This window comes from Halomonas sp. MCCC 1A13316, assembly GCF_014931605.1.
Lineage (GTDB): Bacteria > Pseudomonadota > Gammaproteobacteria > Pseudomonadales > Halomonadaceae > Halomonas.
In genome coordinates this window covers 737,775-793,025 of sequence record NZ_CP053382.1, presented here as the reverse complement: position 1 = coordinate 793,025, position 55,251 = coordinate 737,775, and the positions used below count along the sequence as shown (strand labels likewise).

At 64.1% G+C, this 55,251-nt stretch carries 54 protein-coding genes and 1 pseudogene (2 of these 55 running past the window's edge); 23 read left to right on the top strand and 32 right to left on the bottom strand.

Annotated features, from left to right (window positions below; genetic code table 11):
- On the bottom strand, nt 1–163 hold the start of the coding sequence (gene paaG / locus HNO52_RS03705; RefSeq protein WP_197567856.1) for a 2-(1,2-epoxy-1,2-dihydrophenyl)acetyl-CoA isomerase PaaG. Its footprint begins 626 nt before the window's first position; only the first 163 of its 789 coding nucleotides appear in the window; the start codon lies at nt 161–163; its stop codon lies beyond the left edge, outside the window.
- Between the two features lie 183 nt (nt 164–346).
- On the opposite strand from paaG, the gene HNO52_RS03700 reads away from it, so the two are divergent.
- Nucleotides 347–580: a Clp protease/crotonase-like domain-containing protein gene (locus tag HNO52_RS03700; protein ID WP_197567855.1), complete on the top strand. Its 234-nt coding sequence runs from the start codon at nt 347–349 to the stop codon at nt 578–580.
- On the opposite strand, the gene tnpC is transcribed toward HNO52_RS03700, so the two are convergent.
- The 3 genes from tnpC to tnpA all read right to left on the bottom strand — a co-directional run bounded on the left by tnpC (nt 581) and on the right by tnpA (nt 2,915).
- Nucleotides 581–2,131, bottom strand: a complete 1,551-nt coding sequence (gene tnpC / locus HNO52_RS03695; RefSeq protein WP_197565429.1) for an IS66 family transposase — start codon at nt 2,129–2,131, stop codon at nt 581–583. It lies immediately after the preceding gene.
- 83 nt (nt 2,132–2,214) lie between these two features.
- Entirely contained in the window at nt 2,215–2,550 is a 336-nt protein-coding gene (gene tnpB, locus HNO52_RS03690; protein ID WP_197565428.1) for an IS66 family insertion sequence element accessory protein TnpB, read from the bottom strand.
- On the bottom strand, nt 2,547–2,915 hold the full coding sequence (gene tnpA / locus HNO52_RS03685; protein ID WP_197565427.1) for an IS66-like element accessory protein TnpA: 369 nt from the start codon (nt 2,913–2,915) through the stop codon (nt 2,547–2,549). The genes tnpB and tnpA overlap by 4 nt, the downstream gene beginning before the upstream one ends.
- Before the next feature lie 19 nt (nt 2,916–2,934).
- Here tnpA and HNO52_RS03680 point away from each other — a divergent pair, with 19 nt between their 5' ends.
- Nucleotides 2,935–3,501 carry an enoyl-CoA hydratase/isomerase family protein gene (locus tag HNO52_RS03680; RefSeq protein WP_269476085.1) on the top strand — a complete coding sequence of 189 codons (567 nt, stop codon included), beginning with the start codon at nt 2,935–2,937 and terminating at the stop codon, nt 3,499–3,501.
- Between the two features lie 90 nt (nt 3,502–3,591).
- On the opposite strand, the gene HNO52_RS03675 is transcribed toward HNO52_RS03680, so the two are convergent.
- The 3 genes from HNO52_RS03675 to HNO52_RS03665 form a co-directional block, all read right to left on the bottom strand.
- Nucleotides 3,592–4,896, bottom strand: a complete 1,305-nt coding sequence (locus tag HNO52_RS03675; RefSeq protein ID WP_232090520.1) for a diguanylate cyclase — start codon at nt 4,894–4,896, stop codon at nt 3,592–3,594.
- A gap of 40 nt (nt 4,897–4,936) precedes the next feature.
- Nucleotides 4,937–5,956 carry an IS30 family transposase gene (locus HNO52_RS03670; protein ID WP_197565507.1) on the bottom strand — a complete coding sequence of 340 codons (1,020 nt, stop codon included), beginning with the start codon at nt 5,954–5,956 and terminating at the stop codon, nt 4,937–4,939.
- 442 nt (nt 5,957–6,398) lie between these two features.
- Complete coding sequence (locus tag HNO52_RS03665) at nt 6,399–7,139, bottom strand: dienelactone hydrolase family protein (protein WP_197567852.1); 741 nt, start codon at nt 7,137–7,139, stop codon at nt 6,399–6,401.
- A gap of 184 nt (nt 7,140–7,323) precedes the next feature.
- Here HNO52_RS03665 and HNO52_RS03660 point away from each other — a divergent pair, with 184 nt between their 5' ends.
- The 7 genes from HNO52_RS03660 (at nt 7,324) to HNO52_RS03630 (ending at nt 12,816) form a co-directional block, all read left to right on the top strand.
- Nucleotides 7,324–7,836: an OsmC family protein gene (locus tag HNO52_RS03660; protein ID WP_197567851.1), complete on the top strand. Its 513-nt coding sequence runs from the start codon at nt 7,324–7,326 to the stop codon at nt 7,834–7,836.
- A 108-nt stretch (nt 7,837–7,944) separates the two neighbouring features.
- On the top strand, nt 7,945–8,613 hold the full coding sequence (locus tag HNO52_RS03655) for a dihydrofolate reductase family protein (RefSeq protein ID WP_197567850.1): 669 nt from the start codon (nt 7,945–7,947) through the stop codon (nt 8,611–8,613).
- Between the two features lie 75 nt (nt 8,614–8,688).
- On the top strand, nt 8,689–9,432 hold the full coding sequence (locus tag HNO52_RS03650) for a carbon-nitrogen hydrolase family protein (protein ID WP_197567849.1): 744 nt from the start codon (nt 8,689–8,691) through the stop codon (nt 9,430–9,432).
- Between the two features lie 74 nt (nt 9,433–9,506).
- Nucleotides 9,507–10,568 (top strand): calcium/sodium antiporter, encoded by a 1,062-nt coding sequence (locus HNO52_RS03645; protein WP_197567848.1) that lies wholly within the window; start codon nt 9,507–9,509, stop codon nt 10,566–10,568.
- Nucleotides 10,569–10,754: 186 nt separating this feature from the next.
- Nucleotides 10,755–11,717, top strand: coding sequence for an arsenic resistance protein (locus tag HNO52_RS03640; RefSeq protein ID WP_197567845.1), 963 nt, complete (start codon nt 10,755–10,757; stop codon nt 11,715–11,717).
- A 125-nt stretch (nt 11,718–11,842) separates the two neighbouring features.
- Complete coding sequence (locus HNO52_RS03635) at nt 11,843–12,457, top strand: cell wall hydrolase (protein WP_197567844.1); 615 nt, start codon at nt 11,843–11,845, stop codon at nt 12,455–12,457.
- A 161-nt stretch (nt 12,458–12,618) separates the two neighbouring features.
- A complete protein-coding gene (locus HNO52_RS03630) occupies nt 12,619–12,816 on the top strand; it encodes a hypothetical protein (RefSeq protein ID WP_197567843.1) in 198 nt (65 codons plus the stop codon).
- A gap of 55 nt (nt 12,817–12,871) precedes the next feature.
- Here HNO52_RS03630 and HNO52_RS03625 read toward each other — a convergent pair whose 3' ends face one another.
- Nucleotides 12,872–13,771: a LysR family transcriptional regulator gene (locus tag HNO52_RS03625; protein ID WP_197567841.1), complete on the bottom strand. Its 900-nt coding sequence runs from the start codon at nt 13,769–13,771 to the stop codon at nt 12,872–12,874.
- Nucleotides 13,772–13,933: 162 nt separating this feature from the next.
- Between HNO52_RS03625 and HNO52_RS03620 the strand changes: the two genes are divergently transcribed.
- Nucleotides 13,934–14,266, top strand: coding sequence for a hypothetical protein (locus tag HNO52_RS03620; RefSeq protein ID WP_197567840.1), 333 nt, complete (start codon nt 13,934–13,936; stop codon nt 14,264–14,266).
- A 7-nt stretch (nt 14,267–14,273) separates the two neighbouring features.
- On the opposite strand, the gene HNO52_RS21520 is transcribed toward HNO52_RS03620, so the two are convergent.
- Entirely contained in the window at nt 14,274–14,504 is a 231-nt protein-coding gene (locus tag HNO52_RS21520; RefSeq protein ID WP_503488705.1) for a hypothetical protein, read from the bottom strand.
- Between the two features lie 377 nt (nt 14,505–14,881).
- On the opposite strand from HNO52_RS21520, the gene HNO52_RS03610 reads away from it, so the two are divergent.
- The 4 genes from HNO52_RS03610 to HNO52_RS03595 are packed head-to-tail and all read left to right on the top strand — an operon-like array spanning nt 14,882 to nt 17,280.
- Nucleotides 14,882–15,433 carry an SRPBCC family protein gene (locus tag HNO52_RS03610; protein ID WP_197567838.1) on the top strand — a complete coding sequence of 184 codons (552 nt, stop codon included), beginning with the start codon at nt 14,882–14,884 and terminating at the stop codon, nt 15,431–15,433.
- Nucleotides 15,406–15,834 carry a VOC family protein gene (locus HNO52_RS03605; RefSeq protein ID WP_197567836.1) on the top strand — a complete coding sequence of 143 codons (429 nt, stop codon included), beginning with the start codon at nt 15,406–15,408 and terminating at the stop codon, nt 15,832–15,834. The genes HNO52_RS03610 and HNO52_RS03605 overlap by 28 nt, the downstream gene beginning before the upstream one ends.
- A complete protein-coding gene (locus HNO52_RS03600; RefSeq protein ID WP_232090516.1) occupies nt 15,831–16,559 on the top strand; it encodes a DUF899 domain-containing protein in 729 nt (242 codons plus the stop codon). The genes HNO52_RS03605 and HNO52_RS03600 overlap by 4 nt, the downstream gene beginning before the upstream one ends.
- A 25-nt stretch (nt 16,560–16,584) precedes the next feature.
- Complete coding sequence (locus tag HNO52_RS03595; RefSeq protein WP_197569078.1) at nt 16,585–17,280, top strand: aspartate/glutamate racemase family protein; 696 nt, start codon at nt 16,585–16,587, stop codon at nt 17,278–17,280.
- A gap of 27 nt (nt 17,281–17,307) precedes the next feature.
- Here the strand turns inward: HNO52_RS03595 and HNO52_RS03590 are convergent, their stop codons facing one another.
- Together HNO52_RS03590 and HNO52_RS03585 are read right to left on the bottom strand one after the other, a co-directional pair.
- Complete coding sequence (locus HNO52_RS03590) at nt 17,308–17,511, bottom strand: putative motility protein (RefSeq protein WP_197567835.1); 204 nt, start codon at nt 17,509–17,511, stop codon at nt 17,308–17,310.
- Between the two features lie 39 nt (nt 17,512–17,550).
- The gene (locus tag HNO52_RS03585; RefSeq protein ID WP_232090514.1) at nt 17,551–18,054 is read right to left on the bottom strand and encodes an MFS transporter; all 504 of its coding nucleotides are present in this window, start codon (nt 18,052–18,054) and stop codon (nt 17,551–17,553) included.
- 137 nt (nt 18,055–18,191) lie between these two features.
- Here HNO52_RS03585 and HNO52_RS20970 point away from each other — a divergent pair, with 137 nt between their 5' ends.
- The 3 genes and pseudogenes from HNO52_RS20970 (at nt 18,192) to HNO52_RS03575 (ending at nt 19,232) form a co-directional block, all read left to right on the top strand.
- Complete coding sequence (locus HNO52_RS20970) at nt 18,192–18,338, top strand: cupin domain-containing protein (RefSeq protein ID WP_232090512.1); 147 nt, start codon at nt 18,192–18,194, stop codon at nt 18,336–18,338.
- A gap of 30 nt (nt 18,339–18,368) precedes the next feature.
- The gene (locus tag HNO52_RS20965; protein WP_232090743.1) at nt 18,369–18,680 is read left to right on the top strand and encodes a helix-turn-helix transcriptional regulator; all 312 of its coding nucleotides are present in this window, start codon (nt 18,369–18,371) and stop codon (nt 18,678–18,680) included.
- Nucleotides 18,681–18,804: 124 nt separating this feature from the next.
- A pseudogene (locus HNO52_RS03575) lies at nt 18,805–19,232 on the top strand (GrpB family protein).
- Nucleotides 19,233–19,248: 16 nt separating this feature from the next.
- Here HNO52_RS03575 and HNO52_RS03570 read toward each other — a convergent pair.
- Nucleotides 19,249–19,569, bottom strand: a complete 321-nt coding sequence (locus HNO52_RS03570) for a DUF1330 domain-containing protein (protein ID WP_197567833.1) — start codon at nt 19,567–19,569, stop codon at nt 19,249–19,251.
- Nucleotides 19,570–19,679: 110 nt separating this feature from the next.
- Between HNO52_RS03570 and HNO52_RS03565 the strand changes: the two genes are divergently transcribed.
- Nucleotides 19,680–20,495: a helix-turn-helix domain-containing protein gene (locus HNO52_RS03565; protein ID WP_232090511.1), complete on the top strand. Its 816-nt coding sequence runs from the start codon at nt 19,680–19,682 to the stop codon at nt 20,493–20,495.
- Here the strand turns inward: HNO52_RS03565 and HNO52_RS03560 are convergent.
- The gene (locus HNO52_RS03560) at nt 20,492–21,499 is read right to left on the bottom strand and encodes a zinc-dependent alcohol dehydrogenase family protein (protein WP_197567831.1); all 1,008 of its coding nucleotides are present in this window, start codon (nt 21,497–21,499) and stop codon (nt 20,492–20,494) included. The genes HNO52_RS03565 and HNO52_RS03560 overlap by 4 nt on opposite strands.
- 319 nt (nt 21,500–21,818) lie before the next feature.
- Between HNO52_RS03560 and HNO52_RS03555 the strand changes: the two genes are divergently transcribed.
- Nucleotides 21,819–22,970 (top strand): alanine racemase, encoded by a 1,152-nt coding sequence (locus HNO52_RS03555; RefSeq protein ID WP_197567829.1) that lies wholly within the window; start codon nt 21,819–21,821, stop codon nt 22,968–22,970.
- Nucleotides 22,971–23,037: 67 nt separating this feature from the next.
- Here the strand turns inward: HNO52_RS03555 and HNO52_RS03550 are convergent, their stop codons facing one another.
- The 6 genes from HNO52_RS03550 to HNO52_RS03525 form a co-directional block, all read right to left on the bottom strand.
- Nucleotides 23,038–24,009, bottom strand: coding sequence for an ornithine cyclodeaminase family protein (locus tag HNO52_RS03550; RefSeq protein ID WP_197567827.1), 972 nt, complete (start codon nt 24,007–24,009; stop codon nt 23,038–23,040).
- 23 nt (nt 24,010–24,032) lie between these two features.
- On the bottom strand, nt 24,033–25,304 hold the full coding sequence (locus HNO52_RS03545) for a TRAP transporter large permease (protein WP_197567825.1): 1,272 nt from the start codon (nt 25,302–25,304) through the stop codon (nt 24,033–24,035).
- The gene (locus tag HNO52_RS03540; RefSeq protein WP_197567824.1) at nt 25,301–25,807 is read right to left on the bottom strand and encodes a TRAP transporter small permease; all 507 of its coding nucleotides are present in this window, start codon (nt 25,805–25,807) and stop codon (nt 25,301–25,303) included. The genes HNO52_RS03545 and HNO52_RS03540 overlap by 4 nt, the downstream gene beginning before the upstream one ends.
- A 163-nt stretch (nt 25,808–25,970) precedes the next feature.
- The gene (locus HNO52_RS03535; RefSeq protein ID WP_197567822.1) at nt 25,971–26,924 is read right to left on the bottom strand and encodes a DctP family TRAP transporter solute-binding subunit; all 954 of its coding nucleotides are present in this window, start codon (nt 26,922–26,924) and stop codon (nt 25,971–25,973) included.
- Between the two features lie 266 nt (nt 26,925–27,190).
- On the bottom strand, nt 27,191–28,717 hold the full coding sequence (locus HNO52_RS03530; RefSeq protein ID WP_197567820.1) for a M81 family metallopeptidase: 1,527 nt from the start codon (nt 28,715–28,717) through the stop codon (nt 27,191–27,193).
- A gap of 71 nt (nt 28,718–28,788) precedes the next feature.
- Nucleotides 28,789–29,703 (bottom strand): LysR substrate-binding domain-containing protein, encoded by a 915-nt coding sequence (locus tag HNO52_RS03525; protein WP_197567819.1) that lies wholly within the window; start codon nt 29,701–29,703, stop codon nt 28,789–28,791.
- Nucleotides 29,704–29,847: 144 nt separating this feature from the next.
- Between HNO52_RS03525 and HNO52_RS03520 the strand changes: the two genes are divergently transcribed.
- Entirely contained in the window at nt 29,848–31,341 is a 1,494-nt protein-coding gene (locus HNO52_RS03520; protein WP_232090508.1) for an aldehyde dehydrogenase family protein, read from the top strand.
- Nucleotides 31,342–31,343: 2 nt separating this feature from the next.
- Nucleotides 31,344–32,978, top strand: coding sequence for a GMC family oxidoreductase (locus HNO52_RS03515; protein ID WP_197567818.1), 1,635 nt, complete (start codon nt 31,344–31,346; stop codon nt 32,976–32,978).
- Between the two features lie 324 nt (nt 32,979–33,302).
- On the opposite strand, the gene putA is transcribed toward HNO52_RS03515, so the two are convergent.
- The 4 genes from putA to HNO52_RS03495 all read right to left on the bottom strand — a co-directional run bounded on the left by putA (nt 33,303) and on the right by HNO52_RS03495 (nt 40,190).
- Nucleotides 33,303–36,968 carry a bifunctional proline dehydrogenase/L-glutamate gamma-semialdehyde dehydrogenase PutA gene (gene putA / locus HNO52_RS03510; protein WP_197567817.1) on the bottom strand — a complete coding sequence of 1,222 codons (3,666 nt, stop codon included), beginning with the start codon at nt 36,966–36,968 and terminating at the stop codon, nt 33,303–33,305.
- Between the two features lie 139 nt (nt 36,969–37,107).
- A complete protein-coding gene (locus HNO52_RS03505) occupies nt 37,108–38,400 on the bottom strand; it encodes an NAD(P)/FAD-dependent oxidoreductase (protein ID WP_197567816.1) in 1,293 nt (430 codons plus the stop codon).
- On the bottom strand, nt 38,397–39,875 hold the full coding sequence (gene nhaC, locus HNO52_RS03500) for a Na+/H+ antiporter NhaC (protein ID WP_197567815.1): 1,479 nt from the start codon (nt 39,873–39,875) through the stop codon (nt 38,397–38,399). Before nhaC ends, HNO52_RS03505 begins: the two co-directional genes overlap by 4 nt.
- A 78-nt stretch (nt 39,876–39,953) precedes the next feature.
- On the bottom strand, nt 39,954–40,190 hold the full coding sequence (locus tag HNO52_RS03495; RefSeq protein ID WP_197567814.1) for a hypothetical protein: 237 nt from the start codon (nt 40,188–40,190) through the stop codon (nt 39,954–39,956).
- 122 nt (nt 40,191–40,312) lie between these two features.
- On the opposite strand from HNO52_RS03495, the gene HNO52_RS03490 reads away from it, so the two are divergent.
- Nucleotides 40,313–41,107 (top strand): helix-turn-helix transcriptional regulator, encoded by a 795-nt coding sequence (locus tag HNO52_RS03490; protein WP_197567813.1) that lies wholly within the window; start codon nt 40,313–40,315, stop codon nt 41,105–41,107.
- Between the two features lie 51 nt (nt 41,108–41,158).
- On the opposite strand, the gene aroQ is transcribed toward HNO52_RS03490, so the two are convergent.
- The 7 genes from aroQ to HNO52_RS03455 form a co-directional block, all read right to left on the bottom strand.
- A complete protein-coding gene (aroQ, locus tag HNO52_RS03485) occupies nt 41,159–41,767 on the bottom strand; it encodes a gamma subclass chorismate mutase AroQ (protein WP_197567812.1) in 609 nt (202 codons plus the stop codon).
- Nucleotides 41,768–41,847: 80 nt separating this feature from the next.
- Nucleotides 41,848–43,650, bottom strand: a complete 1,803-nt coding sequence (locus tag HNO52_RS03480) for a sensor domain-containing phosphodiesterase (RefSeq protein WP_197567809.1) — start codon at nt 43,648–43,650, stop codon at nt 41,848–41,850.
- Nucleotides 43,651–43,782: 132 nt separating this feature from the next.
- A complete protein-coding gene (locus HNO52_RS03475; protein ID WP_197567808.1) occupies nt 43,783–44,685 on the bottom strand; it encodes a PA4780 family RIO1-like protein kinase in 903 nt (300 codons plus the stop codon).
- Between the two features lie 27 nt (nt 44,686–44,712).
- Nucleotides 44,713–46,113, bottom strand: a complete 1,401-nt coding sequence (gene dbpA / locus HNO52_RS03470; RefSeq protein ID WP_197567806.1) for an ATP-dependent RNA helicase DbpA — start codon at nt 46,111–46,113, stop codon at nt 44,713–44,715.
- A gap of 248 nt (nt 46,114–46,361) precedes the next feature.
- Complete coding sequence (locus HNO52_RS03465; RefSeq protein WP_232090506.1) at nt 46,362–47,825, bottom strand: efflux transporter outer membrane subunit; 1,464 nt, start codon at nt 47,823–47,825, stop codon at nt 46,362–46,364.
- Nucleotides 47,818–50,994 (bottom strand): efflux RND transporter permease subunit, encoded by a 3,177-nt coding sequence (locus HNO52_RS03460; protein ID WP_197567805.1) that lies wholly within the window; start codon nt 50,992–50,994, stop codon nt 47,818–47,820. The genes HNO52_RS03465 and HNO52_RS03460 overlap by 8 nt, the downstream gene beginning before the upstream one ends.
- Nucleotides 50,995–51,096: 102 nt before the next feature.
- Nucleotides 51,097–52,314, bottom strand: a complete 1,218-nt coding sequence (locus tag HNO52_RS03455; protein WP_197567804.1) for an efflux RND transporter periplasmic adaptor subunit — start codon at nt 52,312–52,314, stop codon at nt 51,097–51,099.
- Nucleotides 52,315–52,639: 325 nt separating this feature from the next.
- Here HNO52_RS03455 and HNO52_RS03450 point away from each other — a divergent pair, with 325 nt between their 5' ends.
- Nucleotides 52,640–53,617 (top strand): LysR family transcriptional regulator, encoded by a 978-nt coding sequence (locus HNO52_RS03450; protein ID WP_197567803.1) that lies wholly within the window; start codon nt 52,640–52,642, stop codon nt 53,615–53,617.
- A gap of 27 nt (nt 53,618–53,644) precedes the next feature.
- Here HNO52_RS03450 and HNO52_RS03445 read toward each other — a convergent pair whose 3' ends face one another.
- Nucleotides 53,645–55,123: a sensor histidine kinase gene (locus tag HNO52_RS03445; RefSeq protein WP_197567802.1), complete on the bottom strand. Its 1,479-nt coding sequence runs from the start codon at nt 55,121–55,123 to the stop codon at nt 53,645–53,647.
- Nucleotides 55,120–55,251: the end of a response regulator transcription factor gene (locus HNO52_RS03440; protein WP_197567800.1), read on the bottom strand. It continues 633 nt past the right edge of the window; the window shows 132 of its 765 coding nt (coding positions 634–765); the start codon falls outside the window, past its right edge; it ends in the stop codon at nt 55,120–55,122. The genes HNO52_RS03445 and HNO52_RS03440 overlap by 4 nt, the downstream gene beginning before the upstream one ends.

Below are 55,251 nucleotides of genomic sequence, written 5' to 3'. Positions count from 1 at the left end.
CGGTAATCAGGAGGCAACGCACCTCATCCATCTTCAACCTATCCAAGGCTTCCCACACCTCCTCATGCATCATCACGTTGAAGCTGTTGAGCTTCTCTGGGCGATTTAGGGTAAGAGTGGCAACGCCACAATCTATCGAAAATTCAATGCACTGGTAGCTCATGGCAAGCACTTTCCTATATCTTTTTTGGCTAAAACTGTGGATCGTAAAGAGTAGGGGGTCGCATTGACCAAGCGCAACACTTGCAAATCAGGTACCGTGCTGCTACGCCCCATGGCTGCTACCATGGTTTTTCAGGACTAGCCTCATGGCTTCCTGCGTTGCTTTATTGGTGAGGAAAGAAGCATGAATGGCATAACGGAAATACGGGTGGGGCATGGAGCAGATAATGTTCTTGACTCTGAAGGTATTGCAGAACTGCTGGCTGAGGTCGAAGCTGCCATAGCCCGAGGAAAGCCAATACTGTTCAAAGGTGCTGCCGAGGGGCGGTTTTTTTGTTCAGGTTTCGATCTTGCTGCGTTGGCCTTGCTCCCAGAGAAGGAACTCCGTAAGCGCCCGGCCATCACCCTTTGCGAGTGATCAGTCGACCGGTTTCCAGTGCTGAGGTAGGAGTTCGTGGATCTGGCTGGCCTTCTGCGTCGGCAGCCGAGCCAGCACGTCTTTCAGGTAGGCATGCGGTTCATGACCGTTCAGCTTGGCAGACTGGATCAGGCTCATAATGTTGGCGGCGCGCTGGCCGCTGCGCAGTGAGCCGGCAAATAGCCAGTTGCTACGCCCGAGTGCCCAGGGGCGAATTAGGTTCTCGACTCGGTTGTTGTCGATCGGCAACCCGCCGTCGTCCAGGTAGCGTGTCAGCGCCGCCCAGCGTTTCAGGCTGTAGTCCAACGCTTTCGCCGTTGCTGAGCCGTTGGGTACCTTCTCGCGGTGAGCCAGCATCCATCGGTGCAGCGTGTCAGCGATAGGCCTCGCTCGGGTGTCACGTAGCTGTTGGCGTTCTTCCGCGCTCAGCGGCTGAGCCTCACGCTCTATCTGGTAGAGCTGGCCGATCAGCTCAATGGCCTGCTCGGCAATCTGGCTCTTGCCGGCCACGTGCAGGTCGACGAACTTGCGCCGGGCGTGGGCCATGCAGCCGATCTCAGTCACGCCGTTGGTAAAGCTCTGCTTGTAACCGCCGTAATCGTCGCAGACTAGCTTGCCCTTCCACTCGCCGAGGAAGTCCCGGGCATGTTGGCCGCTGCGGCCGGGCGCGAAGTCGTAGATTACCGCCTTCAATCCGGCGTAGGGCGTGGTGGCATAGGCCCAGAGGTAGGCCCTGTGCGTCTTTTTCTTGCCCGGAGCCAGCATCGGCACCGGCGTTTCATCGGCATGCAGTATCGGTTCGGTGAGCAGGGTTTCGCGCAGGGCATCGATCAGCGGCTGCAGTCGCACGCCACAGATGCCGATCCATTCCGCCAGGGTGGAGCGTGGGATCTCCACCCCAGCGCGGGCAAAGATCTGTGACTGGCGGTAGAGCGGCTGATGGTCGGCATACTTGGCGATCATCACCTGGGCCAGCAACCCCGAGGTGGGGAGGCCCTTGTCGATCACGTGGGCCGGCATCGGTGCCTGGGTCAGCGTTTCGCACGCGTCGCAGACCCACTTGCCGCGGATATGCCGCTCGACGGTAAACACGCCTGGCGTGTAGTCGAGCTTCTCGCTGATCTCCTCGCCAATGCGCCGCCGCTGGCAGCCGCACGTGCAGTGCTCGCTGTCGGGCTCGTGTCGGATCTCGACACGCGGCAGGTCATCGGGCACGGGCTGGCGTTTGGGCTTTTGCTTGGTGGCGGGCACCGTCGCCGGGGTAGCGAGTTCTTCCAACTCGGCCTCGATGGCAGCAATGTCGGCATCCACCACCTCGTCCAGCAGGCTGATCTGCAAGACGTTGAGCTGTTCGCTGCGCTTGCCGAAAGCGTGGCGCTTGAGCAGCGCCAGTTCATAGGTCAGCTTCTGGTTGACCTGCTCGGTGTGGCGTAGCGTTTCTTGGCTCTGTGCCAGCGCCCGATCCTTTTCCTCGACCTGCGCCATCAGCGTTGCCGCCAGGTGGCGGAGCTGATCGGGAGAGAGTTGAGACAGGTCGGGCGGCATGTTCATCCGGCGATTATGCCAGTCCGCCGGCGGCAAGGGGATGCGCGGATCATCGAATGGCCAGGGTTCGCCTTATGTGCCGACGAGGCTTACAGCACCGAAATGGCCCCCGCCGGGCCGATGCGCTGCCAGGGCAGGCCCTGGACCAGTGCCGTCACTTGCTCCGGCGACAGTTCCACCCGGTCGCCGTGCCAGTTGCCGGCCCAATGGAACTTGCCTTGATTGAGCCGGCGCGCACAGAGCCAGACCCCCAGGCCATCGTGGATCAGCACTTTCATGCGGTTGCCGCGCCGGTTGGCGAACAGATAGGCGCAGTGCGGCCGGGCGGTACCGAATACCTTGACCACCCGAGCCAGGGCGGTATCGGGACCGGCGCGCATGTCCAACGGCTCGGTGGCCAACCAGATCTCGTCGATACGGATCACGACAGCAGATCCCGAAGCAGCGCCCGACAGCTCTGCGCATCGGACACCGGCCATTCGATGGTCACCGTGCCTTTGGGGCTCGGCAGTGAAAGGCGAATACGCTCGGTTTCCCGATGCTGGCCCGCCGCGGGTGTGGCGGTGCTTGCCATCGGCACTGGAACAAACGCCGGAGTATCACTTACCGGCGCCGACCGCCGAGCCTCACGGATCCACTTATGGACCAGATTGGCGTTCAGGGCATGCTCCAACGCGATGCCGGCCACTGAGGCACCGGGTTGTTGGCACGCTTCGACGATCATGGCCTTGAACTCGGCTGTAAAGCGGCGGCGCTTTCGAGGCGCCTCCCATACGCTTAACTCACTCATGGTAGGTGTCCACTAAGCAATAGATGGACACCTACCGTCATCGAAGTCGGGGCTCAGCGAAAGGTGTGTTCACCGGCCGGATACGGAACTCCGACAGGCTTTCGCCGATTTTCTCCATCTGGGACGAGTAGTGTTCACAGCTCCTGTACCGGTTGCAGTGTTGGCGAAGGGGCATGCCGTCGGAGTTGGTGCAACGCTAGTACTTGCGGCTGACCAAGCGATTATTGCGGCACGGGCAAAACTTCGTTTTCCAGAGACGATGCTCGGTATAGGACTATTCGCGGACATGGCAGCGATGATAGGCCACCGTGCAACAGGTCGACTGGCAGAACGGATGTTGATGCGGGCCGAGCCATTAACCGGTACGCAGGCGGTCAATTGTGGGCTGGCCGACAGTCTAGCCGAAGATGCTCCCGACGATGCCGAAGAACTCATTGCCAAGCTTGCCCCCGGCCCTTCGAGGTTGGCCTGGGCACAAGCAAAGGGGCTCTGCCGAGCGAATGTGTTGCGTGTACCGATTGAGGATCAACTCGATTCTTTCCTTCGGCATTGGGAGATCGCTCTCGCAGCGGAGGACATTTTTTGATACAAACTTACAGTTCTATGTGTCGAGTGAAACAGGTTAGCAAAAGTAATTATGGCTGGAGCTATGCGGTGTACCTAGATTTCTACCCGCTCATCCCTCTTCCGCCCCCTCACGATTCATCACTACCCGGTTCCTGCCGTCGCGCTTTCCTACGTATAGTGAATGATCCGCTCGCGTGATCAAGGAATCAAGGTCAGCGTCTTCAGTGCTCGCTAAAGCGATACCGATGGTGACGCTTAGGCGCATCTCGCTCATTTCTTCCTTTAATGGAAGCTCGGCGACTTTCTTCTTCAAGCGCTCCGCCACGGTCTGAGCGTTGTCGGGGCCGGTGTCCGGCAGGGCCACGATGAATTCTTCACCTCCGAAACGCCCTATCACATCCGTAGGGCGTAGAGTCTGCGCACAAGCTTCCGCGATCTTGGTCAGCACCCAATCCCCGTGCGTATGGCCCCAAGTGTCGTTAATCTTCTTGAAGTGATCGACGTCAATCATGAAAAGGCTGAACGGTTTCTTTTCCAAACGCGAACGCTGCAGCAAGGCCTTGGCCCGCTTCATGAAATGGCTTCGACTATCCAATCCCGTCAGCTCATCCCGCTCGGCGACCATGCGCAACTGAGCTTCCAGATCTTTTCGAAGCGCTATTTCCTTGAGCAGATGGCGATTTTGATTACGTTCCTTTTGCAGCAAACCAAATTGCTTGCGCTGAAGGTTTTCCAAACGCAGCAGGGCACAAAATCCCACGATATTGGTCATAACCAACAACAGCGCCAAGCGAAGCGTTACCACTGGCGAAAGATCCGCAAACAGCACTGCAGCGGCCAGAAAACCAACACTCAGATAGAGGCTTGCAAACGTTACCACCGTCAGCAGATTAGGAATCAGGAGAAAGAAGGCCATGGTGGCTACCACCACCGCGGTTATCTGCGTGGTGAGGCTCTCGGGGCGCAAGGGAACGATCAAAATGATTCCCGTTGCAAGTATCCATAGCGGTAAAGCGTGCAACCATTTTTTACTGAAATAGTTCCCATAGCGCCCGATAATTAACGCCAAGAGGAAGCAGAGACTCACCACCACGATGCGCATGGTGACAAGCAAGTAATATTCTTTGGTCAAACCAAGAAGATGGTAGTCCGTAATGGCAAACATACCAAAGATCAAGGCCACCAGGATCAGCGAAAGACGCGATTCGAACCGCACTCTCGCCTTCATAGACCTGCGAAACATCGACTCCATGCGATGCTCACAAAATTGCCCCGTCAACCAATGCACGGCATATTTCGTATTTAGCGATGACAAAGCCCCATGCTCCCTGTGGTAAACGTCGTTGTATTTGTAGTTCTGGTCAGCGAAGTTCCGGGAAAGCTGCCGGCTGAGCAAGAAAGACAAGATGGTCATGACCATAGATACTGGGCGGTCTCAAGTTCCAAGCGCAACACTATTGAAGGGTGCCCGGTCCAGCGACCGATTTCTTGAGCACCTCGGAATAGACTTCCAGAGGCGTTCGCCAGTCCAATGTCTTGCGCGGTCGTGTGTTCAAGGAATCCGCAATGGCATCGAGCTCTTCCTGGCTATAGACCGACAGGTCCGTGCCCTTCGGCAGGTACTGCCGCAACAAACCGTTGGTATTTTCGTTAGAGCCTCGTTGCCACGGGCTATGGGGATCGGCGAAATAGATGGCCGTCCCGGTCCGTTGTGTGATCTCGGCATGCTGCATCATCTCCCTGCCCTGGTCGTAGGTCATGGAGAGCCGCAAGGCGCGTGGGACCTCGTTCAGCTTGTCGCTGAACCCGATGGCAGCGGCGGTGGCCGTCGTGCCGTCCAGTTTGGCCAGTATCACCAGGCGCGTGGTGCGCTCCACCAGCGTGCCGACAGCGGATCGGTTGTTGGCTCCCATGATCAGGTCACCTTCCCAGTGGCCGGGCATCAGGCGGTCTTCGATCTCGGGCGGCCGCATATGAATGCTAACCAGGTCCGGGATCTGGCCACGCCGGTCTTTACCCCGGCTGCGCGGCCGACGCTTGCCGTTGCCCTGCCGCAAGCAGGCGATGAGCTCTTTCTTGAGAGAGCCTCGGGGCATCACATAGAGCGCGTTGTAGATGGTCTCGTGGGAGACCTGGCGGCGATTATCATCAGGAAACATGAGTGACAGTGTGCTGGCGATCTGCTGCGGTGACCAGTACTGGCGCAGCAGATAGGCGACTAAATCGAATAGCTCGCTGCCGGGATGCAGCTTTGGTTGCTGACGTGGCCGGTGACGCGCCAACCGAGCTCTATAGCCTGCCAGGCTGGCATCGTAGCCTCTGCTGGCATCGACCGTATGGCGAGCAAGCTCCCGTGACACGGTACTTGGCGCGCGCCCCAAGTGAGCGGCGATGGCCCGGATCGAGTGGGTGGTTCGCATCATCATGATGGCGGCTCGGTCTTCAGCAGTGAGGTGGCGATAGCAATGAGGCATGGCAACACGATACCTGATGGGTCAGGTGTTGCACTTCGTCATTGAGACCGCCCTGTTCCATCTTTAATTCCCTGTAGGCTCCACTGCGGCTCTGCTGACCCTGAACAGGCTTGTCCTAAGAAAAATTATCGGCATCTTGCCTCAAACCTTTAGCAGAAGCGACCGTCGTGCAACCATGAGAAGCATGCGCGATGCCCTGGCATGCTACGCTTCCAGCGTGCTCGCGACAGCAGGAGGAGACGATGGCCTTCCACAACCCGGACCCTAGAATGCGGGCAATTGAGCAGCGCAATGCCCGAGTGAAGGCCGATCTGTTTGCCAGGCTATTGGGTGGTGCGTGGCGTAGACTTCGCCAGGGTGCCCGGAGACTTTCGAAGAGGCGATAATGCTGCGACCCCACTCACAGGGGGCCGCAGAACAACGAGCAAAAGACGCACTTTCGCTACAACGTCTCTTCCAGAAGCATGGCCAGCCGCTTGTGATGCAGGGCATCGGCAGCCTCATCGTAGGAAGGGGCGTCCTTGGCCGTGAAGCCGTGGGCGGCCCTTTTGTAGAGCTCGGTGGTGAAGTGCACGCCGGCCTTGGCCAACGCCTCGTCCATACGTGCGATCTGCTCGGGGGGTAGTAGCTCGTCCTTGTCGGCGTGACCGAAATAGACGCGCGCATCGATGGTACCAACCACATTCACAGTACTGTTCGGGTCGTTGGCTTCCGCCAGCCGGGCCGAGTGGAAACCCGCCGCGGCGGCAACGCGACCGGGGTGTTCGGCTGCCATGCGCAGCGCGAAGGCACTGGTCATGCAATAGCCAACCACGCCCAACTTGCCGTCGGCGAATTCGGCCTCGTTCTCAATACACTCCAACAGCGCGGCGAAATCGCGGGATTGTGCCTCGGGCGTTAGGTGGCTGGCATACTCAACTAGCGTCGTTCGCACGTCCGGGTCGCGGAAGGACTTGCCCTCCGGCACGATGGTGCCGCTCGCATCGCGGTAGTAAACGTTGGGCATCAACACGGCATAGCCGTTTTCCGCGATCCGCTGGGCCTTCTCATGGTAGCAGGGGCGCACACCACCGATATCGGTGAACAGCACCACGGCCGGCAGCGGGCCTTCGGCGTTTTCGGGCATGAAGACATGAGCGTCGATGGTGCCGTCGGCAGCGGGGATATCGATAGCACGAGACATGAGCGGGCTCCGGTTTGCCGATGCGTTTTGTGGTCGGGGATGAATGTAGCAAAGATCCTGGCTTGAGAACTTTTCGCCTATCCTCATGACATGCTCGAGCCAGCTTACGACCTGCAGCGGCCGTGCCGCCAAAGGCACGTGCTGGGCCAAGACCATTATCCATGGCAATCATGAGGAGAGCGTCATGAAGGCTGAAGAGTTGAGGTCCGCCCAGGCACCACTGAAAGAGCGTTATCGCGAGGCACCTGATGACGCGCTGATCACACTGCGCGCGCAAGGACGTCTCGGTGAAGGTGTCAGTTGCAGGATCGAGACGGGCAAAGCGATGGTTGAGGCCGGGCTGCATCCCGCCACCGGCGGAGGCGGTCAGAGCGCGTGCTCGGGCGACATGTTGCTCGAAGCCTTGGTGGCCTGTGCCGGGGTGACGCTGAAAGCCGTGGCCACCTCTCTCGGCATTGAGTTGCGAGATGCCTCGCTGCAGGCGGAAGGCGATCTCGATTTCCGCGGGACTCTTGGCGTGTCGAAGGAAGTCCCCGTCGGCTTCCAGAATATACGGCTGCAATTCACCCTCGACACCGATGCCTCGGAAGAGCAGCTCGATACTCTCTTGCGCCTGACGGAGCGGTACTGCGTTGTTTACCAAACGCTGGTCCACCCGCCTGAGCTGACGGTTGCACGCAAATCCGTAACGGGCTGAGCTCTAAATCACTTGCTCTACATCACCCCCACTGAACTCACCAACCTGTCGATTCCGCAATGTCTCGTTCGATGACTGGATAGAAAAACAAACCCGGAGGATGAGTTCATGCGGAAAGTGATCGTTGGCGCGATGGTGTCACTGGACGGTGTCATGCAGGCACCCGGCGGACCGCAGGAAGACCCGACCGGCGGCTTCAGCTATGGCGGCTGGGTCGCGCCGCTGGTAGACGAGGTGTTCGGGGAGGAGATCGACAAGCTGTTCGGTCAGCCGTTCGACCTGCTGCTTGGCCGCAAGACGTATGAGATCTTCGCCGCGCACTGGCCCTATGCCGAGGATGGGCCGGACGACTCAATCGCCAAGACCTTCAATTCGATCAACAAGTACGTGGCGACCCGCAAGGGCTTGGAGCTGACCTGGGAGGGCTCAGTGGCCCTGCGCGATGCGGCCGCCGATGTCGCCAGGCTGAAGCAGGAGGACGGCCCGGCACTGGTTACCCAAGGCAGCACCGAGCTGGTCCACTCGCTGCTTGCGAACGACCTCGTCGACGAGATCAACCTGTTCATCTGCCCCGTCGTGCTGGGGAAAGGCAAGAAGCTGTTCGACGCTGGCGCAAGCCCAGCCGCATTCGAACTCACGGCCAGTCGCGCGTCGCCCAACGGCATCGTGATCGCGAAGTATGTACACGACGGCCCGGTGAAGACCGGCGACTTCGCCATGGACCCTCCCACTGCGGTGGAAGTGGCAAGGCGCGAGAAGATGCAGCGGGAGGGTTAGGTTAGAGCTTCCATCGTCCTCCCAACGGCAGAATGCATTACGCTTACCCGAGGGCCAGCGAGAGGGAGCGAGCCGATGAAGCTGTGTGCCGTGCAGTACGCCCCGCTGACGGGCGATGTCGAGGGCAACGTGGAACGCCATGTCGAGCTCGTCGAGCTGGCGGCGTCGCATGACGCCGAGCTGATCTTCTTCCCCGAGCTCTCGCTCACCGGCTACGAGCCGACGCTGGCCCAAGGCCTGGCCACTCACGAGGAGGATCCGCGGCTGGACGTGTTCCAGCGCCTGAGCGATGCCCACCGCATCGTAATCGGCGTCGGGATGCCGCTGGTCACCTCGCGAAAACCGCAGATCGGCATGGTGGTGTTCCAGCCTCACACGGGGCGCCACGCCTATGCCAAGCAGCGGCTCCACGACGATGAACTGCCTTACTTCTCTCCCGGTGAGCGGCCGATGCTCATCGAAACCCGTGAGCATCGCCTGGCATTGGCGATCTGCTATGAGTCGCTGCAACCCGACCATGTCGCCACCGCAGCGAGCCTCGGCGCGGACGTCTACCTGTGCAGCGTGGCCAAGCACGCTCCGGGTATGGACGAGGCCTATGCCTACTACACCACCTTCGCCCGCGAGCACGCCATGACGATCCTGATGGCCAACTGCGTGGGTCCCTGCGACGGCGCTGCCGGCGGAGGCCGCTCTGCGGCCTGGAACGATCGCGGCAGGTACGTTGCCGCACTCGACGGCTTGCAGGAAGCGATGCTCATGCTCGACACTGCCACGTTGAGCACGCAAGTGCTGGTCCCGGCTTCGCCTGCGGCATAGTGGGGCTCAACCAGCCCGCGGCCGGCCCGTCTGAATGAAACTCCCCTCCTCCAAGTAAACGGAACAACCTTTATATGCTGACGCTACTGCTGCTGTTGGTCGGTCTCGCGCTCTTGATCGTCGGCGCGGAGGGCCTCGTTCGGGGCGCGTCGCGCCTGGCTGCGCAGGTGGGCATCTCACCGTTGATCATCGGGCTTACTGTAGTGGCCTTCGGTACCAGCGCCCCGGAACTCGTCGTCAGTATCAAAGCCTCCCTCGACGGCCAGGCGGGTATTGCCATCGGCAACGTGGTGGGCAGTAACATCTTCAATGTGCTGTTCATTCTGGGCATCTCGGCGCTGATCGTGCCACTCGCGGTCGCCCAGCAGCTGATCCGCCTGGATATCCCGCTGATGATCGGCATCTCGCTGCTCGTGCTGCTATTGGCGCTAGATGGCGTTATCGGCCGCTTCGACGGCGGTCTGCTGTTCCTGGGACTGATCGCCTACACCGGGTTCCTGCTGTGGCAGGGTCGGCGGCAGTCTGCACCCGACGAGCCGGAGCCCAGCGAGGTGAAAAGCCCCCATTGGGGGCGGGACGTGCTGTTCGTCGCGGGCGGGCTCGCCATGCTGGTGGCCGGCTCGCGCTTGTTCGTCGACGCGGCGGTGGTGCTGGCCACTTGGCTCGGCGTCAGCGATCAAGTGATCGGCCTGACCGTGGTCGCTGCCGGTACGTCGCTGCCTGAGGTCGTCACTTCGATCGTCGCGGCGATGCGCGGGCAGCGCGACATCGCCGTGGGCAACGTGGTCGGCAGCAACGTGTTCAATTTGCTCGGCGTCCTCGGCCTGGCCAGTCTGATCGCCCCAGCCGGCATTGCCGTGACCGATGCCATGCTCAGTCTCGATCTGCCGGTGATGCTGGCCGTCGCCGTTGCCTGCCTGCCGATCTGCTTTACCGCCAGCGTCATCAATCGCTGGGAGGGGGCCGTGCTGATGGGCTACTACGTGGCCTATAGCGCCTACCTGATCCTGGCTGCCACTCATCACGATGCCCTGGCCGGGTTCAGTGCGCTGATGCTCTATTTCGTGCTGCCGATCACCGCCCTCACCCTCGCCGTGCTGGTCGTCCCCGAGCTGCGCCGCAGCGCAAGAGGGTAACGCGTGCATCACCAGCTCATAGGGCTCGCCGACCTCCTCCAGCATCCACAGGGGCCTAAACGAGCGGGCACTGACGCAGTGATGCAAGGTGCTCATGGCAGGTTCCTTCGGTAGCTTGGCGAGGGATTGCTTTACAGGTTTCTGGCGGCTGCGCGATGCCAGGCCGCCCTCTTCTCGGAGGTTACTTTGGTACGCCAGGCGCTCGAGAAATATCAGGTGTTGGTCTATCTGGCAGCCATCGCCATGGGCCTGGCCGTGGGCACGGCCCTGCCGGTGCGGGTCGGCATTCTGGAAGCGCTGCTGTGGCCACTGTTGGGCGCGCTGCTTTATGTCACCTTCACTCAGGTACCGCTGACACAGCTGCGGAGTGCATGGCGCGCTACGCGGTTCATGATGGCGGCGGTGATGGGAAACTTCCTGCTGCTACCATTGATCGCCTGGGGGCTGGCGAGCCTGTTCGCCGCCGAGCCGGCGGTTCGCCTGGGCCTGCTGCTGGTACTGCTGGTGCCGTGCACGGACTGGTTCATTACCTTTTCCCACCTGGGCGGCGGCAAGGCGCAATATGCCATTGCCTTCTCGCCGATCAGCCTGTTGCTCCAACTCGCGCTACTGCCCTTCTACCTGTGGTTGTTCCTCGATCAGAGCCTGCTGCTCGCCGTGGTACAGCGCGAGCTGCTGATGGCCTTTGCGGGGCTGATTCTGCTGCCTTTGCTGCTGGCTTACGTCACGCAGCAGTGGGCACAGCGCAGCCGCCCTCGCGAACGGCATATCGAGCGGCTGGGCTGGCTGCCGGTGCCGCTGTTGGCCCTGGTAATCTTCTGCATCGCCGTCACACAGGTCGGTGTCGTTAGCGGTTCGCTGCCCGTGCTTGGTGGCCTGTTGCTGGCCTTCATCTGCTTCATCATCGCTGCAGCACTGCTGGCTCGCTTGCTGGCCCGTGTGTTCGAACTTCCTACTACCCAGGGACGTGTGCTGACGTTCAGTCTGGCCACGCGTAACTCCTTCGTCGTGCTGCCTCTGGGGCTTTCTCTTCCCGCTTCCTACGAGCTGGCGGTGGTCGCCATCGTATTCCAGTCGCTGGTCGAGCTCATCGGCATGGCTTTTTTCCTGTGGTGGGTACCGCAGCGCCTCTTTCCCGCCGACTCCTGACTCATCACCAGGGCGCAATGCGTTGGCAATGCGCGCAGGTATCGGTGGACGGCTATACTCGTTACGTTACGTACCGCTTTGATACGCAAAAGAACCCGACCATAACGTCAAAAAAAGGTTTTCGCATGCCCTCTTCCCGGCTTATCGGCTGGTTCCTCCTTGCCCTGCCCGTGGCGGCGCTCGCAGTCGTCAATCCCTCACCACAAGCGGATGAAGCCGAGCGCAAGGCCGAGGTGCTGGAGCAGGTGGTGGCTCCCGATGTCGAGGTCACCGAGCCCGTGGAGCCACTCAGCAAGCAGGAAACGCAGGTCGTCGACCCGGAGGGCAGCGACCCGCTGGAAGAGCCCATCACCTGCCTGGCGCGCTCCATTTATTGGGAGGCGAAGGGTACCCCGGGTCTCGACATGGAATCGGTAGCCAACGTGGTGATGAACCGCCTGGCCAGCGAGGAGTTTCCCAACACCGTGTGCGAAGTGGTGAAGCAAGGCTCCGAACAAAGCCCCTGTCAGTTCTCGTGGTGGTGCGACGGCCGGCCCGACGAGGTGGTGGAAGACGACGCCTACGAAGTGGCCAAGGAGGTAGCACGCCAGGCTCTCAACCAGGAACTGCCTGACCACACCGACGGGGCCCTCTATTTCCACGACCGCACCGTTCACCCTCCATGGGCGAACGAATTCCTGCTGACCACAGAAACAGAAGCCTTTTTATTCTACCGCCCCGAACATACCAACACAGAGTGACTAACTTCATACCAATGTGAGCGGCGCACGGCTCAAGGTCGGATTCGGTTTGACGCGGCGTACCGCAAGGAACCACCATGAAGTTACAACAATAAAGAAGTCGCCGTGACAACTATAAGAACGTGCCCGTCAGGGCCCGTGCGAATTGGAGGTACGCGCCCATGTTCGTCTCACTGATCCCCAGCAACTCCGCCGTTGCCGACACCCAACATGAAACGGATATCGAGGCCTTGCTCGACGGCTTGATGAGCGATGAAGGCTTGAGCCGGAATGAGCGGGATGAACTGCTCGACCTGCTGATACTGGAGCGAGCCGAAATCAAGCGACAGATCAACCGTATCCGTGCCGAGCGCGCTTGATCGAGCCGATGAGCGGGGCGGCCTGAGCCTGTCGGCGCCTTGATCCGCCACTTGCTCAGTAGCTACGAAAAGCCGCCATCACATGCCCGACCAGCGTCTCGCAGGCCTCGCCGACGTCGTGCCGCTTGACCAGTGTCAGTTGATACTCGCCCAGAGGCGGCAACAGGTCGGGGTCGATGCGCCGCAGGGGTGGGCGTATCAGACTTTGCGGGAACGGTGATACCGCCAGGTCGGCGATCATGGCGGCCTCCTGTCCGGCACAATGTTCGCAGGTATAGGCGATGCGAAAGCTCAGGCCGGCCCGATTCAGCGCTTCCAGCGCCATGCCCCGCCAGGCACACCCGTGATGCGCCAAGGCGACCGGTAGCGGCGAGCGCTGGGCGGCCACACCACCTTCCCGACCCGCCCACACCAGCGGCTCGCTGTGCACGATCTCGCCGCGCGCCTCCTGGCCGGGATTGCCGGCCGTGACCAGCACCAGATCGAGATCGCCGGCATCCAGCCGCGCAAGCATCTCTCGGCTACTGCCCACCACCACATCGACCTGCACCGCCGGATGCGAGCGTGCGAACTGCGCCAGTACGCCCGGCAGGATACGCGTGCCCACATCGTCGGTGGTACCGAAGCCCAGCCGCCCCGCCACCGAGGGCGTCAGGAACCGAGTCACCGCCTCCTGGTTGAGCTTGAGCAAGCGCCGCCCATAGCCGAGCAGCACCTCACCTTCAGGGGTCAGCCGCACCTGGCGAGCCTCGCGCACGAACAGTGCCTGGCCGAGCGTTTCCTCCAGACGCTTGATCTGCATGCTGAGCGCGGAGGGCGTACGGAACACCTGGCGCGCAGCCCGGGTAAAGCTGCCGCACTCGGCAATGGCGACGAAGGTACGCAGCACGTCGGTATCGAGCAGTGGCGTGCTGGCCTGGGAGAGAGCAGCTTGGGAGAGCGTCGCTTCAGTCATCGAGACTACCTTTCAATTTTCCTTAAAAGACAATGTAGCCCTTTTCGCTGGATTGATCCATCAGGCCAAGCCAAGCTCTCCCTCAAGAGGTCGCGACCCTCCTTCACGCAGACAGTAATGAACGGCAACCGCCTTCTGGCGGATGCTGCCAGGAGGTGCGACATGAGCCAGTACGAACCGCTACGTCAGCCACGCACGGACGCCGCCAAGCGCCCCGCCCAACCGCCCCGGCCGGACTTCTTCATGCCGGCCATGCCCCCGCTGGGGCTGATCCATGCACTCGAAACCAAATGGTGGGAGTATCGTCGCCGGCAGCAATTTCGCCAGCGCTTCCTGCATCTGCTGGCCTACGACGACCCTATGCTCGAAGACATGGGTCACTGCCGTGATGACATTCTGTGGGCCTCGCGCCTGCCGCTGAAGGAAGACGCGGAACAGGCGCTGGAGCAGCGTCGGGCGGCACACAAGGCGGCGCGGCAGAAGCGCCGCCGCTAGCCCCCGCTCAGGTTTCAAGCTGCTCACTTTCGGATGAAGCCTCAACGAGAGTCTCGGCTCGCCGGAGCAGTAGGCTCTCCTTCTCCGGGGTCAGTTCCAGCCCGAACCGCTCTTGCAGTACACCCGGCAGCTCACCGGCGGCGATCCGCAGCAGCTCCGGCTCACTACCCGGCCGGAAGACCTTCAACTCCAGATCGGTAAGCGCAAGGCGTACCTCTTCACCATTGCGCTGAGCCACGATTCGCCGTATGCAGGGAGACGCTGGATGAGGGGATACGAGATAATTGTACTCACCGAAGTCGGCGCGGTGGGCGTAACGGGCCCTCGATAGTCGATGCGAGCCAGATCGAGATCCAGCGTCGGCGTCTCCCACCGAGCCGATTCATGAAGGGGTTGAGTCATCGTTTCAGCCTGCATGACGTTCTCCTTCCTCTCAGGGGGCAATCGTTAAGCGCAGGCTAATACCTCAATCTAACTTCAGGTAAAGAGAACGTATTTCTATCGGCCCGATAGGGCTGAGCTTCTACGAAGGCTTCTGGAGCCAGCGCCTGAATGCGCTGGAAGCGGCGCTGAAGGCAGAACCCGGTGACAAGCCCCCCGAGGAGGGAAAAGACGATGGACGACGCTGATTACGGCCAGTCGATCTCCGAGGACAGCATCCGCTTCGAGCGCCTGCTGCCGGGGCCCATCGAGCGGGTCTGGGCCTTCCTGACCGAATCCGACAAACGTGGCCTGTGGCTCGCCCCCGGCACCATGGACACCCGCCAAGGCGCCTCTTTCACCCTGCACTTTCACAACATCGAGCTGACACCTGACAGGACGCCACCCAGCGAGCGGTTTCGTCGCTACGACAGCAGCTTCACGACGCATCATCAGGTGTTGCGCTACGAGCCGCCCCATTTGCTCGCCTGGACTTGGGGCGGTGGCCACGAAGCCCCGTCGGAGGTCACCTTCGAACTCAGCGAGGCCGGCGATCAGGTACGCCTGGTCGTGACGCACCGCCGCCTCGCCGATGACGACACACGCGTCACCGTGGCCAGCGGGTGGCATACCCATCTCACCATTTTCGTGGACGTGCTGCAGGGCCACCGCCCCGCCCCCTTCTGGCCCACGTTCGAATATCTGGAGGCGAAGTATCGATGCCGCATCACATCACCCCGCAACTGATGTTCGAAGGCAACGCCGAGCAGGCCATGCGCTTCTATGTCTCGCTGTTCGACGATTCGGACATCGTACGGCTCGAGCGTTACGGCCCCGAGGAGCCGGGCCGGGAAGGCAGCATCAAGCAGGCCGAATTCACCCTGGCCGGCCGACGCTACACCTGTATCGACAGCCATATAAAACACGCCTTCACCTTTACGCCCTCGATCTCGCTGTTCGTCGATTGCAAGTGCCGCAAGGAGTTCGAACGCCTGCTCGAGGCGCTGTCGGCACAGGGTGAGACGCTGATGCCACCGGGCGACTACGGTTTCAGCCAACGCTTCACCTGGCTCAACGACCGCTTCGGCGTCTCCTGGCAACTCAATCTGGAAGCAGCTCAACCAGATTTGGAAGGAGAGGCACGATGACAACCTCACCTCTGCCCCCTATTGTTTCCGAAGATGAGTGGCACGCTGACCTCGCAACGCAGATCGACCGCGAGAAGGCCCACACGCGGGAACGCGACAGGCTCAGCGCCGCCCGCCGCCGCCTGCCGATGGTCGAAGTGAGGGCCGACTACGCCTTCGACGGGCCTCGGGGAAAGGCCACCCTGCTCGAGCTGTTCGAGGAACGCCGGCAGTTGATCGTTTACCACTTCATGTTCGGCCCCGACTGGGAGGCCGGCTGCGATGGCTGCTCCTGGGTGGTGGACGCCATGACCCACCCCGCCCACCTGCACGCCCGGGACACCACCCTGGTGCTGGTATCCCGGGCACCGCGGGAGAAGCTGCTACGCTATCAGGCACGCATGGGCTGGCAACACCCGACGTGGTACTCCTCACTCGGCAGCGATTTCAACCAGGATATGGGCGTGACGACCTGTTGCGACGCCCCTGATGCGGACCGCGGCGAGCGCCACGGTATCAGCGTCTTCCTGCGCGACGGCGAAAGGGTCTTTCGCACCTACTTCAGCGGCAAGCGCGGCGTGGAATACCTCGGCAGCCTGTGGAGCTACCTGGACCTGACGCCCTACGGTCGCCAGGAAAGCTGGGAATACTCACCGTCGGGGCTGGCCGCAATCACCGCCCTATACATGGAACCGCCGCCACGACGAGTACGAAACATAGCGGCGCGGCAAGCGACACTGACATAACGACAACCAGAGGGAACGCATGACCATGAAGACCATCGGCCTGCTTGGCGGCATGAGCTGGGAATCCACCGTCAGCTACTACCGGGCGCTCAACGAAGGGGTGAAGGCTGCCCTGGGCGGACTGCACTCGGCCAAGCTGTGTCTGTACAGCGTCGACTTCGCCGAGATCGAGCGGCTACAGCATGCCGGCGACTGGGACGCCACCGCCGAGATCCTGTGCCGGGCCGCCCGCAGCGTGGAAACCGGAGGTGCGGATTTCCTGCTGATCGGCACCAACACCATGCACAAGGTCGCACCGCAGGTGGCAGCAGCGGTCTCGATCCCGCTGCTGCACATCGCCGACGCCACGGCACAGCGGCTGGCCGATGACGGCATCCGCCGCGTCGGCCTGCTCGGCACCCGCTTCACCATGGAGCAGGATTTCTACAAGGGGCGTATTACGGAAGGCTTCGGCATCGAAGTGCTGGTACCCGACGAGGCTCAGCATGACCTCGTGCACGAGGTGATTTACCACGAGCTGTGCCTGGGCGAAGTAAAGGAGACGTCGCGCCAGCGCTACTTGGAGATCATCGAGTCGCTACGCGATAGAGGCGCCGAAGCTGTTATTCTCGGCTGTACCGAAATCGCCCTGCTGGTGCAGCAGAGCCATACCGCAGTGCCGCTCTACGACACCACGGCCATTCACGCCGAAGAGGCAATCAAGTTGGCGCTTGGGAAATAAGCCTGAACTGAAAAGCCGCGGCGAAGCTCAAGCGTAGGTATTGATGTGTGTACCCACCATCCCCTCGTTGGCCAGCTGCGGTGCCACCGAAGCCGAAGACATCAGGGCGGCGACCTGGTCCTTCTGCATGTCGAGGGCTTCCTTGTAGACCTCCAATTGCGCCTGCTGTGCGGCCTGGGCCTGCTGCATGATCATCGATTGGCCTACGATGGCGTTGACGGCTGAATCCATGTCCGTTTCTCCTATTCTTGGTTCTTCTGTGCTTCCAAGCTAACAGCGAACGAGAGCAATGGCAAAAAGCACAGCCCGCCGAAGCGAGTTGCGTTCGACCATCCAACCGCCCAGATAGTTACCCAGGAAATTGGCCACGCCGAAGCCCAGCAGGATGGTGGCCACACCGTTCACACCGACACCGGTTACGGTTTCGAGGAACGGCCGTATGAAGGTGAAGAAGGCGAAGTGCCCGGTGAAGACCAGGGCCGCGGCCAGCATGCCCAGGCCGACTCGCGGCCGCATCAGCACGTCGAACAGGGTACGCAAGCGGGTCAGGCCGGTCGGCGCCATGCGCGGCAGGGTCATGAACTGCACCGCCAGTGCCAGCACACCCAGCAGAGCGGCCATACGGAACACGTCGCGCCAGCCGAGCAGGTCGCCGAAGTAGCTGCCCAGCGGCGCGGCGGCAATGGTCGCCGCGGAAACGCCGCTGAACATGATCGACAGCCCCCGCGGCACCAGGTCCTCGGGCACCAGGCGCATCATGGTCGCGATCGACATGGTCCAGAACCCGCCCCGACCAGCCGGCCCAGGACATCACCGACTTCGAGAGCGCCACGCTGTGCGAGGCGGTCAGCGCGATCCGCGCCTGTCCGCAGAACTGTACCCTCGAGGGTGCCCAGACTTTCAGCGGCTGCATGGAATTCGACCTGGGCAGCATGCACGCCTTGGTCTCGCTGATGCCCGAGGTGATGTATGTCGGCACCCTGCAGGAGCGCCAGCCCGAGATCCTGCCCATGCTCGAGGCCATGGAGCGTGAGGCGAGCAGTGAACGGGCGGGGTAGGCCGCCATCCTGGCACGGCTCGCCGACGTGATGGCCGCCTTCATCGTGCGCGGCTGGGTTGAGTGCGGCTGCGGCGATGCCACCGGCTGGATCGAGGCGCTGCGTGACCCGCGCCTGGGGCGCGTCATCGCCGCCCCGCACCGTGAGCCGGGGCGCAACTGGACGGTGGCGGAGCTCGCCGCCGAGATGGGCAGCTCGCGCTCGGTATTCGCCGAACGCTTCCTGGCGGTAACGGGCATGACGCCGCACCGCTACGTAACCGAGCTGCGCATGCGCCTGGCAGCCCAGTGGATCGGCCGTGAACGGCAGCCGATCGAAACCGTGGCCTACCGCCTGGGCTAAGGCAGCGCGGCCGCCTTCAGTCGCGCTTTCAAGCGCATCCACGGCTACCCGCCCGGGGCCCTGCGCCAGCAGCACGAGCCCGATACGGCTAGCGTCGCGCATACTACCACTACAGGAAGTACCCATGAACGAAGCCCAGTCGCTGCAGCGGGCCATTGATGAACCGGTACAGTTGGTGGATTACGACCCCGCCTGGCCGGCACGCTTCGACACCGAGCGCACTCATCTGCTCGAGCGCTTCCCGGTCGAGCTGCTCGACGTAAGGCATATCGGCAGCACCGCCATACCCGGCATGCCGGCCAAACCCATCATCGACGTCATGGCCGGCGTCGCTTCCATGGCCGGCGCACCCACCACCTGCACGTGGTGGTCCACGATGGCGAGCTGTGGCGCCAGCGGCTCGCCTTTCGCGATGCCCTGCGCCGCGACGCGCTGCTGGCCGAACGCTACGCCACACTCAAGCGCGAGCTGGCTGCCTGCCACCGGGAGGATCGCGAAGCCTATACCCAGGCCAAGGGAGACTTCATGCGCTCGTTCGTCGAATCGGGCTGACATCGCTCGAAACCCTTCAGCCAAGAATATCTACGCCCCGGTGCCCTTCCTCGACGCCTTCCACCAGGATGATGTCGCCCACGGCGTTGGCGGTGCGAAGCGGCATGATGGCCTGGTAGGCCTCGGAGCGATACCAGGCTCGGGCCTGCTCCAGGCTAGGAAAGCCGAGCATGATGGTGTCGCCCTGCCAACCACCTTCCAGCACCTGAGTGGTGCCGCCGTGGATCAGATAGCGGCCGCCGTGGGGCGCCAGGGTGGCATCGATCTTCTTCAGGTACTCGACGATCTCGGGCCCCATGGTGACGTCCTGCAGGCGGGCGATGGCGTAAGCGGTCATGGCGTAGCTCCTGTGGTGGGTTTGCCTCGACAGCTTCGCCTGCCTCGCACAGCCTGGCGATTACCTGCGAGGTAATAGCCAGTCATATCGCTTGGCGCTAATCTGAGGCCATGACCACGAATTCCACTACCCTTGGGCAGCTGCTGAAGATGTGGCGCCAGCGGCGGCGGCTGAGCCAGCTCGCGCTCGCCACCGAGGCCGACGTCTCCCAGCGCCACCTGAGCTTCGTCGAATCCGGACGCGTCTTACCGAGCCGGGAAATGCTACTGCGCCTGACGGAACAGCTGAACGTTCCCCTGCGCGAGCGCAACCGGCTGCTGCTCGCCGCCGGTTTCGCCCCGGCCTACGGCGAACGGCCTATCGACGCGCCTGAATTCGAGACGATCCGTGGCGTGATCGAGCGGCTGCTCGCGAGCCACGTCCCCTACCCGGCGCTGGCCGTCGATCGCCACTGGCACCTGCTGATGGGCAATCGCCCGCTTGAGCTGCTGCTCGGCGGCATCGAGCCCGCACTACTGGAGCCGCCGGTCAACGTGCTGCGGCTCACCCTGCATCCCCAGGGGTTGGCATCGCGCATTCGCAATTTCGGCGAATGGCGCGGGCATATTCTCGAACGCTTGGCCCGCCAGGCCGATACGACGGCCGACCCTGCGCTTGCCTCGCTCAGTGAAGAATTGAAGGGCTACCCGGTGCCGACCGGGGCTCGTCCTCATCTGGCCTCGAGAACGAGTCATGCCGGCATCGTCGTGCCGCTGGAGCTGGCCATGCCGGATGGCCGCGTGCTGTCACTGCTGAGCACCACCACGGTGTTCGGCACCCCGCTCGATATCACGCTCGAAGAACTCGCCATCGAGTCGTTCTTCCCGGCGGACGAGGACACCCAGGCGGCGCTGCAGCAACTGGCCGCGGCAGCTCCGCCTGGCTAAAATGACAGGCAGATCTTGCCGAAGTGGCGCCCGGCCTCCTCGTGGCGGAAAGCGTCGGCAATCTCCTCGAGCCCGAAAGTGCTATCGATGATCGGGCGTACGCCGCTGGCCTCGATGCCGCGCACCATCTCCTGCTGGTGGATACGGTTGCCGACGATCAGCCCCTGCAGGCGCGCCTGCTTGGCCATCAGCTTGGCGGTGGGCACCTCGCCCCCGCGCCCCGTCAGCACACCGATCAGCGAGATGTGGCCGCCGATGCGCACGGCATCGATGGACTGCGGCAGCGTGCCGGGCCCGCCAACCTCGATAACATGGTCGACGCCCTTGCCATCGGTCAACGCCTTCACTCGCTTGCCCCACTCCGGCTCGGCCTTGTAGTTGATGGTGTGATCGGCGCAGAGCTGCTTGAGCCTTTCGATCTTCTCGTCGGAGGACGAGGTGGCGATCACCTGCGCCCCCATCGCCTTGGCGAACTGCAGGGCGAAGATGGAAACACCGCCGGTACCCAGGGTGAGGATGGTATCGCCGGCCTTGAGGTTGCCGTCCACCACCAGCGCGCGCCAGGCGGTCAGCCCTGCGGTGGTCAGGGTCGCAGCCTCTTCGTGGCTGTACCCCTTCGGCGCGTGGGTGAACCAGGTTGCCGGGCGAATGACCTGCTCGCGGGCGTAGCCGTCGACACCGTCGCCGGGGGTGGTCTTGAAATCGCCAAACCGCGCCGGCCCGTCGAGCCAGTAGGGGAAGAAGGTGGAGACCACCGCATCGCCCACGGCAAACGCCTCGACGCCCTCGCCGACCGCCTCGACCACGCCAGCACCGTCGGACATGGGAATGCGGCCGTTCTCGGTCGGCATCTTTCCGGACACCACACCGTAGTCATGGAAGTTGAGCGAGCTGGCATGCACGCGCACGCGGATCTCGCCCGGCCCCGGCTCACCGGGCACCTCGCGCTCGACGATTTGCAACTGATCCAGCCCGCCGGGGCTTTTCAGTGTAACGACATTCATCACGGCACTCCTTCAACGTGGGCTCGGGTGCCAAGAGGTTAGTCCAATAATCTACGGGAAACGCAGGCGATGACTCGCCGCATACCCTTTTCACGGCACTGCCGTGACGAGTTGTACCATGGAGGCGGGGACGCGCCACCGTTTCGCGGACCTGCACAGAGCTTCCTGTGTCGAATTACTGCGATTAGCCCCATATCTTTCGTTCTCGGCATTGCGCTAGGAGAAAGCGGCATTGGCCACCCTGTCGCGACTTGCATAGGCTATCAATGAAAAATTCAGATGCTCTCATTGATACGACCGAAGAGGTCTCGAAACCCCCATGCCTCCTACCACCCTATTCGACATTCCCACGCCAAGCCTGATTCTCGATCGAGCGAAACTGGTGAGGAATATCCGGCGAATGGCCGATGCCGCCAGAAGCAGGAATGTTGCACTTCGCCCCCACCTGAAGACCGCAAAATCCATCGATGTTGCACGCCTGGCCACTGAAGGACAAGCCGGTGGTGTCGCGGTATCCACGCTGAAAGAGGCCGAGTATTTCGCCGGTCATGGCATCGTGGACATCCAGTATGCCGTCTGTATTCTGCCGGATCAGCTGGAGCGAGTCGCCAGCATTCAGCAACAGGGAGCTCGCCTCACCCTGATCACCGACAGCGTCGAGGTCACCCGAGCGATCTGTGAGAAGGGAAAGGCCCTCGATACGACCTTCCTGGTCCAGGTCGAGCTGGATTGCGGCGAAGGCCGCTCGGGGATCCTTCCCGACAGTGGGGAGCTCATCGAGATCGCCCGCCTTGCCCATGAGGCCTCTCATATACGCTTTGCCGGCGTCATGACCCATGCCGGCCACTCCTACCAGTGTCGCTCGATCGCCGAGATCGAGGAGGTCGCCGAGGCGGAGCGCGCGACCGCGGTCATGGCAGCCGAACGAATCCGTGACTATGGCATCCCCTGCACCACGGTCAGCATCGGCTCCACCCCGACGGCGCTCCATGCTCGCTCGCTGGATGGCGTTACGGAAGTACGCCCGGGGGTCTACATGTTCGGCGACATGTTCCAGGCGCAGATCAACTCCTGCGGTGTCGACGACCTTGCCGTTTCGGTGATCACCGAGGTCTGCAGCCACCACGCCTCGCTGAACAGGCTGCTGATCAACGCCGGGGCCCTGGCCCTGTCCAAGGACCGCAGCACCGAGAACATGCCGGATGATGTCGGTTTCGGGCTGGTGGCCGATGTGCGAGGACACCCCCTGAAGCAGAGGATGAAGGTGGCAAGGGTCTATCAGGAGCACGGCCAGGTTCTGCTGGCCGATGGCGTCTCGTGCGAAGAACTGCCGGTCGGGACGCGACTTCGCGTCTATCCCAACCATGTCTGCATGACGGCGGCCATGTACAACCACTATCATCTCGTCGACAGCGACCAGGGTGACGGCTGCGAGATCATCGCCACCTGGCCGCGAATCAACGGCTGGTAAAGGCGGGTGAAAGGCTGGGGAAGCCAGGGAAGAGGGGCGCCCTGGGCCCCTCGGGGCCGTCGGTGCGTCAGTAATCCACCGACACGCCGTGGCCATGTTCCTTCGCCAGGCGTACGGCGAGTGCTGCCACGACCAGGTCCTGCAAGGCCACGCCGGTACCATCGAAAATCGTGATCTCATTAGCATTCCGCCGGCCATCACAGTGCCCTGCGATGACCTGACCGATGCTGCCACGGAGGCTCTCGCCGGTAATCAAGCCGCTGGCGTAGGCATGCTGGAACTCACCGATGCTGATGGATTGCTCGGCCTCGTCCGCGAACAGGGCGCTGGCAGCCACCAGTTGCGGATCCAGTTCCTGCTTGCCCCGGGTATCGCAGCCCATGGCGCTGATGTGGGTGCCCGGCCGCACCCAACCCTGTTCCACCAGGGCCCGGCGCGAGGGTGTCGCCGTGATCAGGATGTCCGCCTCCCGGGCCACGGCTTCGCAGGCCGGCTCGGTGATACACTCCAGCCCGAGCCCGGCCACCGTCTCCCTGAAGTTCGCCAGGCTCTGCTCCGACGGGTCCCAGGCGTGGACCCGTTCCACGCGCCTGACCGCCATGGTGGCCCTGAGCTGGTACTCGGCCTGAACCCCGGTACCGATGATCCCGACAATACTCGCCTCCTCCCGCGACAGGTAACGGGTGGCGATGGCGCTCGCCGCCCCGGTCCTGATGCCGGTCAGGTAGTTGGCACTGACCAGGGCCGTGGCTCGTCCCGTTTCCGGATCGAACAGCAGCGTCGAGGACTGGTGGTTGCCCAGGCCCTTCCCGGCGTTGTGCGGCCAATATCCGCCGGCCTTGAGCCCGAGAAGGGGAGCTTCCACGTCGCCGCCGGACTTCACCCCGTAGACCGCATCCCGGTATCCGATCGCTTCACGCACGACGGGATAGTTTCGTGCTTCCCCCCTCGCCATGGCGGCAAAGGTACGCTCCACCTCCCTGATGGCGTCCTCGACGCTCACCAGTTCTCGGGCAAGGCTCTCTGAAATCACAAGCATCTTCGGGTCTCTCTGTACGTGCTTCAACGCAGCAGCGTCGGCAGGAAGGAAGACAGGCCGGGAATGAGCACCAGCATGATGACGACCCCGATTTCCGCCACCAGGAACGGGAGCACGGCGCGGAAGATGGGAAAGACGGGGCTCTCGGCGATTCGGCAGGCCACGAAGAGGCAGACGCCTACCGGCGGCGTGATCAGGCCCAGGGTGAGGGGCAGAATGACAATCATGGCGAACTGCATCGGATCGATGTCCATTGCCGCCGTGACCGGCATCAGCATGGGCACGATCAGCACGATGGCGGCCCCGGGTTCGAGGAAGGTCCCGATCAGCAGCAGGACGGCGACAAGGACCATGAGGAACAGGGTGGGATTGTCGGCAAACTGCAGCGCAAACCCCTGGACCCAGCCTCCGATTCCGCCGATGGTCAGCACATAGGACACCACCGTCGCGGCCGCGATGATCAGGTAGATGGTGGCCGTTACCCGGGCGCTGCGCTTCAGCGCGTCCCACAGGCTGGTAAGATCCATGGTCCTGAAGACGAACCAGGAGATGAGCAGCGCATAGACGACGGCCACCCCGCCCGCCTCGGTGGCGGTGAAGACCCCCATCAGGGTCCCGCCGACGATCAGGACCGGCAGCCCCAGCACCAGCAACCCGTCCCGGACTAGGGTGGAGATCTCGTGCCGCTCCACCTTGTAGCTGGAGCGGGGGAGTCGCCCGCCGCGCGCCTGCCACCAGATCACCAGCCACATGACGCCGGCCAGCATCAGGCCGGGAACGATCCCCGCGATGAACAGATCAATCACCGACTGGCGGGTGACCGCGGCATAGATGATCATGATCACGGACGGGGGGACGATGGGACCGATGATCGAGGAGGCGATCGTCACCGCCGCCGCGTAGTTCTTGTCGTAGCCCTCCTCCGGCATGCCCTTGATGAAGATCTGTCCGAGGGCAGCGGTATCGGCCACGGCAGCGCCGGATATCCCCGCGAACAGGACCGACGACGAGACATTGGTATAGGCCGTGCCGCCGGGCACGCCCCGGGTGACCAGCCCGGCCAGCCGTATCAGCCGTGTCGTGATCCCCCCCCGGTTCATGATCTCCCCGGCGAAGATGTAGAAGGGGGCGGCCAGCAGGACGAAGTTGTCCATGCCCGTGAACAGTCGCGTGGGCACCGTGATCAGGTTCAGGTCGAGGGCCCACAGGCCGACGGCGCCCGCGATGCCTAGGGCAAAAACGATCGGCACGCCGATAATGAGCATTATGACGAAGGCGATGGACATCGCGATCATGGCTGGTTCTCCTCGGCCGCTTCTCGCTGCAGCGCATCCTCGGGCAGGATCATGAGGCACAGCACCTTGATCAGCATCAGCGAAGCTCCTACAGGTATCGCCATGTAGGGAATGGTCATCGGGATTCGGGTCGCAGGCGCCATCTGCCGCATGTTGTTGATGGCCGCCGGGAAGCCCTCCCACATCAACAGCAGGCAGAAGCCGGCGATGCAGGTCAGCACCGAGAGGTGTATCAGTCGACGGAAAAGTGGCGAGCGCACGCTGGTGAACAGGCTGATCACCATGTGCTCCCCGCGGAACAGGGCGGCACTGCCGGCCAGCATGACCATCCAGGTGGTGGTGTAGCGCATGGTCTCCTCGCTCCACGAGAGCGGGTCCACCAGCACATAGCGAAAGAACACCTGGGCCACGTTCATCAGGATAATGGCGACCAGCATGATGGCGGAGATGGCCTCAGTGACATGGGTAAGCCCCATGGCAAGCTTGAAGACGCGTCCCTTCATGCCGGATGTCTCCTGATGGTGTTGACGGGGAGTCGGGGCCACTGGCGAAGCGGAATCATCCATCATGGTGGTATAGACGCCTTCAGCAACTAGAGAGGGAGGAGAGGCAGCACATGCCTCCCACCCCCGCTGGCCATCGGTTCACGGGCTCGCTGCGAACTTCCTATCGCCCATAGAGGGCTGGCTCATAGGAGGCGGCGGTGTCCATCAAGCTCTGGACCAGGTCCTCGCCGACCTGCTCCCTCAGGTATTCCAGTACCGGCTCCTGGGACACTTCCGCGAAAGCGGCTTTCTCGTCCATGGTTGTCATGTGGATTTCCACGCCCTTGTCCCTGATCAGGTCGATATACTCCTTTGCGCCTGCTAGCTTCTGGGTGTTCTCGATGTTCGCGGCAAGGGTCGCCGCCTCGAGCACTATCGCCTTCTCGTCATCACTCAGCCCTTCGAAGAAGGCATCGTTGATGATATAGGCATGAACCCCGAGAATGTGCTCGTCGGTGGACATGTATTTCTGCACGTCCATCAGGTTGTAATCGTAATTGACCTGGGCGGGATTCTCCTGGCCATCGATGACCCCCTGCTTGGCAGCCATGATGATCTCCGAGCCAGGCATTGGCGTCGCTGCAGCTCCGAACGACTCGACGAATCGAATGAAAACGGGGCTCTCCATGACCCGCATCTTCAGCCCCCTGAGATCCTCGGGCGTGCGGATCGGACGTACATTGTTGGTGAAGTCACGGAAGCCATTCTCGCCCCAGGACATGACCCGAATACCGGTTTCCTGCCGCATATCCTCGGCCAGATCCTTGAAGAAGGGGCTTTCGAAAACGGACCAGGCATGCGCCGAGGACTTGAAGAGGTAGGGAATCGAAAGCACCTGGATATCATTGTAGAAACCGGCCAGTGCACCGGTGTCAACCAGGCAGACCTCGACGGAACCCTGCTGCACCTGCTCCGCGCAGGCACGCTCGGCACCGAGCTGGGCACTCGGGAAGAGCTGAACCGTGATGTCACCTTCAGTCTTGTACTCGACGTGATCCTTGAAGGCGACGAGAGCATTCCACTCAGGGTTATCACCTTGGGGGGCATTCATGCCGAACTTGATGGTCTTTGCCATTGTCGGCCCCGCAGCACCTAGTACGACAGCGGTTGCTGTGGCCATTACGGTCCACTTCAGAAGCTTGTTCATGTTGATTCCCATTATTTATTGTAGGAAGAAGGGTATTACATTCATCACGCTTTTACTCACTACTAGAGATTATTGTCATTACGGCCACAAGGCGAATGCAAAGACCTGATAGTTCGATGCCGCTAAGGTATAGATACGCTGAAATAACCTAAATTACTGATACAGAAAATAAAAATAACTTGTGATCCCCCTGCCTATGGAAGCTTCCAATCTACTTGGGTATCGACAGGAAAGACAGGTCGTGGCAGGTATCTGAAATCAAATCTTGTGAGTATCGGCGAAGTCAGCCCTGGGGTATCGACTTCGACAACCTGATCCGGGGCGAAGAACTCGTCGAAGCCGGCCCGGAAGTGGCCGCGGGACTTCACCACCACGGCTCGAGCCTTGGAGATGTCCAGCCCCATCATCTCCAGAAACACCGGATCGGCGCACTGGGTGCGAATCGATATCACGACGACCTGAATTCCGCGCAGTTCCAGAAGCACTGTCAGCCCCAGGTTCATACGCCGTCCGGCATAGAACCCCCGTCGACCGACGCAGTCCCCGTCCTTGAGGCAGGTCACCCTGGCGGGCACCTCGAAGCGTCGCGAGAAATCATCGGGCTCGGTCCGGTTGAAGACCGCGCTGAATGCGGCGCCCTCCCCCAGGTCATGGGCCTCGCGGGCCAGCTCGGGGTCGTGGATCACCCCGACCACCACCCCCGTGGCGCCGGCCTGGTGCAGGGCCTCGAGAATCCACATCGTGTTGCCCCGCCCCCCGCCACCGGGGTTGTCGGCCACATCGGCAAGGATGAGGGCCGGCAGCTGGGGTTGTTCTCCAACCTCCACGACCCGGGCCACGGCTTCTTCCAGCGAGGTCAAGTGCGGCACATAGCGCTCATGGTCATCCCAGGCCTTGCGGGCGATCCGGCGAGCCACGGCCCTGGCGGCCTCGGCATCGTCCCTTGCGGTCACGAGAATGGCCATCCCGTTCTTCGGCGTATCGCCGAAGGCAAAGCCACCGAAAATGGAGACATTGGCGATCGCCTCGGTGATCAGGGCCTGACCGTAGTCGATGATGTCGGCGTAGGGGCCGGATTCGGTCAGCAGGGTCACCGTCGGCGGCGTCAGTGGCAAGCGGATGAAGGCCATCTCCGGACGCATGCCGGCGAACATCTCCAGCAGGATGCCGGCCGCCTCCATCCCGCGATCCCGCATGTCCACATGCGGATTGGTGCGGTAGGCGACGATGGCGTCGGTCGCCTCGACCATGCGCTCGGAGACGTTGCCGTGCAGGTCCAGGGTCGCCACGACGGGCACCTCGGCGCCGACGATGGCGCGGACCATCGCGAAGATCTCGCCGTCCGGATCATTCTCCTCGGTGGTGATCATGGCGCCGTGGTTGGCGATGTAGACGGCGTCGAGGGGCATGGCGGCTTCGAGACGACGCTTCATCTCGTCGCGGGTCGCCTGGTAGAAGTCATGATCCAGCGGGCCTCCGGCCTCCACCAGGCCCACCAGGATGGGGACAGGCGTCCAGTCGCAGCGTGAATTCATGGTACTACTGAACCCACGGATCTCCGCGGGCAGCTTGGGGTCGGAACTTCCCAGGTCTGCCAGGATTTCATCACCCGCCAGATAGACCCGGTTGAGATAGTCCTCCTCGGTGGTCACCGGGGCGAAACGGTTGCTTTCGAGCATCAGGCCCAGGATGGCGACACGCCGCGAAGTAGTCCCCGTCATCTGATCGATCCCCTTGTGATGGAGATCACAGCTTACATGGGGCCTTTCCCGGCACCCAATGCCGCCTCGGCCTAGTCCGATGCCGGAGCGGTATCGCCGATCACCGACCAGAACGCTTCCGCGGCATGGGGCAGGGGCTCGCGAGGGCGAAACACCCGGATGTCGACGGGAATGTACCAGGACGGGTCTCCCGACAGCAGCAGCGTTCCCGCCTCCAGCTCGGCAAGGATCTGGTTCTCGGGCAGCCACGCCAGGCCTCGCCCGTCGCGGGCCATGGTTTTCAGCACGGCCGCCAGGTGAGTCTCGAAGACGCGCTTCATGGCGGGGCGTGCGGGATGGTGCGCCAGCATGAAATCCACGGCGCGCCCGATGGCGGAGGTTTCCGCATAGGCCAGATACGAGAGTGGCGCTGCCGCCGAGCCCGGCAGCGGCTGGGATGGCCGCCCCTGCTCGTCCGGTGCCGAGACCGGCAGCAGGCGATCCTCGCCGACCTTCACCGACTGGTAACGGTCCTCGGGCAGCGGGATGTCCACCGAGGGGTGGGTATGGCACATCATGAAGTGGCACTCGCCCCGCAACAGCGACTGCACACAGCTGCCCACCTGGTTGGAATCCAGGCGGATCAGCAGCACGCCGACCCGCTCCTCGATATGCCGGATCCAGTCGGGGAAGAAGGTCAGGGAGAGACTGTGGGTGGACGAGAACGAGATGGTATTCTCGCTCGACTGGCCGATCTGGCGAATCTCGTCGCGGGCCTGGAAGAGCCGACGCAGCACGCCCTCGGCAACCGGATGGAAGCGTTCGCCCGCCGGCGTCAGCGTGATGGGTTGCTTGCCACGGTCGAACAGCGGGGCGCCCACCCACTCTTCCAGGGCCTTGATGCGCCGGCTGAAAGCGGGCTGGGTGGTGGCCCGAGACTCCGCCGAGCGGGAGAAGTTGCCCGTATCCGCCAGGGACAGGAAGTCCATCAGCCACTTGATTTCCATCGCACGAGACTCCGGCATGACCCGGCCTGACCGGCCTGTTGAGCACCGAATCATGACCCGAGCCCGATACGCATGCAAATCACGCATGATCCGATCCCGAACCGGCATTCGCCAAGGGTTCGCCGACTCGCAATGATGTCATAAGTGACCAGATTCGACAGCTGTGCCGGGCAGGCCGGTACCATGGGGGAGACAGTGACCAGCATCAGGCCGTACTGGAAGAATTTCATCGATGGCGAATGGGTCGATGGCGCCGGTGACGAGCGCATCGTCGTTACCGACCCGGCGACGGGCGCCCCCATTGCCGAGGTCGCCCGCGCCCTGCCCGCCGATGTGGATCGGGCCGTGGCAGCCGCGCGACGCTGTTTCGAGAGTCGGAGCCTGGCGGAGATGCGCCCTCATCAGCGTGGCGAGATGATGCGGGAGGTGTCCCTCCGGCTCGGCGAGCTGGCTGACGAGATCGCCACCGTCGAGTGCTTCGACAACGGCAAGACAGTGGAGCGGGGCTACGGCGATGTCGCCCTGACCCAGCGCTACCTGGACTACTACGCCGGCATGGCCGACAAGCTGGAGGGACGCCAGATCCCGCTGGGCGAGGGGGTGCTCGACTACACCACCCATATGCCGTTCGGGGTCTCGGCCCAGATCGTGCCGTGGAACGGGCCACTCCCCGTGGGGGCGCGCTCCATCACCTGTGCCCTGCTCACCGGCAATACGGTGGTCCTCAAGTCGCCGGAGGACTCCCCGCTGAGCCTCTTCCTGTTTGCCGAGGCGTGCGAACGGGCCGGCGTCCCCCAGGGGGCCGTCAACATCCTCTGCGGCTACGGGCATGATGCCGGCGCCAGCCTGGTCGCGCATGGCGATATCGACCACATCGTCTTCACCGGTTCCGTCGAGACCGGCAGGAGCGTGCTGCGGGCCGCCTCGGAACGGATCATTCCGTGCATCATGGAGCTGGGCGGCAAGTCGGGCGCCATCATCTATCCGGACGCGGACCTGGAGCAGGTGGCCAGAAGTGCCGCGCGGGGGATCTTCCATCATGCCGGACAGATCTGCTCGGCCGGCTCCCGCCTGATCGTGCACCGTTCCATCCATGACGACCTGGTGGCACGGCTCAAGGAAGCGGCCGAGACCCTTTCCGTCGGCCCGGGCATCGACGGCTGCGACATGGGCCCCCTGATTTCCGCGCGGCAACTGGATCGGGTCGAGTCGCTCTGCCGTATCGGAGTCGCGGAGGGCGCGACACTGGTCACCGGCGGATCGCGCCTGGCCGGCACGCCGGGACACTTCATGGCACCCACCCTCTTCACCGGGGTGCGTCCCGAGATGCGGATCGCCCAGGAGGAGTTCTTCGGCCCGGTGGTCGTGGTCCTCCCCTTCGACTCCCCGGAGGAGGCCGTCGCCATTGCCAACGGCACCGACTACGGCCTGGCGGCCGGGGTCTACACCAACGACCTGAGGCTGGCCCACTGGACGGCCGACCGCCTGGTCGCCGGGCAAGTGTATGTCAATGAATGGTGGACGGGCGGCGTGGAGACTCCCTTCGGAGGCACCAAGCGCTCCGGGTATGGCCGGGAGAAGGGGCAGGAAGCCCTGCTCGGCTATGTCCAGACCAAGAATGTCGGCATCCGCCTCTAGCCATGGCGGATCGCTTCGATTACGTCATCATCGGTGCGGGCAGCGCCGGTTCGGTGGTCGCCAGCCGGCTGTCGGAATCGGGCCAGGGCTCGGTCTGCGTGCTCGAGGCCGGCCCACCGGACCGTCACCCGTCCATCCATGTCCCGGCCGCCGTGGTGCATGCCCTCGACAACCCCCGCATCAACTGGATGTATCGCACGGCGCCCAGCTGGGGGACGGGAGGGCGCAGCATCATCCAGTCGCGGGGCAAGACACTGGGCGGGTCGGGATCGATCAACGGGCATGTCTATACCCGAGGTCACCGCGCCGACTTCGACGGCTGGGCGGCGCTGGGCAACAGTGGCTGGAGCTACGCGGAGCTGCTGCCCTACTTCAAGCGCTGCGAAGGGCGTATCGGCGACGGCGATGACCGCTATCGGGGACGGACCGGCCCCTTCACCATCACCGACATCGACCAGCCCGATCCCCTCTGTGACGCCTTCATGGACGGGGCCGAGTCACTCGGCATTCCGCGCAACCCCGACTACAACGGTGCCTCCCAGGAGGGCATCGCCTACGTCCAGCGCAGCATCCATCGGGGGCGCCGGGTCAGCCCGGCACGGGCCTTCCTCTATCCGGCGATGAAGCGCGGCAACACCGAGGTACGCACTCGGGCCCGGGCCCTGCATGTCCTCTTCGCGGGCCGGCGCGCCGTCGGCGTGCGCTACCACCGGCACGGCCGTGACCATCTGGTCCTCGCGAACAGGGAAGTGATCCTCTGTGGCGGTGCCATCGCGTCGCCACACCTGCTGCAGCTGTCGGGCATCGGCGCCCCGGGCCTGCTGCAGCGGATCGGCGTCCCCCTCGTTCACGCCCTCCCCGGTGTCGGCGAGAACCTCTGCGACCACTACGCGGCCAGGATGGTGATGCGCATTCGCGGCATCGAGACCATCAACGAGCGCGTGCGCGGCCTCAAGCTGGTGAAGGAGGTCGCCCGCTACGCCTTCAGGCGGCGCGGCGCCCTGGCCCTGACCCCGACCCTGGTCTACTGCTTCTGGCGCTCGGACCACGGCGATATCCAGGTCTCCTTCACGCCCGCCAGCTATCCTGCAGGCGTCTGGAGCGGGCTGGACAGGTTTCCCGGTGCGACCATCGCGTGCTGGCAGCAGCGGCCGGCCAGCCGGGGGCATGTCCGCGCCCTGTCGGCCGATCCCTTCGTGCAGCCCGAGTTTCAGCCGAACTACCTGGCCGAGGAGGAGGATCGCCACGCCCTGCTGGCGGCCATGCGGCTCGGCCGCCAGCTGGCCGGCAGCGTTCCCTTCTCGCGGCATGTCGAGCAGGAAGTCTGGCCCGGCGACCAAGCCCGGAGCGATGCCGAACTGCTCGACCATGCCCGCCACACCGGCAACACCACCTATCATCCGATCGGGACCTGCCGCATGGGACCCGCGGAGCGCACGGACAGCGTGGTCGACGACCAGCTGCGGGTCCACGGGATCGAGGGGTTGCGCGTGGCCGACGCCTCCATCATGCCGACGATGCCGGCGGCGAACACCAATGCGGCCGCCCTGATGATCGGGGAAAAGGCGGCGGACATGATTCTGGGCAGGCGGCCATTGCCGCCCGAGCCGGCGGGGGCTCCACCAGATCCATTGTGATGCCCCGCGGCAATGCCGCCGGGCTCAACACTCCAGCCAGGTCTCCCGCCATTTCTCTGGGGCTTCCTCGAACCCCCGAACACCGCCGCCTAGAACCAGTCCCGGGCCACTGCTTTCCCGCCCGACCAGAAGCGATTGAGACACTATTCAGCGCCTTACACCACGGCTTTCAAGGAAGGTCCTCTGGCAGACTGTTCAGATATGCAAAGTTGCTTGTCATAGTTTTGGAATTTCGGGTCGTCAGCGTACAGCTTAGCCTGAAGGTAAGCACAACCTGTAGGCTGCCGGGCGGCGGCTCGCTTGCCGCCCGGCAGCATTACAACGCTACTCGGCCGTGGCCAGCAGGCTGGCGTTGCCGCCCGCGGCGGTGGTGTCGATGCAGAGGTGACGCTCCACTACGTAGCGTTCCGGCGCGATGGCCTGGGTCTCGAGCGAGACGATGGGGCCGTCGCGTCCTGCGAGTGCCATGCGCAGTTCTCGGGTCCATTCACTGGCGCCGGAAGCGGCCACCGCCGCGATGCCCTTGACCGCGGTCAGCGTCTCAGCCGTGACGATACCGTCGAACGCGGCGACGGGCGCCCCGGCATCGATCAGCGGCCGCACGGCCTGCGCCGAGCCAGGTGCGACGATCACCGCCGGGCAGCCGGCACCGAGTGCCTGCGCCGCCTGGGCTACGGCGATGTCGAGCGTCGGCCCAAGGCAGAGTACCGGTCCCTTGGGATAGAACGACAGCCGGTTGCTTTCCCCGGTCGGCCCCGGCAGCGTATGCGGCGTCATATCCAGGGCCGCGGTCTCGGCGAGTGCCTTGCGGATCACCCCGCGTTTACCGGAGAGCGCCTTGCGAAGCACCTCGACCCGGTCGGGACGCGCTGCCCAATTGCGCGCGTCCAACCCGTCGAGGGCCGACTGGAGCTCACCGAGGGCCACGGCGTCGCCCTGGGGCGTTTCGTGGCGCTCCGTGGCGGCGGTGCGGCGGAACCGGTTGACGTAGAGGGGACCGCCGGCCTTGGGCCCGGTGCCTGAAAGCCCCTCGCCGCCGAAAGGCTGGGAGCCGACGATGGCACCAATCTGGTTGCGGTTGACGTAGATGTTGCCGACATGGATGCGCTCGACGATCTGCTGCACGCGGTCGTCGATACGGGTATGCAGGCCAAAGGTCAGCCCGTAGCCCCTGGCATTGATTGCGTCGACCACTCTGTCGATGTCACGCGCCTTGAAGGTGGCCACGTGCAGCACCGGGCCGAAGATTTCGCGCTCGAGATCCTCGATACCGCCGACCTCGACCACCGCAGGGCTGACAAAGGTACCGATAGCCGGCGCGGGCAGCTTCTTCAGTACCTTGCCGGCCTCCTCCTGCCCCGCCAAATAGGCGCTGATGCCATCCTGCGCCTCGGCGTCGATCACCGGGGAGACGTCGGTGTCGGTGTTCCAGGGGTCGCCGATGGAAAGCGCGTCCATCGCCCCGTCGAGCATCGTCAGCAGCCGGTCGCGCGCCTCCTCCTGGACATACAGCATCCTGAGCGCGGAACAGCGCTGGCCGGCCGACTGGAAGGACGAGATCAGGATGTCGCGCACCGCCTGCTCGGTCAGCGCCGTCGAGTCCACGATCATGGCGTTGAGTCCACCGGTCTCGGCGATCAGCACCGCATCCGGCCCCGCATTCTTCGCCAGCGCCTGGTGGATGATCTGCGCCACCTCGGTCGAGCCGGTGAAGCACACTCCCGCGATCCGCGGATCGCTGGTCAGCGGCCCGCCCACCGTCGGCCCGTCGCCGGGCAGCAACTGCAGCGCTGCCTCCGGCAGGCCGGCCTCGCGCATCAGCTCGACGGCGCGCGCGGCGATCAGTGATGTCTGCTCGGCGGGCTTGGCGAGCACCGCATTGCCTGCCGCCAGCGCCGCGGCGATCTGGCCGGTGAAGATGGCGAGCGGGAAGTTCCACGGGCTGATGCAGACGAAGACGCCACGGGCCTCGCCGGGCTCCTCCATCTCCAGCCGCTCGATCTCGCAGGCATAGTAGCGCAGGAAGTCCACCGCCTCGCGCACCTCGGCGATGCCGTCGAACATCATCTTGCCGGCTTCGCGCGTGGCGATCACGGTCAGCTCGGCCATGTGTATCTCGTAGAGGTCGGCGGTGCGGCGCAGCACCTTGGCGCGCTCGGCCACCGGCCGCGCCGACCAGTCGCGAAAGCCCTCGTGCGCAGCGTCGAGTGCAGCCGCCACCTCGGCCGCAGTCGCCTCATGCACCTGGCCGACCACGCGCGAGCCGTCGGCGGGGGACACGGCATCGCGGGCCGGCCCCTGAGGCGCCGGGCTACCGGCGAGCATCGGCCCGGCGGTCCAGGTCTTGTCGGCCAGTTCCTCACGTGCCGCCAGCAACGGCAGGATCGAGGCGGGCTCGTTGATGCGGAAGCCGCGGGAATTCGTGCGTTCGGGGGCGAAGAGCTGCCCGGGCGGCACTATCAATGGACTGGGAATGGCGGCGCCCAGCCGCTGCAACTCGGTCACCGGGTCACGCGCAACCTCGCTCGGGGGAATCGAGCTGTCCACCACCTGGTTGACGAACGAGGAGTTCGCCCCGTTCTCCAGCAGGCGTCGCACCAGGTAGGCCAGCAAGTCGCGGTGTGCGCCGACCGGGGCGTAGATACGGCAGCGCGTGCCCTCGGTCTGCTTGACGATGTGATGCAGCGACTCTCCCATGCCGTGCAGGCGCTGGAACTCGAAGCTCTCCTTGTCGTCGCCCGCCATGGCGACGACGGCAGCGCAGGTATGGGCGTTGTGGGTGGCGAACTGCGGATAGATCCGATCGCGCCGGTCGAGCAGCATCTGCGCACAGGCCATGTAGCTGACATCGGTGTTGGCCTTGCGGGTGAAGACCGGAAAGGTCTCGACACCCACCTCCTGCGCCAGCTTGATCTCGGTGTCCCAGTAGGCGCCTTTCACCAGCCGCACCATGATCTTGCGGTCGAGCCGTTCGGCCAGCTCGTAGAGTGTCTCGATCACCGGCCCGGCCCGTCGCCCATAGGCCTGTACCACGACACCGAAGCCGTCCCAGCCGGCGAGATTAGGGTCGGACAGCAGTGCCTCGATCACGTCGAGCGAGAGTTCCAGCCGATCCTGCTCCTCGGCGTCGATGTTGAAGCCGATATTGGCCTTGGCCGCCTGTCGGGCCAGCTCCAGCGCGCGCGGCACGAGCTCGCTCATCACCGTGTCGCGGTGGGTAAATTCATAGCGCGGGTGCAGCGCCGAGAGTTTCACCGAGATCCCGGGGCTCGAACGCACGTCGCCCTTGGCCTGCTCGGCGATCGCGGCGATCGCCTTGGCGTAGGCCTGGTGATAGCGAACGGCATCGGCGTCGGTACGCGCCGCCTCGCCCAGCATGTCGTAGGAGTAGGTATAGCCCTGCTTCTCGAGTTCGCGGGCATTCTTCATGCCCTCCTCGATGGTCTGGCCGAGCACGAATTGACGGCCGAGGATCTTCATCGACTGACCGACCGCGGTGCGTACCACCGGTTCGCCCATGCGACGCACCAGCCCCCGCAGCGCCCGCACCGGCCCCTTGGGATCGTCATCCAGCACCTTGCCGGTCAGCATCAGGGCCCAGGTCGAGGCGTTGACCATCGACGAGGAGGACTTGCCCAAGTGCGCGCCCCAGTCGGACGGCTCGATCTTGTCGTGGATGAGATCGTCGATGGTCTCCGCGTCGGGCACGCGCAGCAGCGCCTCGGCCAGACACATGAGCCCGACGCCCTCGGCGGTCGAGAGCCCGTATTCGGCCAGGAACGCCTCCATCATCGTGGGCGACGTTTCCTTGCGCACGCGTTCCACATAGTTGGCGCCGACGGCGGCGACCTTGCGGCGCTCCTCCTCCGAGAGTCCGATGCGCTCGGCAAGCCCGTGCAGCACCTCCGCTTCGTCGGCTGCATAGTTGGCGCGCACACGCGAGCGTGACTCGCTCACGGCGCTCTGGTGGCGCATGCTGACTTCACTCATGGTCAATCCCCTTGTCACCCGATATACGGCGTCAGAGCGTCGGTTCGGATGCTATTCTCTGTTCGGCTATTAACGCTTGATGGACTGGTCGGCACCGACATTCGATTCAACCTCATTTCATCGACGCTGGAATATCATTCTAGGAGACATGGCGACGTTCACCTCGCTCCTGGCCAACGGACCGCTGGAAGCGTGTCACCCGATAGGGCTCGAGGTCCAACGGCGGCCTTTCGCTCATCATCAGCGCCGTCACGAGTTCCGCCGTGATCGCCGCCTGGGTCAGCCCCAAATGCTGGTGACCGAAGGCGAAGTGAACCGTCGGGTAGTCGGGATGGGTGTCGATGACCGGCAACGAATCGGGCAGTGTCGGGCGGAACCCCATCCACTCCGTAGACGTTTCGAGTCTTGCCGTGTCCGCCAGCAGCCTGCCGGTGTGTCGGCGCAGCGAGGCATAGCGGCGCTTGATCGGTGCCAGCGAGAGGCCGCCCAACTCGGTGAAGCCGACCACCCGCAGCCCGCAGCTCATCGGCGTCATCACGCAGCGGCGCTCGGCGGAACCGACCGGTTGTCGCAACGCCTGCATCCGCCCGGGCAGGGTCAGGTGGTAGCCACGCTCGGTCTCCAGCGGCACCTCGAGGCCGACACCTCTAGCCAGTTGGTGGCTCCAGGCGCCGGCCGCCACCACCACCTGGGCGAAGTCCAGCTCTCCCTCATCAGTCGCCAGCGTCACGCCGTCGGGCGTCGGCACCAGGCGCTCGACCCGGGCGCGACGTATCTCGCCCCCTCTAGCCTCGAATGCTTGTGCCAGGCGACGCACCAGGACGAGTGGGTCTCGCACCTGGTGGGCGCCGGGAAAATAGAGACCATGGCTCAGTCGGCCCGAAAGCCCTGGCTCACGCGCGCGGATCTGTTCCGCTTCGAGCCACTCCACCTCGTGGCCCCAATGCTGCAGGTGCTCCATGTAGCGACTCGCCTCGGCGCGCCCCTTGCCAGACTCCCACACCAGCAGGTAACCCGAGGCCACCAGTTCGTCTTCGGCGCCGATATCGGCCAGGCAGCGCCGCCAGGCAGCCACGGCCGCCCCGTTGAGGGCTGCCAACGCCTGGCGACCCTGGGCCACCTGGGCGGGACGGGCCGCGGCAACGAAGCGCGCCAGCCAGGGCAGTAACCTGGGCAAGTAGCGCAGCGGCAACGCCACGGCGCCGTGGGGATCCAGCCAAAGCCGCGGCGCCTTACGCAGCATCGCGGGGGTCGATAGCGGATCGATCAGTTCCGTGGCCAGAAAGCCGGCATTGCCGGAGGAAGCTCCTTCCCCCGGCCCCTGGGGATCCAGCACCGTCACCGACAGGCCGCGCTGCTGGAGGTCCAGCGCGGCGGTCATGCCCACCACGCCGGCGCCTACCACGGCAGCACGGATGCCAGCCTGGTTCATTCACGCTCCTCCATCGCCGGTACGGCCCGGTGGTCGGTTGCCGTCCGGGTATCGGGCTCCTGCTCGGCGCGCCTGGAAAACCAACCCAGCTGAGCATAGAGAATCCCGATCATGGGTGAAAGCCAGCAGGCGAAGGCCAGTGGAATGTAGAGCAGTTGGCTGAAATCACCGCCGGCCACGGTCAAGCCCAAGGCACCCATGACGAAAGCACCACCTGCGTTCCAGGGCACCAATGGCGAGACGAGGGTACCGCCCTCCTCGATGGCACGAGACAGATTCAACCGCGAGTAGCCCATGCTGTCATAGGCCGGCTTGTACATGCGCCCCGGCAGGGCGATGGACAAGTAGACGTCGCCGGAGACCACATTGGTGGCAATAGAGGTCATGATGGCACTGGTCTGCAGCCCACGGAAGCTTTTCAGCCGCTTCACGATGGCGTCGACGATGGCCTCCAGGCAGCGGGTGCGTTCCAGGGCACCGCCGTATGCCAAGGCAAACATCATCAGGGTCACGACCCAGGTCATCGAGGTGACGCCGCCACGGTTGAGCAGGCTGTCCAGCGTTGCGGTACCGGTCTCGATGACGTAGCCGCTGTGGGCATAGGTCAGGGCATCGTGCAGGCTCGCACCCTGAGAGAGGATAGCGACGCCGCCACCCAGCATTACCCCGGTGAACAGTGCCGGTATCGGCGCAATCTTGAAGAAGGCCAGGCCGATGACCACCACCAGCGGCAGCAGCTGCCACAGGCCCATGTCGAAGCTTGCCGCCAGCCCCTGCTTGATGGCATCAATGCGCGCCAGGGCATCGCCCGCGCCGGCCTCGGCACCGCCGGCCACAGCATAAATCGCCAGGGCGATCAGCATGGCGGGGACGGTGGTCGGCATCATGTAGCGGATGTGGTCGAAGATATTGGTCTCGGTGACAGCTGGCGACAGGTTGGTGGTATCTGACAGGGGCGAGATCTTGTCGCCAAAAAAGGCGCCGGAAACCACCGCACCGGCGGTCCAGTAGATGGGCACGCCGAAGGCATCACCGATGCCGATCAGGGCCAGGCCCACGGTGCCGACGGTGGTCCATGAGGAGCCGATGGCCAGTGAGACCATGGAACACATCAGCATGGCCGCAGCCAGGAACCAGCTCGGGTTGATCAGCTCGAGTCCCAGATAAATCAGCATCGGCACGGTACCGCTGGCGATCCAGGTACCGACCAGCATGCCGACGATGATCAGGGTCGCGATGGAAGGCATCGCCACGTGCAGCACGCGAAAGGCGCCGCTCTCGATGTCCTTCCAGCGGTAGCCCTGCAGCCACCCCACCACGGCGGTGATGCCAAAGCCGATGGCGAGTGGAATGTGCGGGGTAAAATCGTCGTAGTAGAAGATTTGAACGCCGAGCAGCGCGATGGTCAGCACGATGGGAATCAACGCCAGCGGCAGACTCGGTACGGAGATGGCGGGGGCCGAATAATCTTTCATTCTTGTAGGTTCCCGGGCAGGTATCGACCTACCCTGTTGTCGTTGTGCCAGAAGGATTTGATAAAGGAAGGCGCAGGTTCAGGGCTCTTCGGTGCAGTGTTCGTAGGCCAGGATGGCGGCTGCCGGATCTTCGTTAGAGACACCCTCGAGCCACGCCGGCATCAGCAGCAGGGTGGCCTCCGGGTCCCGGGGAACGGGCAAATGAAGGTGATGGCGCACTGGCGATTGCACGCTGCGGGTGAAGATGTCGGACAGGGCATCCACCAAGGCGCTCCAGAGAAGCGCCTTGATCACTTGCTCGGCGTTGAGAATCATGACAGCCTCTTTTCAACGATGATGAAACGCCAGTCTAGGCAGGTCACCCTCTCCAATGCTTGACCCTGGCTCCGCTATCGTTGTTCGAGGCTCTGCTCTCGATCTGCAGGAGGCTCACCGCCATGCACCAGACTCTAGCTCGCTGCAACCCGATTGCGCGTCGCAGCGGCGAGCACCTCCATGCGCACCCGCAGCTGATGCTGGGCTGGCGCGGCACCATGGATTACGAATTCAGCCGTGGTGGGGAGCATCTGGTATTGGGGCAGGCGGCCATCCTTCCGCCGAACGAGCCCCACCTCTACCTGGGGCGAGGCGAAGACTGCGAGGTGCTGGTCATCGACCTGGATGCCAACGACCCGTGCCTGGCGGCACTGGAGCGCAGCTGTGCGCTCGAGCTGCGCGAATCCCTGTTCGCCACCCCTCGGTCGGTCAGCTTGCCGCCGTCGCTGATCCCCATGGTGGAGCTGGCGACGCACCAACTGAAGGCACCCAAGTCGGCGGCGCAATCCACCCTGCTCAATCATCAATTGGCCATCATGTTCGTGAGCCAGCTCAGCGAGCTGGTCACCTTGCAGCGCCCGGACGATGTCGCTCATGAGCGAATCACCGCCTCGCGTCTCGATACCTTCATCGACGAACGCTTGGCAACTCCTCCTGACAACGGCCTGCTCGCCGACGCCTTCCATCTCTGTCAGAGCCAGCTCCACCTGCTCTGCCTGCGTGAATTCGGGCAGACCCCGCAGCAATACGTGATGAACCGCAGGCTGCTGTGGGCCCGTTACTGGCTGCGCGAGACGCACCGTCCGGTGAGCGAGATCGCCTACGATCTCGGCTTCTCCGATGTATCGAGCTTCTCACGAGCTTACCGACGCCGCTTGGGCCACGCCCCGAGTACGGAACGCAAAGAGCCGAGATAAACTCGGCTCTCACTGGTATAACGCAGATCCTGCGCTTTCATCACCCGAACGCTAACGCGCCAGGCGCTCCATCAACGGCTGGATGGAAACAGCGCGAGGCTCGCCGTCGAAGTCGTCCTGGACCAGCTCCGTCGCGCGCCGTTCGAGATAGCGGCCCGAGCCTTCGACCTCGGCGATGCGCTCGATGTCGGCCAGCGCCTCAATCAATTGCGGGGTCAGTCGGTCAAGCACCGGACGTACCTCCTCGGCGAGATCGGGTGGATCGGCAAAAGGTGAGCGCCCTTCCTGCAACCACCGATGGTGCAAGCGCCGCTGAATCTGCTTGCTCGCCTCGAACTGCTTGTCGAAGAAGCGCCGGGCGAAGTCCTCGTCGACACCGACCGCTGCGGCATCCTCCGACACCTGATTGAGAATCTGTGCCTCACGCTCGGGTGCCTCGATGGGCGCGCCGCTGTTCCACTTGGCCTGGGCCACCAGCGGCGCCACGTCGAGCCGTTCATCGATCATGACCAGCATGCGGTCGATGGTCGCCTTGTCTTCGTCGGGTGGCTCCGGCGGCTGCATCTGGCAACCTGCCAGCAATAGGCTCAGCATCAGGGTAAAGGCTAACAGCCGGCCAAGGGCCGATATCGATTGACGTCCTGTCGGTTCGCAACGCATGAAGGCGACTCGTTTCTGCTGGGTTCCGAGCCAGTGTGGCAAAAAATGCGCCACTCTTCCTCTCGGCCCCCTTCCTTATCTCACCTGGACGCTGCATTCCACCGTTGCCAGGCACCACTCGCCGTCAGCCAGGTTTCGAAGTCGCCCACTTCGAGCGGCCTGGCCATCAGGTAGCCCTGCCCTTCGTGACAGCCCAGCGACTCGAGATAGTCGTAGGTCTGCTGTGTCTCCACACCCTCGGCCACCACGCGGTAACCCAAATTGTGCGCCATGCTGAGCATCGCTTCTACCAAGGTCCGGCTGCGCGGGAGATCGTCGAGCCTTCTGATGAAGGAGCGGTCGATCTTGACGATCTGGGCGGGAATGTCTTGCAGGTAAGCCAGGCTGCTATAGCCGGTACCGAAGTCGTCGATGGCGATCTGGATGCCCGCCTCGATCAGCCTGTCGAGCTGCTGCCAGGCGCCGCGACCTTGTCCGAACAGCGCCGTTTCCGTCAGCTCGACCTCGATAGCCGAGGCCGGCAGTTCCGCCTGCGCCATGCGCGACAGGAGACGCTCGGCGAAATCGGGCGCGTCCAGGTTGCACGCAGAGACATTGAGCGACACGGCCAGCGTCCGCCCTTGCCGGTGCCAAGACTGGGCCTGGGCGACGACCCTGCGCATCACCCAGTCGGTGAGCGGGTCGGCCAGCGGCGTGTTCTCGATCAAGGGAATGAATTCGGCGGGAGAGATGTCGCCGAGCTCTGGATGGCGCCAACGCAGCAGCGCCTCCGCGCCGATGCATTCTCGCGAACTCAGCTCGACGCGCGGCTGGTAGACCAGGCGCAGCTGGTCGGCGGATGCCAGGGCGGCACGAAAGTCGGAGAGCAGCGTGAAGCGTCGCCGATGGCTGGCATCGAGCGCCTGCGAATAGACGCCTGCCCCCGCCTCGGTCTGGCGGGCATCCTGGCAGGCGCTGTGCGCTGTGCGCAGCACGTCCACAGCCGAGTCCTTGCCCAGGCTGAGCGGGGCGGCGCCCACCACCGGATGCACCAGGATAGGCGCCTCGCGGATCAGCTGCAGGGCAAGCAGCGTCTCACGCAGGCGCAATCCGATTGCGATCAGCTCGGCATCGCCACGGCCGTCGACTAGATGAACGAACTGGCAAGGACCCACGCAGTAGAGCCGCTGCGCCTTGCCCAGTGCTACCTGCAGCCCACGCGCCGCCACCCGGGCCAGTTCGTCGATGTAGGCCGGCCCCATGACCCGGTGCAGGATGCTCACCTGCTCGATATCCAGCACTTCGGTGAACAGTGCGCAGCGTGGCTTGTCGGGATCATCGCGCCCCAGGTCGTCGAGATCCTCGGCGAATTGGCTACGATTCGGTAGCCCGGTGAGCGGATCGATCCGGCCGAAGGCGTGCTGCAGTTCGATCTGAGCCATGACCATGGCGGCCATGTCCTGGAGGATGGCGACTTCCTCCGCGCTAATCTCGCGCGGCTGGGTATCGAGTACGCACATGGCGCCCAGGGTGTAGCCCTCCTGGGTCTGCAACGGCGCACCGGCATAGAAGCGTATGCCCGACTCGGCAAGCACACTATCGTGGTAGGTTGGCGATTCGAGCAGATCGGGCACCACCAGCACGGCGGATTCATCCGCCACCTCGCCGCAGCAGGCCTTGAATCGCGGTATTTCCCAGTGCTCCACTCCCACCCGCGACTTGAACCACTGGCGGTCGGCATCGGTCAGCGAAACGGCAGCGATGGGCATGCCGAAGAACTTGCTGGCCATGCGCGTGATTCGATCGAAGCTCTCGCTCGGCGGCGTATCCAGCAGGTTGAGCTGGCGCAGCGCATAGAGCCGCGCCTGCTCGTAGTCGTGAGCACCAGCGCTGTCGTTGTCCATGAAGGGCTCCCTGGCAGTCTGCAGCCGGCGCCTTATACTGCCGGTGACTTTTAGAGCCTAGTCAAATCCTGATAACGCGACCATAACGTGGATTCAACCGCTATCAGCCGGATCTCGACGGCGTGGCCGGGCTCAACGCTCCCGCTGGGATTCCTGCCACTCCTCGGCGGCCTCCTCCACGCCGGGTTCATCGCCGCGGTTACGCGCCCCCTGACGGTAGGCCTCCTCCTCGCGCACGTCGTCGATCACGGTCATCAGCTCGTTCACGTCCACGGCGCTGGTGTCGTGCTCGAAGCAGCCCGTCAGTTGGCTCTCCGGGTGCAGTTCCCCGGACTCGTAGAGCGCCCAGATCTCCTTGCCGTAGTCGGTGGCCAGCAACTCGGGGGCGAAGCGACCGAAATAGCGGCGCATGTTGTCCACGTCGCGCTCGAACATCATCTCGGCGCTGTTGTTGCCGGCAGCGTCCACCGCCTGGGGCAGATCGATGATCACCGGGCCGTCGGCGGCCAACAGGACGTTGAACTCGGAGAGGTCGCCGTGGATCAGGCCCGCGCACAGCATCTTGACCACGTCGCGAATGACCTTGGCGTAGTAGTCTCGGGCCTGCTCGAGGCTCAGGGTCACGTCGTCCAGGCGTGGGGCGGTCAGGCCCTCGGCATCGCTGATCATCTCCATCAGCAGCACACCGTCGATGAACCCGTAGGGCTGCGGCACCCGGACATCCGCCGCCGCCAGCCGGTAGAGGGCATCGACCTCGGCGTTGAGCCAGGCCTGTTCCTGCTCCTTCTGACCGTAGCGGGTCTTCTTGGCCATGGCCCGCGAGCGGCGGCTGTTGCGTTCGCGACGGCCCTCCTGGTACTGCACCGCCTGCTTGAAACTGCGCTGCTTCGCCTCCTTGAAGACCTTGGCGCAGCGACGCTCCCCGTGGGACAGCACCACGTAGACCTGGGCTTCCTTGCCACTCATCAGTTGACTCTCGACCGCCTCGATCAGACCGTCGTCGATCAGTGGCTGCAATCGCTTAGGTACCTTCACCTATCCTCCTTCTGTTCTCAGCGGCAATCAGCGGCTGACACGCCGGGCGCGGAACGAACGCCCCTTGAGTTTTCCCGTGCCGAGCTGGGCGAGCGCTGCCTTGGCGACCTCGCGCTTCACGGCCACGTAGGCGCTGCGCTCCAGCACCTTGATCTTGCCGACCTGGGCACCTTCGATGCCTCCATCGCCGGTCAGTGCGCCGAGAATATCCCCGGGGCGCACCTTCTGCTTCTTGCCGCCGTCGAGCTGCAACGTCGCCATCTCCGGCAGGAAAGGCTCCCGCGTCAGCACATTGCGTGGCGGCAACGGCGCCTCCTCGAGCGGCTCGCCAAGAAACTCGGCCAGCCGCTCGAGGCGATAGGCCTCGCGCTCGGCGACCAAGGTGCAGGCGATGCCGGAGCTGCCGGCACGGCCGGTACGCCCGACACGATGCACATGAACCTCGAGTTCACGAGCGATCTGATAGTTGAATACCGCATCCAGTGCTTCGATATCCAGTCCGCGTGCCGCTACGTCGGTCGCGACCAGGATGGAAGCGCTGTGATTGGCGAACAGGATCAAGATGCGGTCGCGGTCACGCTGCTCCAGGTCGCCATGCAGCGCCAGGGCACTGAAGCCCGCTTCACAGAGGGCATCGGCAACCTCCTGCGTCTCGCGCCGTGTGTTGCAGAACACCACGCTTGCGCGCGGCCGATGCTGCAACAGTAGCCCACGCAGGGCGGAGAAGCGCTCCGCTTCGTCTGCCACTCGATAGATACGCTGGCGTATGGTGGTCTCGTCATGGGTTTCGGCCACCGCCACCTCGGCCGGGGCACGCATCAGCCCGTCGGCAATGCGCCGGATTTCGTCGCTGTAGGTCGCGCTGAATAGCAGGGTCTGGCGGCAGGCCGGCGTCTCGGCGACGATCGCCTCCATCGCAGGCTGGAAGCCCATGTCGAGCATGCGGTCCGCCTCGTCAAGCACCAGCGTCTCGAGCGAAGCGAGGTCGAGCGAGCCCTTGCGCAGGTGCTCCTCCACCCTGCCCGGAGTACCCACTATTACATGCGCACCATGCGCCAGCGAAGCGAGCTGCGGGCCCAGGGGAGTCCCGCCGCACAGGGTCAGTACCTTGACGTTGGGTAATGTGCGCGCAAGCCGCCGGATTTCGCCGGCCACCTGGTCGGCCAGCTCGCGGGTGGGACAGAGCACCAGCGCCTGCACGCAGAAGCGCGCGACGAGCAGACGCGACAGCAATCCCAGGCCGAACGCAGCGGTCTTGCCCGAGCCGGTCTTCGCCTGCGCGATCACGTCACGGCCCGCCAGCACCAAGGGCAGGCTCTCGGCCTGAATCGGTGTCATGGCGCGGTAGCCGAGCGAATCGATATTGGCCAGTAACTCTGGCGCCAGCGGCAGCGAGGCAAAGGCCCCGTCATGGGAAGAATCGGACACGGAATGGACCTGCGAGAAATTGAGCGATGCCGAGACGGCAAGCACGCGAAGCGGGAATGCCGGAAGGCACGAACCGAGGCTAGGCAAGGCTTCGTCTGAGAGGAAGGCAGGCAGGATAGCAGAAGCGACGCCCAATGTCGCCCTATCGACGGAGCCGGATCAGCAGGGACTCACGGGGGAGTGAGCCGTCACGCGCATGGCGCCGTGCCGGCTCGAGCGGCGACCGAGAACGGCCCCGCCAGGCTCGATCAGGTGGATGACAACGCGGGTTCAGCCGTCGCCTGCCGCGGCGCTTCCATGCGCTCCTCCCAGCCCCCGGCCAGCGCACGGTAGAGCCCCACCAGTGCGGTAGCGGCGCGAACGTTGCTCTGGGCCAGGCCGTCCTCGGCCTCCAGTCGCGAACGTTCGGCATCGATCACCTCGAGGAAATCGACCACGCCGACCGCAAAGCGCACCCGCGCCTGGCGGGCCGCCTCGGCGCTGGCTTCGGCCGCCGCCTCCAGGTGCTCGCGCTCGCGCAGCGACTGGGTGTAACGGGCGAGCGCCGTCTCGGCCTCCTCCAGCGCCTGCAACACGGTCTGCTCGTAGCGCGCCAGGTTGGCCTCGGCGTCGGCATCGGCGGCAGCCATGCGTGCCCTGACGCGGCCGCTGTCGAGGAACGACCAGTCGACGCCCAGCGCCACCAACCGCGTCTCGCTGTCGCGGCCGAACAGGTCGCCGGTACTGGCGGCCTGGGTACCCAGCAGGCCGTTCAGGGTGAAGCGCGGGTAGAGGTCGGCGGTAGCCACGCCGATGCTGGCGGTGGCGGCATGCAGGCGCCGCTCGGCCGCGGCGATATCGGGCCGCCGACGCAGCAGCTCGCCAGGAAGCCCGACGGCCACCTGGTCGTGCAGCGCCGGCATCGGCGTCGGTTTCTCCAGTCGGGCGATCAGTGCTCCCGGCTCGCGCCCGGTCAGCACCGCCAGGCGATGGGTGATGGCGGCGATCTCGCCCTCCAGCGCCGGAATGCGCGCAAGCGTACTCTCGAGCTGCGCCCTGGCGCGCACGCTGTCGAACTCGGTGCCGCGCCCCGCCTCCAGCCGCGCGTCCACCAGGGCCAGCGACTCGCGCTGGTTGTCGGCATTGGCCTGGGCCACGCGCAGTTGCTCCTGCAGGCCGCGCAGGCGTACGTACTGCTCGACCAGCTCGCCGACCACCACCACCTGCATGGCCCGCAGATCGGCGGCCGAAGCCTCCGCTTCGGCCTGCTGGGCCTCTACGGCGCGCCGTACGCGACCGAAGAAATCGAGTTCCCACAGTGCGGCGATGCCGGCGTCATAGCTTTCGTAATCCCGCTGCGAGCGCGTCGCCTGCGGCATCTGGTCGGAGCTGACACGCTGATGGGCGGCGCCGGCCTGGGCGGTGACGCTGGGCGCCAGGTCGCGACGCGACTGGCGCAGCAGCGCCAGGCTGCGGTCGTGGCGAGCCAAGGCGATGCGCAGGTCGTGATTGGCGTCGAAGGCCTCCTCGACCAGCTCGGTCAGCAACGGGTCGTCGAAGCCGCGCCAGAAGTCGCGCTCGACGGCCTCTGCGGTCACCAGCTCCGACTCGGCGCGTACCAGGGCGGCGGACTCGGGAAGTACCGGTGCACGGTAGTCGGGCCCCACCGCGCAGGCGGCCAGCGCCAGGGTCAACGGCAACAGCAGCAGGTTACGCATGCCCAGTTTATGCATGATAGGAGCCCTCCATGGGCTGCGCGGGTTCGGCCTGCCCGGGCTGCCCGCGTGTGACCAGCTTGCGCAAGGCGACGTAGAACACCGGGGTCAGGAACAGGCCGAACAGCGTCACGCCAAGCATGCCGGCGAACACCGCCGTGCCCAGCGCCTGGCGCACCTCGGCGCCGGCACCGCCGGCCAGCATCAGCGGCACCACCGCTGCGGTGAAGGTGATCGAGGTCATGATGATCGGCCGCAGGCGCAGGCGGCACGCTTCCAGCGCCGCCTCGACGATGCCGCGACCCTGCATTTCCAGCTCGCGGGCGAACTCCACGATCAGAATGGCGTTCTTGCACGCCAGGCCGATCAGCACCACCAGGCCCACCTGCACGAAGATGTTGTTGTCCCCGCCGGTGAACTTCACCCCGATCAACGCCGAAAGCATGCACATCGGCACGATCAGGATCACCGCCAGTGGCAGCGTCCAGCTCTCGTAGAGCGCAGCCAGCGCCAGGAACACCAGCAGGATGGCGAGCGGGAACACCACCAGCGCGGCCCCACCCTGGTTGACCTGCTGGTAGCTGAGGTCGGTCCACTCGAAGGACATGCCCGCCGGTAGCACCGCCGGGGCGAGATGCTCGACCACCTCGATCGCCTGGCTCGAAGAGAGTACCCGCGGGTCCGCCTCGCCCATCAGGTCGGCGGCCGGATAGCCGTTGTAGCGGATGACCGGATCGGGACCGAAGGTCCGCTCGACCTGGATCATGCTGCCGATCGGCACCATTTCGCCGTAGGCGTTGCGGGTACGCAAGCGGTCGATGTTCTCCACGTCCATGCGATAGTTGCCGTCGGCCTGGGCCATCACCTGCCAGGTGCGACCGAAGCGGTTGAAGTCGTTGACGTAGACCGAGCCGAGGTAGACCTGCAGGGTCTCGAACAGGTCGGTCAACGCCACGCCTTGGGCCTTGGCCTTTACCCTGTCGACGTGCAAGTCGAGCTGCGGCACGTTGGACTGATAGGAGGTGATCGGATAACCCATGCCCGGCGTCTGCATCAGCGCGCCGCTGAAGCCATCGACGGCCTGCTGCAGTTCGCCGTAGCCCAGCCCGGCGCGGTCCTGGATGAATAGCGAGAAGCCCGATCCCGAGCCGATGCCGAGGATCGCCGGCGGCGTGAAGGCGAAGCTGAACGCCTCCTGCAAGGAACCGAGCTTGCCGTTGAGTTCGGCGACGATCTCGTCGGCGCTGCGCGAACGCTCGTCGAACGGGTCAAGGCCGAAGAACACCGTGCCGGTGTTGGGCGTGTTGGTGAACTGCAGCGGGTTGAGTCCGGGGAAAGCCACCGCCGAACTCACGCCTTCGGTTTCCAGCGCCAGGTCGGTCATGCGACGGATTACCGCCTCGGTGCGGTCGAGAGAAGCCCCTTCAGGCAGCTTGGCGCCGCCGATCAGGTACATCTTGTCCTGGGTCGGGATGAAGCCGCCAGGGACCAATTGAAACATCATCCCCGTACCCACCAGCAACAACGCATAGACGGCAAACACCACACCGCGCCGGCGCAGGCTGCGCGTCACGCCGCGCTGGTAGCGCTCGGAGCTGGCACCGAAGAAGCGGTTGAAGGGCCGGAACAACCAGCCGAACAGGAAGTCGATCAGGCGCGACAGGCGATCCTTGGGTGCGTCGTGGGGCTTGAGCAGCATTGCCGCCAGCGCCGGCGACAGCGTCAGCGAATTGATCGCCGAGATCACCGTGGAGATGGCGATGGTCACCGCGAACTGGCGGTAGAACTGCCCGGTGACGCCCTCGAGGAAGGCCATCGGCACGAACACCGCGCACAGCACTACCGAGATGGCGATGATCGGCCCGCTCACCTCGCTCATGGCCTGGTGGGCTGCCGCCAGCGGGGCGAGCCCCTCCTCGATGTTGCGCTCGACGTTCTCCACCACCACGATGGCGTCGTCGACCACGATCCCGATCGCCAGCACCAGTCCGAACAGGGTCAGCGTATTGATCGAGAATCCCAGCAGGTAGAGCACGGCGAAGGTGCCCACGATCGACACCGGCACCGCCAGCAGCGGAATCACCGAGGCGCGCCAGGTCTGCAGGAACAGTGTTACCACCAGTACCACCAGCAGCACCGCCTCGAGCAGTGTCTTGATCACCGACTCGATGGAGTCACGCACGAACACGGTGGGGTCATAGACGATGGTGTGCTCCACGCCTTCGGGGAAACGTTCGGACAGCTCGTCCATCTTGTCGCGTACTGCATCCGACAGCGCGATGGCGTTGGAGCCCGGTGCCTGGAAGATACCGATGGCCACCGCCTGCTGGTTGTCGAGCAACGAGCGCAGCGAGTAGTCGGCGGCGCCGAGTTCGATGCGCGCCACGTCGGAGAGGTAGGTGATCTGGCCGCCGGCACCGGCCTTGACCACGATGTCGCCGAACTCTTCCTCGGTGGTCAGGCGCCCCTGGGCGTTGATCGAAATCAGAAAGTCGGAGGTCGTGGGCGTCGGTGGCGCACCGAGCTGCCCTGCCGAAACCTGCACGTTCTGCTCGCGGATCGCGGCAACGATGTCGCCTGCGGTGAGCCCGAGGGCAGCGGCACGATCGGGGTCGATCCACACCCGCATGGCGTAGTCGCCGGCGCCGAACAGCATCGCCTGGCCCACCCCGGGCAGGCGCGCCAGCTCGTCGCGCACGTGCAGCGCCGCATAGTTGCGCAGGTAGGTACTGTCGTAGCGACCGTCGGGCGAGATCAGCTGCGGCACCATGGTCAGGTCGGGCGACTGCTTGTCGGTGGTCACGCCCTGACGGCGCACCGCCTCGGGTAGGCGGGCCAGCGCCTGCGCGACCCGATTCTGCACCTGGACCTGGGCCTCGTCCGGGTCGGCCCCCGGGCGGAAGGTCAGCGTCATCGCCAGTACCCCGTCGGAGCCGGCCACCGACTTCATGTACATCAGGTTTTCGACCCCAGTGATTGCCTCCTCGAGCGGCGTGGCCACCGTCTCGGCGATCTCCTTGGGGTTGGCGCCGGGATAGACCGCACGCACCTGCACGGTGGGCGGCACCACGTCGGGGTACTCGCTGATCGGCAGCAGCGGGATGGTGATCGCCCCGGCGATGAAGATCAGAATCGACAGCACCGCGGCGAAGATCGGTCGGTCGACGAAGAACTTGGCGAAATCCATGACAAGACTCCCTCCCGGCGCGGACCGCCAAGTCCGCGCCGAAGATCGTTCAGGGGTTTATTGCGTTTGTTATGTCACTACCTGCGGTGGAGCCCTGGTGGGTCAGCGCATGGCGGCCAGCTCGTTGCCGCCCTCGGCCTGGCCGCGCATGTCGACGCTCTCCGCCGCCACCGGCATGCCGGGGAAGAAGATCCGCTGGGCACCGTTCACGACCACCTGGTCCCCGGGCTCGAGACCCGCAGCGACGACACGCAGCCCATCGGCCATACGCCCCAACTGCACGTCGCGACGCATGGCGCGGCCCTCCTCGTCGACCACGTAGACATACTTGCGATCCTGGTCGGTGAGTACCGCCTTGTCGTCGATCAGCAGGGAGTCCTCCGCTTCCCCCGCGAGCAGCTGCACGCGTGCGTACATGCCCGGGGCGAAGCGACCTTCGCTGTTGTCGAGCACGGCGCGGGTCAGGATGGTGCCGGCCTCGGCATCCAGATGGTTGTCGACGAAGTCGACCTCGCCGCGGTAGGGAAAGCCCTCGTCGGACGCCAGCCCCACGCGCACCGGTATGCCCCTTTGGCGGAAGCTGGAACGCTCGCCGCTGCGCGCCATGGCGTCGTAGTGCAGGTAGGCCTGCTCATTGCTGTGAAAGTGCACGTGGACCTGGTCCAGGGCGACGATTCGGGTCAGCGGGGTGGCATCGGATACCAGGTTGCCCGGCGTCACCAGAGCGCGACCGGTACGACCGCCGATCGGTGCACGCACCTCAGTGAATTCCATGTTGAGCCGGGCCGTCTCGGCGCTGGCCCGGGCAGCGAGAATGTCGGCCTCGGCCGTAGCCGCCCCCGCCCGCCGCTGGTCCAGCTCCTCGCGGGAGATCGAGCGGCTCTGGGCCAGCGCCTCGGCCCTGGCGGCCTCGCTGCGAGCCAGCTCGGCCCGGGCCTGGGCCCGCTGGAGCTCGGCCTCGGCGCGTTCCAGCTCGGCGCGATAGGGGCGCGGGTCGATGGTGAACAGCACATCGCCCTTCTCGACCTCCTGGCCTTCGGTGTAGTGAATGCTATCGATGTAGCCCGACACACGCGGGCGCAGGTCGACCGTTTCCACCGCCTCGATGCGGCCGGTGAAGGCATCCCACAGCTCGACGTCCTCGACCAGCACCTGGGCGACGCTGACCTGAGGCGGTGGCGGACCCTGCTGAGCCCCTTCCTCCTGGTCGCCATCCGCCAGGCTATCGCAACCCGTCAGAACGATAAGCCCGGCGACCATGGCGGTAACCATGAGCATTCGCCGGCCATCCCGATTCGCGAACATCTTGTGGACGTTCATTTGATTAACTTCTCCCAATACCAAGTAGCAGTTAGTAGTGTCGTTATTTGTTCCGGCCAGTAACCCTCGCCTCGAGACTCATTTTTCTTGATCCTTTTCACTGACGTTTATTAATGTCGTTTGTCGATGTGATAAATCGACAACTGCGGACTTTGCCGAAGGCAACCATATAGTGTTAACGGGTACTTGATTAGTCGGTCCGACAGGGAAATACTGTCCCATTGGCGGGACAGTCACCGTGCAGCCTTCTCGTCTTCATTTCGCAGTGCTTATCCCTGACGCAGTGTTTCCCCAGACATTGCATGCACGGCACAGGACAATAACCATGCTGCAGGACCTCAACGACGCCCTGATTTTTGCCAAGGTCGTGGAACAAGGCAGCTTCAGCGCCGCCGCCAAGCAACTTCGTCTCGGCAAGACGACGGTCAGCCGCAAGGTGCAGGACCTGGAGCGACGCCTGGGAGCCCGGTTGCTCAACCGCACCACTCGCAACCTGAGCCTGACCGAAGCCGGCGCCATCTACTTCGACTACTGCAACCGCATCGTCCGCGACCTGGGCGAGGCGGAAAAGGCCGTGCATCACCTCGAGGAGAGCCCCCGCGGCTGGCTCAGGGTCACTGCTCCCTTCACCATGTGCACCGAGTTCACCTCGGTCCTGATACGGGATTTCCGCCAGCTGCACCCCCAGGTGCGCATCGAACTGGTGCTCTCCAACGAGCGTCTCGACCTGGTCGCCAACCAGATCGACGTGGCGCTGCGGGTCGGCCCGCTGCCGGACTCCAGCCTGGTGGCACGCCCCCTGGCCCGCTTTCGCTCGTTCGTCTATGCCAGCGAAACCTACCTCGCTCGTCATGGCGAACCCCGCACGCCGTCGGATCTGGCCTCACACCCGGTCCTGGCCAAAGCCATGGATCAACGCAGCCAGCGCTACGTCTGGCAACTGCGCAACAGCGCGAGCCAGGAGACCGTCGAGATCGAAGTCGACCCGGTGGCCATCGCCAACGACCCCTTCGCCCTGCGTGGCATGCTCGAAGACGGGCAGGGCATCATGCTGGCCAACGAGTTCGTCGTCTGTCTCAGTGCGGAAACCACACGGCCACGGCGCATCCTCGAAGGCTGGGAGGGCCCCGAGGTCGAAATGAATGCTGTATTTCCCGGCGGCAGCCTGGTCTCGCCCAAGGTGCGCACCTTCGTCGACTTCGTCGTCGAGAGCATGCGGATCGAGAGCCTGTCGGCGCCCGAGCCGTGGCAGCCCCCGGTCTACACCGGTGCTTCGGCCGAGGTCGTCGACGAGACGGCCTGATTCGAATGAATTCTTCGGGCGGCGTGCCTAGGCCCGGGGCAGGCTGACGCTTACCTCGGTGCCCTTCCCGGGGGAGCTCGCGATCTTCCACGCGGCCCCGTGGCGCTCGCAAATATCACGCACGATCGACAGCCCCAGCCCCGAGCCGTCGCCTCTGACGACACTGGCCCGGGTACGGTAGAAGCGCTGGGTGACCAGTGGCAGCTCTTCCTCCTCGATGCCGATACCGCTATCGGCAACCGTCAGTTGCACTGCCGTCGTCTGCGTTACGGCCTCGAGGCGCACCCAGCCACCGTCGGGGGTGGCGCGCAGGGCATTGTCGAGCAGGTTGGACAGCATGCGGTCGATCAGCCCCAGGTCGGCATCGACGCGCGGCAGCGCAGGGTCACAGACCACCGTCAACGTAATGCCCGCCCGACGCGCCTGATGCTGAAACTTGCCGACGATGTCGTGGGCCAGCTCGGCCAGCGAGAACGGCTCGCGCTGCAGCGGCCTGTCATAGGCATCCAGCAGGGCTAGCGTCGAGAGCTGCTGTGCCAGCCGGGTCAGGCGATCGGCATTGTCGAGGATCGCCGCCAGCATGCGCTGACGGCCGCCGTTCGTGTCGGGCTCTGCCGCCAGCAGTTGCTCGGCATAGCCGCGCAGCGAAGTCAGCGGAGTGCGAAAATCGTGCGACAGGTTGGCGACCAGTTCGCGGCGCTGATGGTCGGTCTCACGCAACGCCTGAAGCTGTGCGTCGATGGTTCCGGCCATGTCGTTGAAGGCTCGAGCCAGTCGGCCCAGCTCGTCGTCACGGGGCGCTTCGATACGCTGTCCGTAATCGCCCTCGGCGAAGCGCTGCACCGCCGTGGTCAAGCGCGAGAAGCGCCGGGTCAGAAGTGCAAACCACACCAGGCCGAAGACGCCGGATACCAGCAGTGCCATCAGGCCGGCCACCACCAGGGTACGGATAATCGAACTGGTGCGCAGCATGGAGAACATCGAGGCGTGGCCGGCATTGTCGAGAGCGACATACAGATAGCCAGGAGTGTCCTGCTCGCCATGCTGGATGCGCGCCACGGAGAACACGCCGAACTGCTGGCCGCAGGGCGACGTCGTCAGCACGGGCAGCATCGGCTCATCGCCCAGCAGCGTCTCGAGCGCCTCGGGATCGACCCGCTGCCCCAGGCCGCAGCTGGGTTCGGCGTAGTCGGCGATTACTCGTCCCCGGGTATCGAGCACGTACAGCGACAGCGACGGGTTGATCGAGACGATGTGTCGGGCCATGTCCCAGGCGGCTACGCTGTCGATGCCCCGGTCCAGCGCCGGTCGCATGACCTCGGCGAGGTTGTCGGCCAGATCGATCTCCAGGCGCTGCTGGAGCTCGCGGCCAAGTTGGTTGAACTGGCTGATGGCGGTCCAGGCAGTGGCGCCCGACAGCAGCAGCAGGCTGGTCAGGTAAACCAGCGCGATTCGCGCATAGAGGCTGCGGCTCAATCGACTGCAGTACCGTAGCAAGGCTCTCACGAGGACTCGCCACTCGCTCCGGAAGCCGACGGCGCGTCGGCGCCTTCCGCCACCTCGGCAAAGCGATAACCCACCCCCCAGACGGTCTGGATGAAGTACGGCCGGGCCGGGTCGGCTTCGATCTTGCT

What these genes read in the sequence shown, in the direction of transcription:
- HNO52_RS03700 (WP_197567855.1), top strand. Translation starts at nt 347, where the DNA reads ATGAATGGCATAACGGAAATACGGGTGGGGCATGGAGCAGATAATGTT.
- tnpC (WP_197565429.1), bottom strand. Translation starts at nt 2,131, where the DNA reads ATGAACATGCCGCCCGACCTGTCTCAACTCTCTCCCGATCAGCTCCGC.
- tnpA (WP_197565427.1), bottom strand. Translation starts at nt 2,915, where the DNA reads ATGAGTGAGTTAAGCGTATGGGAGGCGCCTCGAAAGCGCCGCCGCTTT.
- HNO52_RS03675 (WP_232090520.1), bottom strand. Translation starts at nt 4,896, where the DNA reads ATGACCATCTTGTCTTTCTTGCTCAGCCGGCAGCTTTCCCGGAACTTC.
- HNO52_RS03670 (WP_197565507.1), bottom strand. Translation starts at nt 5,956, where the DNA reads ATGCCTCATTGCTATCGCCACCTCACTGCTGAAGACCGAGCCGCCATC.
- HNO52_RS03665 (WP_197567852.1), bottom strand. Translation starts at nt 7,139, where the DNA reads ATGTCTCGTGCTATCGATATCCCCGCTGCCGACGGCACCATCGACGCT.
- HNO52_RS03660 (WP_197567851.1), top strand. Translation starts at nt 7,324, where the DNA reads ATGAAGGCTGAAGAGTTGAGGTCCGCCCAGGCACCACTGAAAGAGCGT.
- HNO52_RS03655 (WP_197567850.1), top strand. Translation starts at nt 7,945, where the DNA reads ATGCGGAAAGTGATCGTTGGCGCGATGGTGTCACTGGACGGTGTCATG.
- HNO52_RS03650 (WP_197567849.1), top strand. Translation starts at nt 8,689, where the DNA reads ATGAAGCTGTGTGCCGTGCAGTACGCCCCGCTGACGGGCGATGTCGAG.
- HNO52_RS03645 (WP_197567848.1), top strand. Translation starts at nt 9,507, where the DNA reads ATGCTGACGCTACTGCTGCTGTTGGTCGGTCTCGCGCTCTTGATCGTC.
- HNO52_RS03635 (WP_197567844.1), top strand. Translation starts at nt 11,843, where the DNA reads ATGCCCTCTTCCCGGCTTATCGGCTGGTTCCTCCTTGCCCTGCCCGTG.
- HNO52_RS03630 (WP_197567843.1), top strand. Translation starts at nt 12,619, where the DNA reads ATGTTCGTCTCACTGATCCCCAGCAACTCCGCCGTTGCCGACACCCAA.
- HNO52_RS03625 (WP_197567841.1), bottom strand. Translation starts at nt 13,771, where the DNA reads ATGACTGAAGCGACGCTCTCCCAAGCTGCTCTCTCCCAGGCCAGCACG.
- HNO52_RS03620 (WP_197567840.1), top strand. Translation starts at nt 13,934, where the DNA reads ATGAGCCAGTACGAACCGCTACGTCAGCCACGCACGGACGCCGCCAAG.
- HNO52_RS03610 (WP_197567838.1), top strand. Translation starts at nt 14,882, where the DNA reads ATGGACGACGCTGATTACGGCCAGTCGATCTCCGAGGACAGCATCCGC.
- HNO52_RS03605 (WP_197567836.1), top strand. Translation starts at nt 15,406, where the DNA reads ATGCCGCATCACATCACCCCGCAACTGATGTTCGAAGGCAACGCCGAG.
- HNO52_RS03600 (WP_232090516.1), top strand. Translation starts at nt 15,831, where the DNA reads ATGACAACCTCACCTCTGCCCCCTATTGTTTCCGAAGATGAGTGGCAC.
- HNO52_RS03595 (WP_197569078.1), top strand. Translation starts at nt 16,585, where the DNA reads ATGAAGACCATCGGCCTGCTTGGCGGCATGAGCTGGGAATCCACCGTC.
- HNO52_RS03590 (WP_197567835.1), bottom strand. Translation starts at nt 17,511, where the DNA reads ATGGATTCAGCCGTCAACGCCATCGTAGGCCAATCGATGATCATGCAG.
- HNO52_RS03585 (WP_232090514.1), bottom strand. Translation starts at nt 18,054, where the DNA reads ATGTCGATCGCGACCATGATGCGCCTGGTGCCCGAGGACCTGGTGCCG.
- HNO52_RS20970 (WP_232090512.1), top strand. Translation starts at nt 18,192, where the DNA reads ATGGAATTCGACCTGGGCAGCATGCACGCCTTGGTCTCGCTGATGCCC.
- HNO52_RS20965 (WP_232090743.1), top strand. Translation starts at nt 18,369, where the DNA reads ATGGCCGCCTTCATCGTGCGCGGCTGGGTTGAGTGCGGCTGCGGCGAT.
- HNO52_RS03570 (WP_197567833.1), bottom strand. Translation starts at nt 19,569, where the DNA reads ATGACCGCTTACGCCATCGCCCGCCTGCAGGACGTCACCATGGGGCCC.
- HNO52_RS03565 (WP_232090511.1), top strand. Translation starts at nt 19,680, where the DNA reads ATGACCACGAATTCCACTACCCTTGGGCAGCTGCTGAAGATGTGGCGC.
- HNO52_RS03560 (WP_197567831.1), bottom strand. Translation starts at nt 21,499, where the DNA reads ATGAATGTCGTTACACTGAAAAGCCCCGGCGGGCTGGATCAGTTGCAA.
- HNO52_RS03555 (WP_197567829.1), top strand. Translation starts at nt 21,819, where the DNA reads ATGCCTCCTACCACCCTATTCGACATTCCCACGCCAAGCCTGATTCTC.
- HNO52_RS03550 (WP_197567827.1), bottom strand. Translation starts at nt 24,009, where the DNA reads ATGCTTGTGATTTCAGAGAGCCTTGCCCGAGAACTGGTGAGCGTCGAG.
- HNO52_RS03545 (WP_197567825.1), bottom strand. Translation starts at nt 25,304, where the DNA reads ATGATCGCGATGTCCATCGCCTTCGTCATAATGCTCATTATCGGCGTG.
- HNO52_RS03540 (WP_197567824.1), bottom strand. Translation starts at nt 25,807, where the DNA reads ATGAAGGGACGCGTCTTCAAGCTTGCCATGGGGCTTACCCATGTCACT.
- HNO52_RS03535 (WP_197567822.1), bottom strand. Translation starts at nt 26,924, where the DNA reads ATGGCAAAGACCATCAAGTTCGGCATGAATGCCCCCCAAGGTGATAAC.
- HNO52_RS03530 (WP_197567820.1), bottom strand. Translation starts at nt 28,717, where the DNA reads ATGACGGGGACTACTTCGCGGCGTGTCGCCATCCTGGGCCTGATGCTC.
- HNO52_RS03525 (WP_197567819.1), bottom strand. Translation starts at nt 29,703, where the DNA reads ATGGAAATCAAGTGGCTGATGGACTTCCTGTCCCTGGCGGATACGGGC.
- HNO52_RS03515 (WP_197567818.1), top strand. Translation starts at nt 31,344, where the DNA reads ATGGCGGATCGCTTCGATTACGTCATCATCGGTGCGGGCAGCGCCGGT.
- putA (WP_197567817.1), bottom strand. Translation starts at nt 36,968, where the DNA reads ATGAGTGAAGTCAGCATGCGCCACCAGAGCGCCGTGAGCGAGTCACGC.
- HNO52_RS03505 (WP_197567816.1), bottom strand. Translation starts at nt 38,400, where the DNA reads ATGAACCAGGCTGGCATCCGTGCTGCCGTGGTAGGCGCCGGCGTGGTG.
- nhaC (WP_197567815.1), bottom strand. Translation starts at nt 39,875, where the DNA reads ATGAAAGATTATTCGGCCCCCGCCATCTCCGTACCGAGTCTGCCGCTG.
- HNO52_RS03495 (WP_197567814.1), bottom strand. Translation starts at nt 40,190, where the DNA reads ATGATTCTCAACGCCGAGCAAGTGATCAAGGCGCTTCTCTGGAGCGCC.
- HNO52_RS03490 (WP_197567813.1), top strand. Translation starts at nt 40,313, where the DNA reads ATGCACCAGACTCTAGCTCGCTGCAACCCGATTGCGCGTCGCAGCGGC.
- aroQ (WP_197567812.1), bottom strand. Translation starts at nt 41,767, where the DNA reads ATGCGTTGCGAACCGACAGGACGTCAATCGATATCGGCCCTTGGCCGG.
- HNO52_RS03480 (WP_197567809.1), bottom strand. Translation starts at nt 43,650, where the DNA reads ATGGACAACGACAGCGCTGGTGCTCACGACTACGAGCAGGCGCGGCTC.
- HNO52_RS03465 (WP_232090506.1), bottom strand. Translation starts at nt 47,825, where the DNA reads ATGCATAAACTGGGCATGCGTAACCTGCTGCTGTTGCCGTTGACCCTG.
- HNO52_RS03460 (WP_197567805.1), bottom strand. Translation starts at nt 50,994, where the DNA reads ATGGATTTCGCCAAGTTCTTCGTCGACCGACCGATCTTCGCCGCGGTG.
- HNO52_RS03455 (WP_197567804.1), bottom strand. Translation starts at nt 52,314, where the DNA reads ATGAACGTCCACAAGATGTTCGCGAATCGGGATGGCCGGCGAATGCTC.
- HNO52_RS03450 (WP_197567803.1), top strand. Translation starts at nt 52,640, where the DNA reads ATGCTGCAGGACCTCAACGACGCCCTGATTTTTGCCAAGGTCGTGGAA.